Source organism: Mesorhizobium sp. M1006, assembly GCF_040318825.1.
Lineage (GTDB): Bacteria > Pseudomonadota > Alphaproteobacteria > Rhizobiales > Rhizobiaceae > Mesorhizobium.
This window is the reverse complement of the sequence record NZ_JAMYMZ010000003.1, coordinates 171546-229216: the sequence shown is the minus strand read 5'-3', so window position 1 is coordinate 229216 and position 57671 is coordinate 171546. Positions and strand designations below refer to the sequence as shown.

Annotated in this window: 50 protein-coding genes and 1 pseudogene (2 of these 51 cut by a window edge); 20 read left to right on the top strand and 31 right to left on the bottom strand. The window is 62.0% G+C overall.

Annotation, left to right across the window (positions count from 1 at the left end; genetic code table 11):
- A protein-coding gene (locus tag NKH60_RS04305; RefSeq protein WP_352470110.1) for an aspartate aminotransferase family protein crosses the window boundary here: on the bottom strand, positions 1 to 712 show its 5' portion. It extends 488 nt beyond the left edge of the window; only the first 712 of its 1200 coding nucleotides appear in the window; it begins with the start codon at positions 710 to 712; the stop codon falls past the left edge of the window.
- Positions 713 to 1067: 355 nt separating this feature from the next.
- Between NKH60_RS04305 and NKH60_RS04300 the strand changes: the two genes are divergently transcribed.
- Positions 1068 to 1592 (top strand): GcrA family cell cycle regulator, encoded by a 525-nt coding sequence (locus NKH60_RS04300; protein WP_023677348.1) that lies wholly within the window; start codon positions 1068 to 1070, stop codon positions 1590 to 1592.
- A 97-nt stretch (positions 1593 to 1689) separates the two neighbouring features.
- Here NKH60_RS04300 and NKH60_RS04295 read toward each other — a convergent pair whose 3' ends face one another.
- The 3 genes from NKH60_RS04295 to NKH60_RS04285 all read right to left on the bottom strand — a co-directional run bounded on the left by NKH60_RS04295 (position 1690) and on the right by NKH60_RS04285 (position 4919).
- Entirely contained in the window at positions 1690 to 2697 is a 1008-nt protein-coding gene (locus NKH60_RS04295) for a magnesium and cobalt transport protein CorA (protein ID WP_023677347.1), read from the bottom strand.
- Positions 2698 to 2813: 116 nt separating this feature from the next.
- A complete protein-coding gene (gene phoU, locus NKH60_RS04290) occupies positions 2814 to 3539 on the bottom strand; it encodes a phosphate signaling complex protein PhoU (protein WP_023677346.1) in 726 nt (241 codons plus the stop codon).
- 117 nt (positions 3540 to 3656) lie between these two features.
- A complete protein-coding gene (locus tag NKH60_RS04285) occupies positions 3657 to 4919 on the bottom strand; it encodes an ATP-binding protein (protein ID WP_352871309.1) in 1263 nt (420 codons plus the stop codon).
- 197 nt (positions 4920 to 5116) lie between these two features.
- On the opposite strand from NKH60_RS04285, the gene ppk2 reads away from it, so the two are divergent.
- On the top strand, positions 5117 to 6019 hold the full coding sequence (gene ppk2 / locus NKH60_RS04280; protein WP_352501703.1) for a polyphosphate kinase 2: 903 nt from the start codon (positions 5117 to 5119) through the stop codon (positions 6017 to 6019).
- Positions 6020 to 6043: 24 nt separating this feature from the next.
- Here ppk2 and NKH60_RS04275 read toward each other — a convergent pair whose 3' ends face one another.
- The 3 genes from NKH60_RS04275 to NKH60_RS04265 all read right to left on the bottom strand — a co-directional run bounded on the left by NKH60_RS04275 (position 6044) and on the right by NKH60_RS04265 (position 8276).
- Positions 6044 to 6793 (bottom strand): enoyl-CoA hydratase-related protein, encoded by a 750-nt coding sequence (locus tag NKH60_RS04275; protein WP_023677343.1) that lies wholly within the window; start codon positions 6791 to 6793, stop codon positions 6044 to 6046.
- A 15-nt stretch (positions 6794 to 6808) separates the two neighbouring features.
- Entirely contained in the window at positions 6809 to 7447 is a 639-nt protein-coding gene (locus tag NKH60_RS04270; RefSeq protein ID WP_023677342.1) for an acyl-homoserine-lactone synthase, read from the bottom strand.
- A 97-nt stretch (positions 7448 to 7544) separates the two neighbouring features.
- The gene (locus NKH60_RS04265; protein ID WP_352470107.1) at positions 7545 to 8276 is read right to left on the bottom strand and encodes a helix-turn-helix transcriptional regulator; all 732 of its coding nucleotides are present in this window, start codon (positions 8274 to 8276) and stop codon (positions 7545 to 7547) included.
- A 271-nt stretch (positions 8277 to 8547) separates the two neighbouring features.
- Between NKH60_RS04265 and NKH60_RS04260 the strand changes: the two genes are divergently transcribed.
- On the top strand, positions 8548 to 9399 hold the full coding sequence (locus NKH60_RS04260; RefSeq protein WP_352501702.1) for an ABC transporter substrate-binding protein: 852 nt from the start codon (positions 8548 to 8550) through the stop codon (positions 9397 to 9399).
- A gap of 14 nt (positions 9400 to 9413) precedes the next feature.
- Here the strand turns inward: NKH60_RS04260 and NKH60_RS04255 are convergent, their stop codons facing one another.
- Positions 9414 to 9824 carry a tellurite resistance TerB family protein gene (locus tag NKH60_RS04255; RefSeq protein WP_023677339.1) on the bottom strand — a complete coding sequence of 137 codons (411 nt, stop codon included), beginning with the start codon at positions 9822 to 9824 and terminating at the stop codon, positions 9414 to 9416.
- A gap of 238 nt (positions 9825 to 10062) precedes the next feature.
- Here NKH60_RS04255 and NKH60_RS04250 point away from each other — a divergent pair, with 238 nt between their 5' ends.
- Complete coding sequence (locus NKH60_RS04250) at positions 10063 to 11715, top strand: lysine--tRNA ligase (RefSeq protein WP_352613915.1); 1653 nt, start codon at positions 10063 to 10065, stop codon at positions 11713 to 11715.
- Here the strand turns inward: NKH60_RS04250 and NKH60_RS04245 are convergent.
- From NKH60_RS04245 to NKH60_RS04215, 7 genes are all read right to left on the bottom strand, one after another.
- Positions 11678 to 12517 (bottom strand): thermonuclease family protein, encoded by an 840-nt coding sequence (locus NKH60_RS04245; protein WP_352613914.1) that lies wholly within the window; start codon positions 12515 to 12517, stop codon positions 11678 to 11680. The genes NKH60_RS04250 and NKH60_RS04245 overlap by 38 nt on opposite strands.
- An 11-nt stretch (positions 12518 to 12528) precedes the next feature.
- Positions 12529 to 13173: a S24 family peptidase gene (locus tag NKH60_RS04240; protein ID WP_352470103.1), complete on the bottom strand. Its 645-nt coding sequence runs from the start codon at positions 13171 to 13173 to the stop codon at positions 12529 to 12531.
- An 82-nt stretch (positions 13174 to 13255) separates the two neighbouring features.
- On the bottom strand, positions 13256 to 15475 hold the full coding sequence (locus NKH60_RS04235) for a 3-hydroxyacyl-CoA dehydrogenase NAD-binding domain-containing protein (RefSeq protein ID WP_352613913.1): 2220 nt from the start codon (positions 15473 to 15475) through the stop codon (positions 13256 to 13258).
- Between the two features lie 12 nt (positions 15476 to 15487).
- Complete coding sequence (locus NKH60_RS04230) at positions 15488 to 16696, bottom strand: acetyl-CoA C-acetyltransferase (protein ID WP_352871304.1); 1209 nt, start codon at positions 16694 to 16696, stop codon at positions 15488 to 15490.
- Positions 16697 to 16728: 32 nt separating this feature from the next.
- A complete protein-coding gene (locus tag NKH60_RS04225; RefSeq protein WP_352871302.1) occupies positions 16729 to 17898 on the bottom strand; it encodes an acyl-CoA dehydrogenase family protein in 1170 nt (389 codons plus the stop codon).
- Positions 17899 to 18135: 237 nt separating this feature from the next.
- The gene (locus tag NKH60_RS04220) at positions 18136 to 19932 is read right to left on the bottom strand and encodes an acyl-CoA dehydrogenase (protein WP_352613910.1); all 1797 of its coding nucleotides are present in this window, start codon (positions 19930 to 19932) and stop codon (positions 18136 to 18138) included.
- A gap of 237 nt (positions 19933 to 20169) precedes the next feature.
- Entirely contained in the window at positions 20170 to 20631 is a 462-nt protein-coding gene (locus NKH60_RS04215; RefSeq protein WP_352871342.1) for a MerR family transcriptional regulator, read from the bottom strand.
- A gap of 552 nt (positions 20632 to 21183) precedes the next feature.
- On the opposite strand from NKH60_RS04215, the gene NKH60_RS04210 reads away from it, so the two are divergent.
- The 4 genes from NKH60_RS04210 (at position 21184) to NKH60_RS04195 (ending at position 28315) form a co-directional block, all read left to right on the top strand.
- Positions 21184 to 25044 (top strand): peptidoglycan-binding protein, encoded by a 3861-nt coding sequence (locus tag NKH60_RS04210; protein WP_352613909.1) that lies wholly within the window; start codon positions 21184 to 21186, stop codon positions 25042 to 25044.
- A gap of 191 nt (positions 25045 to 25235) precedes the next feature.
- Positions 25236 to 26159 carry a sulfite exporter TauE/SafE family protein gene (locus tag NKH60_RS04205; RefSeq protein ID WP_023676949.1) on the top strand — a complete coding sequence of 308 codons (924 nt, stop codon included), beginning with the start codon at positions 25236 to 25238 and terminating at the stop codon, positions 26157 to 26159.
- On the top strand, positions 26159 to 26950 hold the full coding sequence (locus NKH60_RS04200; protein ID WP_352455141.1) for a TIGR02186 family protein: 792 nt from the start codon (positions 26159 to 26161) through the stop codon (positions 26948 to 26950). The genes NKH60_RS04205 and NKH60_RS04200 overlap by 1 nt, the downstream gene beginning before the upstream one ends.
- Before the next feature lie 108 nt (positions 26951 to 27058).
- Positions 27059 to 28315: an Hsp70 family protein gene (locus NKH60_RS04195; RefSeq protein ID WP_352613908.1), complete on the top strand. Its 1257-nt coding sequence runs from the start codon at positions 27059 to 27061 to the stop codon at positions 28313 to 28315.
- 5 nt (positions 28316 to 28320) lie between these two features.
- Here the strand turns inward: NKH60_RS04195 and NKH60_RS04190 are convergent, their stop codons facing one another.
- Positions 28321 to 29223 (bottom strand): LysR substrate-binding domain-containing protein, encoded by a 903-nt coding sequence (locus tag NKH60_RS04190; protein ID WP_352613907.1) that lies wholly within the window; start codon positions 29221 to 29223, stop codon positions 28321 to 28323.
- Positions 29224 to 29502: 279 nt separating this feature from the next.
- Here NKH60_RS04190 and NKH60_RS04185 point away from each other — a divergent pair, with 279 nt between their 5' ends.
- From NKH60_RS04185 to NKH60_RS04175, 3 genes are read left to right on the top strand one after another with little or no spacing between them, the layout of a single operon-like run.
- A complete protein-coding gene (locus NKH60_RS04185; RefSeq protein ID WP_352613906.1) occupies positions 29503 to 32433 on the top strand; it encodes a molybdopterin oxidoreductase family protein in 2931 nt (976 codons plus the stop codon).
- Positions 32430 to 33164: a 4Fe-4S dicluster domain-containing protein gene (locus NKH60_RS04180; protein ID WP_352470094.1), complete on the top strand. Its 735-nt coding sequence runs from the start codon at positions 32430 to 32432 to the stop codon at positions 33162 to 33164. Before NKH60_RS04185 ends, NKH60_RS04180 begins: the two co-directional genes overlap by 4 nt.
- A gap of 11 nt (positions 33165 to 33175) precedes the next feature.
- Complete coding sequence (locus NKH60_RS04175) at positions 33176 to 34111, top strand: dimethyl sulfoxide reductase anchor subunit family protein (protein WP_352613905.1); 936 nt, start codon at positions 33176 to 33178, stop codon at positions 34109 to 34111.
- A gap of 2 nt (positions 34112 to 34113) precedes the next feature.
- Here NKH60_RS04175 and pdeM read toward each other — a convergent pair whose 3' ends face one another.
- From pdeM to NKH60_RS04150, 5 genes are all read right to left on the bottom strand, one after another.
- The gene (gene pdeM / locus NKH60_RS04170) at positions 34114 to 34830 is read right to left on the bottom strand and encodes a ligase-associated DNA damage response endonuclease PdeM (RefSeq protein ID WP_023676942.1); all 717 of its coding nucleotides are present in this window, start codon (positions 34828 to 34830) and stop codon (positions 34114 to 34116) included.
- Positions 34827 to 37349: a ligase-associated DNA damage response DEXH box helicase gene (locus NKH60_RS04165; RefSeq protein WP_352613904.1), complete on the bottom strand. Its 2523-nt coding sequence runs from the start codon at positions 37347 to 37349 to the stop codon at positions 34827 to 34829. The genes pdeM and NKH60_RS04165 overlap by 4 nt, the downstream gene beginning before the upstream one ends.
- A gap of 67 nt (positions 37350 to 37416) precedes the next feature.
- Entirely contained in the window at positions 37417 to 38328 is a 912-nt protein-coding gene (locus NKH60_RS04160; protein WP_502898527.1) for a C40 family peptidase, read from the bottom strand.
- Positions 38291 to 38641: a MarR family winged helix-turn-helix transcriptional regulator gene (locus NKH60_RS04155; RefSeq protein ID WP_023676939.1), complete on the bottom strand. Its 351-nt coding sequence runs from the start codon at positions 38639 to 38641 to the stop codon at positions 38291 to 38293. Before NKH60_RS04155 ends, NKH60_RS04160 begins: the two co-directional genes overlap by 38 nt.
- A 70-nt stretch (positions 38642 to 38711) precedes the next feature.
- Complete coding sequence (locus NKH60_RS04150; RefSeq protein WP_352871296.1) at positions 38712 to 40076, bottom strand: leucyl aminopeptidase family protein; 1365 nt, start codon at positions 40074 to 40076, stop codon at positions 38712 to 38714.
- A 122-nt stretch (positions 40077 to 40198) separates the two neighbouring features.
- Between NKH60_RS04150 and NKH60_RS04145 the strand changes: the two genes are divergently transcribed.
- On the top strand, positions 40199 to 41020 hold the full coding sequence (locus NKH60_RS04145) for a tetratricopeptide repeat protein (protein WP_352470190.1): 822 nt from the start codon (positions 40199 to 40201) through the stop codon (positions 41018 to 41020).
- A 116-nt stretch (positions 41021 to 41136) separates the two neighbouring features.
- On the opposite strand, the gene NKH60_RS04140 is transcribed toward NKH60_RS04145, so the two are convergent.
- From NKH60_RS04140 to NKH60_RS04100, 9 genes are all read right to left on the bottom strand, one after another.
- Positions 41137 to 42153: a type II secretion system F family protein gene (locus NKH60_RS04140; protein WP_023676936.1), complete on the bottom strand. Its 1017-nt coding sequence runs from the start codon at positions 42151 to 42153 to the stop codon at positions 41137 to 41139.
- A gap of 8 nt (positions 42154 to 42161) precedes the next feature.
- Positions 42162 to 43175, bottom strand: a complete 1014-nt coding sequence (locus tag NKH60_RS04135) for a type II secretion system F family protein (protein WP_023676935.1) — start codon at positions 43173 to 43175, stop codon at positions 42162 to 42164.
- A 29-nt stretch (positions 43176 to 43204) separates the two neighbouring features.
- Positions 43205 to 44713: a TadA family conjugal transfer-associated ATPase gene (locus tag NKH60_RS04130; protein WP_352613901.1), complete on the bottom strand. Its 1509-nt coding sequence runs from the start codon at positions 44711 to 44713 to the stop codon at positions 43205 to 43207.
- Between the two features lie 29 nt (positions 44714 to 44742).
- Positions 44743 to 46026 carry a CpaE/TadZ family protein gene (locus tag NKH60_RS04125; protein WP_352621909.1) on the bottom strand — a complete coding sequence of 428 codons (1284 nt, stop codon included), beginning with the start codon at positions 46024 to 46026 and terminating at the stop codon, positions 44743 to 44745.
- 55 nt (positions 46027 to 46081) lie between these two features.
- Positions 46082 to 46816 carry a CpaD family pilus assembly protein gene (locus NKH60_RS04120; protein WP_352448620.1) on the bottom strand — a complete coding sequence of 245 codons (735 nt, stop codon included), beginning with the start codon at positions 46814 to 46816 and terminating at the stop codon, positions 46082 to 46084.
- Between the two features lie 14 nt (positions 46817 to 46830).
- The gene (locus NKH60_RS04115; protein WP_352613899.1) at positions 46831 to 48357 is read right to left on the bottom strand and encodes a type II and III secretion system protein family protein; all 1527 of its coding nucleotides are present in this window, start codon (positions 48355 to 48357) and stop codon (positions 46831 to 46833) included.
- Positions 48354 to 49169 carry a Flp pilus assembly protein CpaB gene (gene cpaB / locus NKH60_RS04110; RefSeq protein ID WP_023676931.1) on the bottom strand — a complete coding sequence of 272 codons (816 nt, stop codon included), beginning with the start codon at positions 49167 to 49169 and terminating at the stop codon, positions 48354 to 48356. Before cpaB ends, NKH60_RS04115 begins: the two co-directional genes overlap by 4 nt.
- Before the next feature lie 189 nt (positions 49170 to 49358).
- A complete protein-coding gene (locus tag NKH60_RS04105) occupies positions 49359 to 49877 on the bottom strand; it encodes an A24 family peptidase (protein WP_352613898.1) in 519 nt (172 codons plus the stop codon).
- 149 nt (positions 49878 to 50026) lie between these two features.
- Positions 50027 to 50197: a Flp family type IVb pilin gene (locus tag NKH60_RS04100; RefSeq protein WP_023676929.1), complete on the bottom strand. Its 171-nt coding sequence runs from the start codon at positions 50195 to 50197 to the stop codon at positions 50027 to 50029.
- 342 nt (positions 50198 to 50539) lie between these two features.
- Here NKH60_RS04100 and NKH60_RS04095 point away from each other — a divergent pair, with 342 nt between their 5' ends.
- From NKH60_RS04095 to NKH60_RS04085, 3 genes are all read left to right on the top strand, one after another.
- Entirely contained in the window at positions 50540 to 50962 is a 423-nt protein-coding gene (locus tag NKH60_RS04095) for a pilus assembly protein N-terminal domain-containing protein (protein WP_352613897.1), read from the top strand.
- A 151-nt stretch (positions 50963 to 51113) separates the two neighbouring features.
- Complete coding sequence (locus tag NKH60_RS04090; protein ID WP_352613896.1) at positions 51114 to 51674, top strand: TadE/TadG family type IV pilus assembly protein; 561 nt, start codon at positions 51114 to 51116, stop codon at positions 51672 to 51674.
- A 30-nt stretch (positions 51675 to 51704) separates the two neighbouring features.
- Entirely contained in the window at positions 51705 to 52325 is a 621-nt protein-coding gene (locus NKH60_RS04085; protein WP_352470083.1) for a TadE/TadG family type IV pilus assembly protein, read from the top strand.
- A gap of 101 nt (positions 52326 to 52426) precedes the next feature.
- Here the strand turns inward: NKH60_RS04085 and NKH60_RS35105 are convergent.
- A pseudogene (locus NKH60_RS35105) lies at positions 52427 to 52555 on the bottom strand (phosphate/phosphite/phosphonate ABC transporter substrate-binding protein); the annotation flags it as partial.
- Positions 52556 to 52715: 160 nt separating this feature from the next.
- Between NKH60_RS35105 and NKH60_RS04080 the strand changes: the two are divergent.
- The 5 genes from NKH60_RS04080 to dnaA form a co-directional block, all read left to right on the top strand.
- Positions 52716 to 53957 carry a phosphopentomutase gene (locus NKH60_RS04080; protein WP_352613895.1) on the top strand — a complete coding sequence of 414 codons (1242 nt, stop codon included), beginning with the start codon at positions 52716 to 52718 and terminating at the stop codon, positions 53955 to 53957.
- Positions 53950 to 54840, top strand: coding sequence for a bifunctional DNA-formamidopyrimidine glycosylase/DNA-(apurinic or apyrimidinic site) lyase (mutM, locus tag NKH60_RS04075; protein WP_352613894.1), 891 nt, complete (start codon positions 53950 to 53952; stop codon positions 54838 to 54840). Before NKH60_RS04080 ends, mutM begins: the two co-directional genes overlap by 8 nt.
- Before the next feature lie 24 nt (positions 54841 to 54864).
- Positions 54865 to 55638, top strand: a complete 774-nt coding sequence (locus NKH60_RS04070; RefSeq protein WP_352613893.1) for an enoyl-CoA hydratase — start codon at positions 54865 to 54867, stop codon at positions 55636 to 55638.
- Positions 55639 to 55798: 160 nt separating this feature from the next.
- A complete protein-coding gene (gene rpsT, locus NKH60_RS04065; protein ID WP_023676922.1) occupies positions 55799 to 56065 on the top strand; it encodes a 30S ribosomal protein S20 in 267 nt (88 codons plus the stop codon).
- A gap of 841 nt (positions 56066 to 56906) precedes the next feature.
- On the top strand, positions 56907 to 57671 hold the start of the coding sequence (gene dnaA / locus NKH60_RS04060) for a chromosomal replication initiator protein DnaA (RefSeq protein ID WP_031211816.1). 783 nt of this gene lie beyond the right edge of the window; the window shows 765 of its 1548 coding nt (coding positions 1-765); it begins with the start codon at positions 56907 to 56909; the stop codon falls past the right edge of the window.

Genomic DNA, 57671 nt, shown 5'->3' with positions numbered 1-57671 from the left:
CGGGGGTGACACCCGCCCACTCATGCGCGAACAGCTTTCCGGTGCGGCCGACGCCGCATTGGACCTCGTCGAAAATCAGGAGCAGTCCGTGCTGATCGCAGAGCTGCCTGAGCCGCTTCAGCGATTGCGTCGGCACTTGCCTGATGCCGCCCTCGCCTTGCACCGGCTCGATCAGGATCGCCGCGGTTTCAGGCGTGATCGCCTTCTCGGTGGCATCCACATCGTCGAAACCGACCTGGTCGAAGCCGTCGACCTTGGGGCCGAAACCTTCCAGATACTTGTACTGGCCGCCGGCGGCGATGGTCGCCAGGGTGCGGCCGTGGAAGGCGCCTTCGAAGGTGATTGTGCGGTAGCGCTCGGGATGGCCCTTGACGAAGTGGTAGCGCCGCGCCGTCTTGATGGCGCATTCGAGCGCCTCTGCGCCGGAATTGGTGAAGAACACCTTGTCGGCAAAGCTTGCGTCGGCCAGCCGCTCGCCGAGCCGGCTCTGTCCCGGAATCTCGTACAGATTAGAGACGTGCCAGAGCTTGGCGGCCTGCTCGGTGAGGGCCGCGACCAGATGCGGATGGCTGTAGCCCAACGAATTCACGGCGATGCCGCCGGCGAAATCGAGATATCGCTCGCCCTTGTCGGTGACCAGCCAGGTGCCTTCACCGTGGTCGAAAGCCAGGGGTGCGCGAACAAAGGTCTCGAAAAGCGCCGAACCGCTCATTATATGCGTCTCCGGAACCGGAAAAATCAAAAAGCCGCCAAAGCGGCGGCCCTTGTGGCTTATCGTGTTTTTCGGCCGTGAAGTCAACGAAAAGGTCGCGCAAGGTCGCGCGGCAAGCCCCCCAGCATAACGCCGGCTCCTAAGCGACCGGGCAAGTTGGGGAAAACCGAAAAAACCGATTCGTGTTGGCCTTGGGACTCTTGTCACCGAGTCAGCGCATAAGGTAATTGTAGCAGAGAAATAACTAGATTTCGTGCGGCGGACCTAATCACCCGATATATGTGGTGTCTGCCCGGCAGAAGCCGGGTCGGGAATGGATTCCGATTGCCGCACGTTTCAGCAGGAGCGCGGTCTCATGAACTGGACTGACGAGCGAGTCGAACTTCTCAGAAAATTGTGGTCGGAGGGCCTCAGCGCCAGCCAGATCGCCGCACAGCTTGGCGGGGTCAGCCGCAATGCGGTCATCGGCAAAGTGCACCGGCTGAAACTGTCCGGTCGCGGACGCACGACCGCCTCACCGGCACGCCAGAAGAAGACGGTGCAGGGATCGACGATCCAGAAATCGGTGTCCCGGGCAGCAAGCGCCACGCGCCATGCCACCACCTCGATGTCGATCGGTGCGACCGCGCTCAAGGCGCAGTTCGATGCCGAACCGGTGGCGCGCCACTATATCCGCCCGGTCGAGAACGTCGTCGTGCCGATCTCGCGGCATCTGCAACTTGTCGAACTCAACGAGCGCACTTGCAAATGGCCGAACGGCGATCCGCTTTCGGAAGACTTCCATTTCTGCGGCAACGACGCCGCCGAAACCGGCCCCTACTGCAAGTACCACGCCCGCGTGGCGTTCCAGCCGGCATCGGAGCGGCGGCGGAGCAGGTGAATGGTGAATGGTGAATGGTGAATGGTGGCGGGCTGAGCTTGGAGTAAGAAAGCAAGGCTCTTGCCTAGCCCTATTCACTATTGATCATTCACCCACTTCATAGCCACCCATTCTTGCGAAACCGCCAGTAAAGAAACGTGCAGATCAGGGCAATTGCCGCCAGGACGGCCGGGTAGCCATATTCCATCCTCAGTTCCGGCATGTCGCTGAAATTCATGCCGTAAATGCCGGCGAATGCCGTCGGCACGGCCAAGATTGCGGCCCATGAGGCAAGCTTCTTGGAGATCGCCGTCTCCTGGCTTTGACCGACCAGAAGGCTCGCCTCGAAGGCGAAGGCGAGAACCTCACGCAGGCTGTCGATCTTTTCCTGGACAGTGCGGATGTGGTCGGTGACGTCGCGAAACAGCGGGTGCATGGCTGTGTGGATTTGCGGCAGATCGGCGCTGGTGAGCCGCCGGCAGACCTCCACCAGCGGCAGGGCCGCATTACGCAGGCGCAAGAGATCGCGGCGCAGCATGTAAAGCCGTTCGATATCGGAGCCGGTCATCGGTTTCAGCAGAACCTTGTCCTCGATCGCCTCGACCTCGTTTTCGATCTGCTCAAGCACCGGCATATAGTTGTCGACGATGAAATCGAGAATGGCGTAGAGGACGAAATCCTCGCCCTTGGCAAGGGAATGCGGGCAGCTTTCCCAATGCTGGCGAACGGCGGCGTAGGAGGTCGACGGGCCATGCCTGACGCTGACGATGTAGCCCGCGCCGACGAACAGATGCGTCTCGCCGAAGGTGACGCGGCTGTCGATCAGCTGCGCCGTGCGGGCAACGATGAACAGGGCATCACCATATTGCTCGATCTTCGGTCGCTGGTGCGGATGCTCCGCGTCCTCGATCGCCAGCTCATGCAGATGGAATTGCGCCTGGACGCGCAGCAACAAATTGCGGTCGGGCTCCAGCAGTCCGATCCAGACCACGTGGCCCGGCTTCCCGGCCCATTCGCCGGCTTCCTCGATCGGAATGTCGGCGATGCGCCGCCCAGCCGTATAGACGCCGCAAGCGATTATACCCGACATCGGCGGCGCAGGAGCAAACTCGCGGACATATTCCATCGCAGCCTCCTGAAGGCGTGGCCTTCATCGCGGAACTGAGAAGTCGGCGCGTCGAAAGCTTAGCGCAATTTTCTGTCGGGTGGCGAATCCGAAATTCGCATCAGTGCTGAGAGAACTCACTTCGCTGGTTGGGTTGCGGGAAGAATAATCTTGTCCGTCTTATCGCCCTTCGGACGATCGGCCGGCATCTGGTCGCCGGTGACGATATAGTAGATCGTCTCGGCGATGTTGGTGGCGTGGTCGCCGATGCGCTCGATGTTCTTGGCGCAAAACAGGAGATGTGTGCAGGGCGTGATGTTGCGTGGGTCTTCCATCATGTAGGTCAGCAATTCGCGAAACAGAGAGGTGTACATGGCGTCGATCTGGTCGTCGCGGTCGCGCACGAAACCGATTTTCTCCACCGACCGCGACGCATAGACGTCGAGTACTTCCTTGAGCTGGGTCAGTGCCAGATTGGCCAAAGCCTCGAGGCCGCGGAACAGGCTGTTCGGCTGGCGCCCGTCTGCGACGGCAACCACCCGCTTGGCGACGTTCTTGCCGAGGTCGCCTACCCGTTCGAGGTCAGCCGAGATGCGGATCGCGCCGACGATCTCGCGCAGATCCGTCGCCATCGGCTGGCGTTTGGCGATGATGATGATCGCCTTGTCGTCGATCTCGCGCTGTCCCTCATCCAGAACTAGGTCGTCCCGAATGACTTTCTGGGCAAGCCCCGGATCCGCATTGACCAGCGCCGCGACCGCCTGCTCGACCATGCGCTCGGCATGCCCGCCCATCGCAGCGATGCGCTTCGACAGATATTTCAGCTCCTCGTCATAGGCGCTGACGATATGCACGGACTGCATGGACGAAATGCCTTCCCGGGATCTCGTGGTTGAGTCGTTCCCTCGAATCCCCGCTGATACGCTAGCCGGATGACAGAAAAAAGAAACGGCCCATTATGTGCTAGAGATAGTACTACGTTAGCGAGCCGGCAAATGGACCGTGAACGCCGCACCCTTGCCGATCTCCGACCTGATGGAGAGTCTGGCGTTGTGGCGGGTCAGGATATGCTTGACGATGGACAGGCCAAGGCCGGTGCCCTTCTGGGTTCGGCTGTTCTCGACGTCGACGCGGTAGAAACGCTCGGTGATGCGCGGGATGTGCTCTTCGGGGATGCCGGGGCCGAAATCCCTGATGGTGACGTCGATGCCCGGTTCGGGATCGCTGTCGTTGCGTATGATCGACACCACGACACGTCCGCCCGACTGACCATATTTGCAGGCGTTTTCCAGCAGATTTTCGAAGACCTGGAAAAGCTCGTCCCGATCGCCGGCCACGTCGAGCGGCCCTTCCGCGAAATCACGCTCGATGACGACGCCGTTTTCCTTTGCGAGCGGCCCAAGCGAATCGATGACGCTGTCGATGGCCTGGCGCACGTCGACCTCGGTTCCCGGCTTGAGATAGGGCTTCATCTCCAGGCGCGACAGCGACAGAAGGTCGTCGATGAGGCGCGCCATGCGGCTGGTCTGGTTCTGCATGATCTGCAGGAACTGCTCGCGCGCCGCGGGGTCGTTGCGGGCCGGCCCGCGCAGCGTCTCGATGAAGCCGGCGATCGAGGCGAGAGGCGTGCGCAGCTCGTGGCTGGCATTGGCAATGAAGTCGGCACGCATTCTGTCGATCCGGCGCGCCTCACTCTGGTCCTTGAACACCAGCACGTAGAGATCCGTGGCATGGCCGACTGAAGACGCGCTCACCCGATAGGCTCGTTCGACCGGCAGCTTTTCTATGTAGTCGACGCTGTCCGAAGCGACGTTGCCCGCCAAGATGCTATCCAGCAAGGCCTGCATTTCCGGCGCGCGGAATTTCAGCGACAGCGACATGCCGGGGGCAATCCCACCGAAGGCGGCAAAGGCAGCGGCGTTGGCGTGGACGATGGCGGCGGAGCGATCGAAAATGATCAGCGGATCGGCAACCGCCGCCGCGAGATATTCGCCGGAAAGTTGTTGCACGCCCGACTCGATGGCCGCGGCATTTTCGGTCGATTGGCGGGCGATGCCGGCCGGCAGCATCGCAGCGGCAACCAGCACGGCGCCAGCCAGCAGCACCACATAGCCAGACATGCCGGCAAAACCATAGACCATCAGAACCGCAACGAGACCGGCCGCCAGCAGCCAGCGGCTGTTCCACAGCCGCATGGCGACGGTTTGCGCCCTGCCTCTCCGCTCTGTGCCGATGTCGGCCATTTGCGCTCCGTCTGCGGCCACTTCAAGAACTTCTTGCTGGACCGGCGCTAGAGCGCAGTGCGTCCAATTGGGCGCACAAAGGACGCTCTACCTCTTTATCTGCTGCATCGTTCTTTCCGAAAATCGATTCCGATTTTCGGGCCGATGCAGTAAGGCTCCCAATAGCACGAGTCCGGAAGCTGGAAAGGTTCGCCTCGATGAAAAACGCCAACGAAAGCCCCGCCGCACCCTCATCGGGGCCGCTGAAGATCATGATCGACGGCAAGGAGAGGGCGTTCGACATCGAGGCCCCCGCGCTTCCCGACTGGGTCGAGGACCGCAAGCTCACTGCCGGCGGTTACCCTTACGACAAGAAGATGAAGAGCGAGGAGTATGACGAGAGGCTAGAGAAGCTGCAGATCGAGCTGGTCAAGGCGCAGGCGTGGCTGCAGTCGACGGGCAAGCGGGTAATGTCGCTGTTCGAGGGGCGCGACGCTGCCGGCAAGGGCGGCACGATCTTCGTTTTGCGCCAGTATCTGAACCCTCGCACGGCGCGCAACGTGGCGCTGACCAAGCCAACGCCCACCGAGCTTGGACAATGGTACTTCCAGCGCTACGTCGACCACTTCCCGACGTCGGGCGAATTCGTCACCTTCGACCGCTCCTGGTATAACCGCGCCGGCGTTGAACCGGTGATGGGATTCTGCACGCCCGAGCAGCACGAGCAATTTCTGGACGAGGTTCCGCATTTCGAGCGGATGATTCGCAACGAGGGCATACATTTCTTCAAATTCTGGCTGAACATCGGCCGGGAAACGCAGCTCGAGCGATTCCACGACCGCCGCTGGAGCCCGCTGAAGAGCTGGAAGTTTTCGCCAATCGACATCGCCGGCATCAGCAAATGGGACGAATACACCAAAGCGCGCGACCTGATGGTCGAGCGCACGCACAAGGAGTTCGCGCCCTGGATCATTGTGCGGGCGAACGACAAACGGCGCGCGCGGCTGGCCGTCATGCAGCGCATTCTCCTTTCGCTTCCCTATGACGGCCGCGACCTCGACGTCATCGGCAAGGAGGACAAGAAGATCATCGGCGAAGGGCCGACTTTCCTCGAAAAATAAGCTCACCTCATCGATACGCGGCTCTCATGCCGCCAGCCGGGCAATCCGCTGCAGTCGCTTCAGCGTGGTGTCGTCCTGCAGCGCCTGCTGGAAAAGCGAGATCTCCTGATCGATGCGGTCGCAGAGCGCGCCGGTGTCGCCCCTAAGCAGGTCGCGCGTCTGTAGCAGCGCCGCGACAGGCTTCTTGGCGAGTTGCCTGGCTCTTGCCAACGTGGCTTCCTCGACGCTGCCGTCCGTCACGATCTCGCCGACAAGGCCCAGTGCCCTGGCATCTTCGGCGGCGAGCGTGTCGCCCAGGCAGAAGAAGCGGAACGCCCCGGCATAGCCGAGCTTCTGCGGCGCCAGAATGCTGGTCGCCGCGTCCGGCACCAGGCCGAAATCGACGAACGGCACCCGAAACGTGCTCTTGCTCGAGGCGATCACCATGTCGCAGTGGAACAGGATGGTGCAACCGACGCCGACGGCGTCGCCGTCGACACAGGCAAGGACCGGTTTCGGAAACGTCGCCAGCGTGCGGAACATATCGGTGACGGCGGCGATCAGTCGCCGATGTTTGGTGGCGTCGAGAAATTCGGAGAAATCGGCACCGAGGCAGAAGCACCCGGCCAAGCCGCGCAGGACCACTACGCGGACGTCGTCGTCGACAGCGGCTTCGTGGAATGTCCTGGCCAGGCTTTCATAGGCCCGCCTGTCCAGCACCGGGCGGCCGTCACCCGACGATACCGTGACGATCAGCGTGTGATTGCGGAATTCTGCTTTTGAGTGAACGTTCATGGCCTCTCTCCAATCTCACGAGGCGCGTCTCTGTCCGAGCATGTCCGGGTACCCTCTGGCCAGCACCGGCGCAAAGTGGTTGCGGCGCGAACGCACCACGTCGAGCGTGTGCTCGTTGAAGGTGAGCAGTGTGGCAACCACCTGCTGGTTGCCATAGGTACGCTGGTAACCGAGCGGCGTTGCCAGGAAATGCAGCTGCAGCGCGCGAAGCACCCACATCGGCTCGAATTCGATGATCACCTGGTTGACGTTGCGCTTCAGACCCCACTCGACGAAGCCGGCGATCAGCTCGGTGCCGACCGTCGACACGCCGCGCCGACCGTCGCGGAATCCCGGCGCAACCGCATAGCGGGTCAGTTCATAGACATTCGGGCCCGACGGTGGGGTTCCCTCATAAAGGTCCGCCAGCACATCGGTTAGAAGATGGGCCCGGGTTGTCGGCAACATCCGCTGATAACCGGCGAGCTCGCCATTGCGGATGACGATCTGGTGCACTGCCTCGTCGTGGTCGAATTGATCGATCTCGAGGCCATCAGGGCGCTGCAGATCGGTCCATCCCATCTCTTCGACGAAAACTCTGTAACGCAAACGATGAACTGCCTCCCAGAGGTCGGGCCGTTCCATCAGTTCCTGGGTTGTGAGGGAAAAAAGCATTTGCCGTCTCCTAGTTTCAATAGGAAGATACGGCCGTGCTTTCCCAAAAAAATTACGCGATCACGCAAGCAAGAATTTCTAGGCCGGCGCGGCCGACCTAGTTAATATAGCCGCGCCTTATCGCTTCCGCGACGGCCTGGACCCGGTTGACGGCACCGAGTTTGCTTTTGGCGTTAAGAAGGTGTTTCTCTGACGTGTGTTCCGAAATGCCGAGAATTTGTGAAATCTCCCATTCGGACTTGCCAACAGCAGCCCATTGCAGGCATTCGCGCTCACGCGGCGTTAATTCGACATGATCGATGGTTTTGCCCGCCATGGTGTGGAGCTGCATTGCGCGGCCAATCGCATAAGTCGAGACCAGCGACACCAACCCGAAATCGGCGCTCGACAATTCGACAGCCTCGCCGCCTAGCGACACCATGACGATCTGGCCATCGAGCGTGATTAGCGGAAAGGCCAACCCGTCGCGCAGCTTGAATTCCCCGGCATCGCCCATCACCTCGCCGCCGCTCTTGCCGATGCGGATGCCCTGAGATGCTTCCCGCCACTGGAATGGCGCTTGAAGCTGCTTCATGTGGCTGACGACGGGGTCGTGATCGACGTAGTTGCGCGCGACGTAGCGTTCAAGCCATTCAGCCGGCCAGTCGCAGAGCAGCACATGGTCCTTTTGCTGGTTTCTCGGCGTGCCAGGTTGCGGAACCGTCCCGGCCATCAGCGCCGTCAGCCCGAACCCGCTTGTTACCCCCAACAGCTTTTCGCAGACGGCGGCGGCTGTGCCGGCGTGCTGCAACTGATCTATCAACTCCAGCGTACGATCGAAATGACCCATCGCAACATCTACCCCATGTTGCCTTCCGCTCTTGAGGCCAATGGCAGTGATCAACCCGCACCACGCCATCAACCCCGGACTGCAAAGCTGCCTCCCCTGTGCGTCCTACTGCTCCTCTTCAGCCGGCATCACGCAGTCACTTGCAAACTCACTAAACAATATCCCTAAATTGCAATGATGAAACCAAAAACCGTCGCACCTGTGTTTTTTTCGTACAAAAACCTGTGTTATTTCGTACGAAAGCCGGGGCAAGACCGAACGGAGTCGTCGCGTGGCGTTTCGGCGCATATCCATTTCATTGATCTCGATATTGATCGGAGCGCAATCGCTTGCGGCTGCTGCGCTCGCCGCGGAGCCGCAGGTGCCCGTGTTCTGGGACGCCAAGGAGCGGCTGCCAAAGCCGGACCTTTCGATGCTGCCGCGGCTGCGATTCCTGACCACCACGGATTTCCCGCCGTTCAATTTCCTCGATGGGGCAGGCCGGCTGTCGGGCTTCCATGTCGACCTAGCGCGCGCCATCTGCGCCGAGCTCGGCGTTGCCGAAAAATGCCAGATCCAGGCGCTGCCCTGGGCCGAGCTCGAAGGTGCGCTCGGGAAGGGCGAGGGCGAAGCGATCATTGCCGGCATCGCCGCGACGCCGGAGTCGCGGTCGAAATACGCATTTTCACGCTCCTACCTGCAATTTCCGGCCCGCTTCATCATGCTGAAGACACAGGCGCTGACCGAACCAATGTTCGACAAGCTGCGCAGCAAGCGTGTCGGCGTGATCGCCGGCTCCGCGCACGAGCGGGTGCTGCGCGATTATTTCGGCGACGTCCAAATCGTCCCATTCGCAAAGCCGGAGGAGCTTTATGGCGAGCTGAAAGCCGGCAAGATCGACGCCGCCTTCGGCGACGGCATGCGTTTCGCCTTCTGGCTCGGCGGTTCGGATGCAGCGGGCTGCTGCCGCTTTGCCGGCGGCCCCTATCTGGCGCCCGAATATCTCGGCTCAGGCATGGCAATCGCCACCAGGGCCGACGATCCGGCACTGGCCGCCGCTTTCGACTACGCGCTGCAGGAAATCTCGGTGAAAGGCACGTTCGCCGAGTTCTATCTGCGCTATTTTCCCGTCAGTTTTTTCTGAGCTTGGCCGCCGGCTCAGGTCAGCGTGCGAAGGCGGGCCTTGGCGGCTCGCGCAATGGCGGCGACCGTCAGCGCATCGAGGTCGAGTTCCCGGCGGACGAGCTGCAGAACGCGTACCTCCTCCAGGCGCATTTCGAGATCGACAGCTGCGACCTCGAAGGCGGCGGCATAGGCGGTGTCACGCAGGCGTTCGGGCAGCGCCTCGGCGACGCGCGCCAGGACGCCCTCCAGCCCATCCTTTTCATGCAGCATTTTCTGGCAGGCCTGGGCGACCTCGACCAGCCGCTCCTGGTTGAAATCCTCAAACACCGGCCAGGATCGAACGACGTCGCCGATCCGCGCCAGTTCGACGTCGGTCATGTCGCGGTCTGACGCCGAGGTGATGACCATCAGGTAGATCATGGCTTCGTGTGGCGACAATGGCATTTACAACTCCTTGAGATGGTCCCGAAGTTAGGAACGAGGGACCGGCGCCGCAAGGAAAAACAGCCGCGATCGTTGGCGCTCCGATCACGCCTTGGAAGTTGATCCATCCTGACTATCGGGACGGGGGCTTCTTGCCTGATCACGGTCCTGCCCGAAAACCGGGTTCCACTTTTCGGGATCATGGTCTAGAGCATGCGGCTGCCGGCATCGATGCTGGCAACGTTGCAGGAATAGCATCATGGCCGAACAACAGCCGATCGATCTCAGCCCGGAAGTCCTCGCCGCCGCCGAAAGCAAGGCGTGGCCATTCGAGGAAGCGAAAAAGATCGCCGCCCGCTACGCGAGCAGCGGCTACCCGGAAACGGTGCTGTTCGAGACCGGCTACGGCCCGTCCGGCCTGCCGCACATCGGCACGTTCGGCGAGGTGGCGCGCACATCTATGGTGCGCCACGCCTTCCGCGTGCTGACTGAAGACAAGGTCAAGACGCGGCTGCTGTGCTTCTCCGACGACATGGACGGATTGCGCAAGGTGCCTGACAATGTGCCTAACAAGGACATGCTGCGCGCCTACCTCGGCAAGCCGCTGAGCAGGATACCGGACCCGTTCTCCAATGAGTATCCGTCCTTCGGCGCTGCCAATAACGCACGGCTGCGCACTTTCCTCGACCGTTTCGGCTTCGATTACGAATTCGCTTCCTCGACCGACTATTATACTTCCGGCCGCTTCGACGCGACGCTGCTCAAGATGCTCGAGCGCTTCGATAAGGTGATGGCAATTATGCTGCCGTCGCTGCGCGAGGAGCGGGCGCTGAGCTATTCGCCCTTCCTGCCGATCCATCCCAAGACCGGCATCGTCATGCAAGTCGCGATCGACGAGCGCAAGCTCGACGCCGGCACCATCGTGTGGCGCGACCCGGACACCGGCGAGCGCTTCGAGACGCCGGTGACCGGCGGTCATGCCAAGCTGCAATGGAAGCCAGATTGGGCGATGCGGTGGGCAGCACTCGGCGTCGATTACGAGATGTCCGGCAAGGATCTGATCGATTCCGTCAAGCTCGCCGGGCAGATTTGCCGCGCGCTCGATGCTCCGGCACCGGAGGGCTTCAATTACGAGCTGTTCCTCGATGAGAACGGCCAGAAGATCTCGAAGTCGAAGGGCAATGGGCTGACCATTGACGAGTGGCTGACTTACGCGCCGACCGAGAGCCTTAGCCTTTATATGTTCCAGCGCCCGCGAACCGCGAAGAAGCTCTATTTCGACGTCATCCCGAAGGCGGTAGACGAATATTACACGTTCCTCTCTGCCTATCAGAGGCAGGACTGGAAGGAGCGGCTGGGCAATCCGGTCTGGCACATGCATGACGGCAATCCCCCGGCAGTCGACCTGCCGGTTCCGTTCTCGCTGCTGCTCAACCTGGTCAGCGCCTCGAACGCGCAGAACAGGGACGTGCTGTGGGGTTTCATTTCGCGCCACGCGCCGGGTGTGACGCCGACAACCCATCCCGAGCTCGACCGGCTGGCCGAATATGCCATCCGCTATTTCGACGATTTCGTGAAGCCGGCGAAAGTGTACCGTGCTGCCGACGCGGTCGAGCGCGAGGCGCTGACCAAGCTTTCGGTAGCGCTTGCCGCGCTGCCGGCTGATGCCGACAGCGAGGCAATCCAGAACGCTGCCCTCAATGTTGCGCGCAAGATCGAGCGCTACCAGGACCATTCCAAGCAGAGCCCGGAGGGCGGACCCGGTGTCTCCGTCGCCTTCTTCCAGATGATCTATCAGGTGCTGATAGGTCAGGAACGCGGACCGCGCTTCGGCTCCTTCGCCGCGCTCTACGGCATCGCCGAAACGCGCGAGCTCATTCAGCGGGCGCTGGCTGGTCAACTGGCGGCATGAGGACGCCGTCTTGCTCCTCCAGGATCGAGCTAGGCGCTACAGGCGCGGATCGCGACGCAGCAGCCGGGAGCGGCGGCAGGCCTGAAACGCTCGGCGCCGGCCCGAAGACGCCTTTTTTTGCTGCACGCGCCTTCTCGCCGGCTTCTGCGTAAGGGCCGCCCTTGGCGGCGCGCGCCCAGCCATTTTCGACCAGCCATTGGCCGATATCCTGATTGCCGATCCGGCACTCGGCGGCGATCAGATCACGACCGCCTTCGGGCGGCACGGCACAGACCACCGCACGACTGCGGAGAAAGGCGCGGAAGGCCGTTCGCGCCCGAATGCCGCAATTCCAGGACTCGCCGCCGTCGGTGCAAGTCTCCTCCTGCTTGACGATGTCGATACCGGAAACCGCAATCGAATAGCCCTTTGCTTCGATGACCCCGGCGGCCGACGCGACGGGCTGGAATAGTTTCGTGCCTTTCCAGTCGTCAGGCATTTTCGTTTTTGGCGGCTTGGGCGGTCCGGCCAATGCCAGATCGCTCAACGGGGCGCGCGGCTCTATCCGTTCAAGCTCGTTAGAACCGGGCGGCGGCGGCACCACGATGTCTGGATCGATTGCCCTCGAATGCGCCGCCTGCTTGGCTGGCACTGGTTTCGGGATGGCCGACGTAGCCGGCGCGGCGGGCTGCGGTTCAGCGCCGACCTGGATTTGCTCCCAGGGGCCGCCGCTTTCGCTCTGGACGGCGCGGCCGCCGGCGACAATTGCCGTGGCCATCGCCGGGATCGCCAGAACAGCCAAGGCAAGGTGAGGCAGACGCACCGGCCCCGCGCCTACTGGCTTGCCCAGACAATCCGCGCCACCCATTCGACATCGCGCATGGGGATGTCGCGGTCCGGGTGATCGGGATTGAGGGAGACCAGCGCGATCGACCTCGGTGTCTGGCGGTCAAGCACCTTGGCCATCACCTCGCCGGCATTGGTCTTGACGACGACGCGATCACCCTTTCGTATAGTAGCCCCCGGCTCGACGATCAGGACATCGCCATTGCGATAGAGCGGCAGCATGGAATCGCCCTGGACCTTCAAGGCATAGGAGGTCTCGGTTGCCCGTGCCGGAAGCTCGATCAGGTCCCATCCCTGCCCCGCTGGAAACCCGGCGTCGTCGAAGAAGCCACCGGCGCCCGCCTGGGCGAAGCCGAGCAGCGGCACCGACGATCTCTGCACGGGTAGTGAGCCGGAATTACCCCGACCCTCGACCAGCCCCGCAAATTCGTCCAGCGAGGCGCCGGTCGCCTCGATGATCTTGGCCAGCGATTCGGTCGACGGCCAGCGCGGCCGTCCATCTGAGGACAGCCGCTTCGATTTGTTGAAGGCGGTCGAGTCGAGGCCAGCGCGCCTGGCCAGTCCAGAGGCCGAAAGCGAATAACGCTCGGCAAGAGCGTCGATGGCGGCCCAAACGCGGTCGTGCGAGAGCACCTTGCTCTTCCTTCGAAACAGGAAAAAATACCTTCCCTGTTCTACCCCTTGGCCGCCATCTTGTCCACCGCCGAAGACGGTGTCAGGCTGCCTCCTTGGCCTCGTCCCTGGTATAGGGATCGAAGCGCTCGTAAAAGGTCTCGCCCTTCTCGGCCATATCAAGCAGCAGCTTCGGCGCCTTGAACTCGGTGCCGTATTTCTTCTGCAGGCGCTTGGCGATTTTGACGAATTTCTTAGCGCCGATGCCGTCGATGTAGGACAGTGCACCGCCTGTATAGGGCGCGAAGCCGAAGGCCAGGATCGAGCCGACATCGGCCTCGCGTGGGTCGGTAACGATGCCCTCTTCCATCACCCGTACCGCCTCAAGCGCGATGGTGACCAGCAGCCGCTGCTTCAGTTCCTCATAATCAACCTGCTCCGGCGCCAGCTGCGGGTAGAGATCCCTGAGACCTGGCCACAGCTTCTTCTTGGCCGGTTTTGCCGGATAGTCATAGAAGCCCTTGCTGTTCTTGCGGCCCAAGCGACCATGCGTGTCGACCATCGTGTTGATCAGCGCCATCTGCTTCGGATCGACCGCCTTGTCGCCGAGATCGCGCATGGTCTGCTTCATGATCTTCTGGGCAAGGTCGATCGCGGTCTCGTCGGTCAATGCCAGAGGACCGACCGGCATGCCGGCGGCTTTCGCCGCATTCTCGATCATCGGCGCCGGAACACCTTCGATCAGCATCTTGTAGGCTTCCGACATGTAGCGCAGTACGCAGCGATTGACGTAAAAACCGCGCGTATCGTTGACGACGATCGGCGTCTTCTTGATGGCGCGGACGAAGTCGATCGCGGTGGCCAGCGCCTTGTCGCCGGTCTTCTTGCCGAGGATGATCTCGACCAGCATCATCTTGTCGACCGGCGAGAAGAAATGAATGCCGATGAAATTCTTCGGGCGCGCCGAATTCCTGGCCAGCGATGTGATTGGGATGGTCGACGTGTTCGACGCGAAGATCGCCGACGGCTTCAGCACCGCCTCGGCCTGTTCGGTGGCATCCTTCTTAACGGCCGAATCCTCGAACACCGCCTCGATCACAAGATCACAGCCGGCAAGATCGGCGTAATCGGCCGTCGGCGTGATCAGCGACAGCAATCTTTCCTTGTCCTCTGGCTTGGCGCGGCCCTTCCTGACCTGATCCGAGATCAGGTTGTCGGAATGCGCTTTGCCCTTGGCGGCGGACTCTATGTCGCGGTCGAGCAGCACCACCGGAATGCCGGCCTTGGCCGTCACATAGGCGATGCCGATGCCCATGAAGCCGGCACCGAGCACGCCGATCTTCTTGAACTTCGTTTCCGGCACACCGGCCGGGCGGCGCGCGCCCTTGTTCAGTTCCTGCAGCGACACGAACAGCGAACGGATCATCGCTGCCGCTTCCCTGGTCTGCATGATCTCGGTGAAATAGCGTTGCTCGATCCGCAAGGCGGTGTCGAACGGCACCAACAGGCCCTCATAGACGCATTTCAGGATGGCGGCAGCGGCGGGATAATTGCCATAGGTCTCGCGGCGCAGAATGGCGATGGCCGGGGGCCACAGATTGGCACCGGCCACCGAATAGATCGGGGCGCCGGGCAGCTTGAAGCCCTTTTCATCCCATGGCGCCACCGGTTTCAAGCCGTTCCTGATCATCGCCTTGGCGGTTTCGACCAGCTTGTCCGGCTCGGCAATCTCATGGATCAGGCCCATCGACTTGGCCTTCTGAGGCGACAGCGTCTGGCCGGACGTCAGCATTTGCAGCGCCTGCTGCTGGTCGGTCAGCCGCGGCACGCGCTGGGTGCCGCCGGCGCCCGGAAAAATGCCGATCTTCACTTCGGGAAGCGCCATCCTCACTTTGTCTGAATCGGCCGCGACACGGCCATGGCAGGCGAGCGACAATTCGAGCGCGCCACCCATGCATGTGCCGTTGATCGCCGAAACCCATGGCTTTCCCGAAGTTTCCAGCTTGCGGAATAGGCCGTTCATGGTGCCCGCATTGTCGAACAGGGCCTTGGTCGCCTTCTCCGGGTCCTTCGCCTTGTCGGCGGCGAGGGTCGCCAGCATCTTCTGCAGCATGGTGATGTCGGCGCCGCCCGAGAACGTATCCTTGCCGGAGGTGATCACCGCGCCCTTTATCGCTGCATCGCTCGCCACTTTGTCGACGATGGTATTCAGTTCGAGCATCACCTCCTCGGTGAAGACGTTCATCGAACGGTCCGGCATGTCCCAGGTGACCAGCGCAATGCCGTCGGCGTCGATGTCGAGGGTGAAATTGGTGTAGCTCATCATCTCTCTCCGTCAGACGCGTTCGATGATCGTTGCAGTGCCCATGCCGGCGCCGATGCAAAGCGTCACCAGCGCGGTGTTGAGGTCGCGGCGTTCCAATTCGTCCAGCACCGTACCGAAAATCATCGCACCGGTGGCGCCGAGCGGATGGCCCATGGCGATGGCCCCACCATTGACGTTGATCCGGTCATGCGGAATGTCGAAAGCCTGCATGTAGCGCAGCACCACCGAAGCGAAGGCCTCGTTGATCTCGAACAGGTCGATGTCCGACAGCTTCATCTTCGCCCGCTTCAACAGCTTCTCGGTGACGTCGACGGGGCCGGTCAGCATCAGCACCGGTTCGGAGCCGATGTTGGCGAACGCACGGATGCGTGCGCGCGGCTTGAGGCCGAGCGTCTTTCCCGCCTTTTTCGAGCCGAGCAGCACGGCCGCCGCGCCATCGACGATGCCGGAGGAATTGCCGGCATGGTGGACGTGGTTGACCTGTTCCACCTCGGGATGCTTCTGCACGGCGACGGCGTCGAAGCCGCCCATTTCGCCGGGCATGACGAAGGACGGGTTGAGCGCGGCAAGCGACTGCATGTCGGTCGAGGGCCGCATATGTTCATCATGGTCGAGGATGGTCAGGCCGTTCTGGTCCTTGACCGAGATCACCGAATTCTTGAAGCGGCCCTCGCCCCACGCCTTGGCGGCACGCTTCTGGCTTTCGACTGCGTAGGCATCGACGTCGTCGCGCGAAAAGCCGTATTTGGTGGCGATCAGGTCGGCCGAGATTCCTTGCGGCACGAACCAGCCGGGTAGGCCGACCGATGGGTCCATGAACCAGGCGCCGCCGGAGGCGCCTATGCCGACGCGCGACATCGATTCGACGCCACCGGCGATGACGACCTCGTCGGCGCCCTGCGCGATCTTGGCGGCGCCGAAATTGATGGCGTCGAGGCCCGAGGCGCAGAAACGCGATATCTGCATGCCAGGCGCCTTGGTGTCGTAGCCGGCCTCGAAAGCGGCGGCACGTGGAATGACCGCACCCGCCTCGCCAACCGGATCGACACAACCGAAGATGATGTCGTCGACGGTGCCGGTGTCCAGCCCGTTGCGGTCGCGGATGGCCTCGAGCACCTTGGCGCCGAGCCGCACCGCCGGCACTTCGTGCAGCGAGCCATCCTTCTTGCCCCTGCCGCGCGGCGTGCGCACGGCATCATAGACATAAGCTTCGGCCATTTTCCTGCTCCTTGGGTTTGCCGAAAAGTCGCTCAGAGCGAGCGCCCGATCAGCAATTTCATGATCTCGTTGGTGCCGCCGTAGATGCGCTGGACGCGGGCGTCGCGGAACATGCGCGCAATCGGATATTCATTCATGTAGCCATAGCCGCCATGCAATTGAAGGCATTCGTCGACGACTTTTCCTTGCAGGTCCGACAGCCAGTATTTGGCCATAGACGCGGTCACCGGGTCGAGGCCGCCGTTAATGTGGCGGGCAACGCAGTCATTATAGAAGACGCGGCCGATGGTCGCCTCGGTCTTCAATTCGGCAAGTTTGAACTGGGTGTTCTGGAATTCGATGATGGGCTTGCCGAAGGCCTTGCCCTCCTTGACGTAGTCGATGGTAAGCGCCAGCGCCCGCTCGATCATGGCGATAGCAGTGGTGCCGATCTGCAGCCGCTCCTGCGGTAATTGCTGCATCAACTGGACGAAGCCCTGGCCTTCCTCGTTGCCGAGCAGGTTCGAGGTCGGCACACGCACGTCGTTGAAGAACAGTTCCGACGTGTCGTTGGCCTTGAGGCCGATCTTGTCGAGGTTGCGGCCGCGCTCGAAACCTTCCACCTCGTCAGTCTCGACGACGATCAGCGAGATGCCCTTGGCGCCCTTCTCAGGATCGGTCTTGGCAACGACGATGATGAAATTGGCGAGCTGGCCGTTGGTGATAAAGGTCTTCGAGCCGTTGAGCTTGTACTGGTTGCCGTCCTTTTCGGCGCGCGTCTTGACGCTCTGAAGGTCGGAGCCCGCACCCGGCTCGGTCATGGCGATGGCGCCGATCAGCTCGCCGGTCGCCAGCCTCGGCAGCCATTTCTTCTTCTGCTCGTCCGAGCCGTAATGGAGGATGTAGGGGGCAACGATCGAATTGTGCAGGCCAATGCCGAACCCGTCGACGCCGACATGGCCGATCGCCTCGATAATGGCGCTCTCATGCGCGAAGGTGCCGCCCGATCCGCCATATTCCTCCGGCATCGAGGCGCACAGCAGGCCGGCAGCACCCGCCTTCAGCCAGCTCTCGCGGTCGACCATTTCGTTCTTCTCGAACTCGTCGTAACGCGGCGCGATCTCTTCCGACATGAAGCGGTGCGCCATGTCGTAAAGCATGCCGACCTCGTCCGCCGCCCAGGCGGGCTTGGGAAGGCCAAGGATTTCGGCGGGGTGGGTCATGGTTTCTCCCTCGCGCCGACGTTCCCCTCCCCCTCGAGGGGAGGGTGGCCGCGAAGCGGCCGGGTGGGGTCGCCGATGACTTGCTCGACCTTATCTTTTACAACCTGCGCCATGTGCCACGGCATTGCGATCATTTTCCTCCAAGGCATGCACCAGAATGGAGGTCGGCGCACTGCACGCAGGACCCCTCCCGGCCCTTCGGGCCACCCTCCCCTCGAGGGGAGGGGAACGCCGAAGCTAGAACGCTTCCGCCGGCAGTGCCATCAATGTGTCGGCACCGCTGGAGATGCGGGCAAGATGCGCCGACGTCTCCGGCATGATCCGCTCTATGAAGAAGCGCGCCGTCACCAGCTTGTTGTCGTAGAAAGACGAAGCGCCGTCAGCGCCATCAGCCAATTTCGCTGCGGCCACCCTGGCCATCCGGGCCCACATATAGCCCAGCGCCACCAGGCCGAAGAGATGCATGTAGTCGGTCGAGGCGGCACCGGCATTGTCGGGCTTGGCCATGCCGTTCTGCACCAGCCACATCGTCGCCGCCTGCAGATCGTTGAGGCCCTTTTTCAGCGCCTTGGTGAAGGGCGCCATCGTCTCGTCGGTGCGGTTCTCCTCGCAGAACTCTCCGACTTCCCTAAAGAAGGCCTGGACCGCGCGGCCGCCATTCAAGGCCAGCTTGCGGCCGACGAGATCGAGCGCCTGGATGCCGTTGGCACCCTCATAGATCATGGCGATGCGCGCATCGCGGACGAACTGGCTCATGCCGTGCTCTTCTATATAGCCGTGGCCGCCGAAGACCTGCTGCGCCATTACCGCATGATCGAACCCCTTGTCGGTGAGCACGCCTTTGACCACCGGCGTCATCAGGCCGGTGTAGTCGTCTGCGACCTGGCGATCTTTGTCGTCTCCGGAGCGGTGAGCGATGTCGGACTTGATCGCCGTCCACAGCGCCAGCGCGCGGCCGGCCTCGTTGAAAGCCTTCATGGTCATCAGGCTGCGGCGGATGTCCGGATGGACGATGATCGGATCGGCCTTCCTGTCCGGCGCCTTCGGCCCTGACAGCGAGCGGCCCTGCAGACGATCCTTGGCGTAGGAAACCGCATTCTGATAGGCGACCTCCGATAGCGAGAGGCCCTGCAGGCCGACGCCAAGCCGCGCCTCATTCATCATGGTGAACATTGCTTTCAGCCCGCCATTGGCCTCGCCGAGCAGCGTGCCTTCAGCGTCGTCGTAATTCATGACGCAGGTCGAGTTGCCATGGATACCCATCTTCTGCTCGATCGAGCCACAGGAGACGGTGTTCTTCTCGTCCGGATTGCCTGAGGCATCGAGCTTGAGCTTCGGCACGATGAACAGCGAGATGCCCTTCACGCCATCCGGCGCGCCCTCGATACGGGCCAGCACAAGGTGGACGATATTGTCCGACATGTCATGCTCGCCGGCAGAGATGAAGATCTTCTGACCGGAGATCCTGTAGGTGCCGTCGCCATTTGGGACGGCCTTGGTGCGCAGCAAGCCAAGATCGGTTCCGCAGTGTGGCTCGGTCAGGTTCATGGTGCCGGTCCAGGCGCCCTCGACCAGCTTCGGCAACCATGTTGCCTTCTGCTCTTTGGTGCCATGGGTGATGATCGCAGCGATCGCGCCTTGCGTCAGGCCGGCATACATCATCAGCGACATATTGGCCGACACCATGTATTCGGCAACCGCAGTGTGCACCGCGTAGGGCAAGCCTTGCCCGCCAAACTCGACAGGTGCCGCGAGCCCCATCCAGCCGCCTTCGCGATACTGGTCGAAAGCTTCCTTGAAGCCTTTCGGCGTCGTTACCGAACCGTCGTCATGGCGCATGCAGCCTTCCACGTCGCCAATGCGGTTCAGCGGCTGCATCACGTTTTCGGCGAGCTTCGCGCCCTCGGCAAGGATGGCCTCGAGCACATCCGGTGTGGCGTCGGAAAATCCGGGAAGATTGGAATAACGCTGATATCCCAGCACTTCGTTCAGCACGAACAGCGTGTCCCGGACCGGCGCTCTGTAGATCGGCATGCGTTTCCTCCACCATGCGGTCTTGGCCCCGAAATCAGCCCCAGCATATGAGGATGGCAGACGGACCAACGTTGTGGTCGAGATAACAAATATTGACGTTTGCGTAAACGTCAATTCTGTGCTGAGGCAAATTTTCTCCCGCGCGCCAGGACGACAAACGACAAAGCACGGCAAACGACGAAGAACCGCGCAGCGAAAGCCGCGCGGCTCCTATTCGTCACAAATCGAAAGCTTAGTTTAGCTCGCCACACTGGCCTGCGGGGTCGAGCGCTCGATCAGCATTTGCCGGACGGTCGACATCGAAGCACTCAGTTCGCTGATGGCATCGTCGATCAGCGCCCGCTGCTTCTGCAGGCGGGCAAGCTGCTTCTCCGACTTGTCGAGCGCCAGCCGCAATTGCTTGGTGTTGGAGCCGTTCGGATCGTAGAGGTCCATCATCTGCTTGACGTCACGCAGCGAGAACCCGACCTTGCGGCCAAGCAGGATCAGCTTCAGCCGGGCCCTGTCGCGGCGTGTATAAAGACGGGTCGAGCCGTCGCGCTGCGGCTTGAGCAGACCCTTGTCCTCATAGAAGCGCAGCGTACGCAGCGTCACTCCGTATTTCTTGGCCATTTCGCCGATGCGGACAAGCTCTTCACCGGCTTCGCTCGACATATCGTTGGTGTTGGCCGCGGCTTGGCCGGGCGAAATAAGTTTCATGGTCACTGGCTTTCCCCGTCTGGTGGCGTCGCGGTCGCGGACCTTGCGTCGCCTGAGTGAAAGCGGGGGCGTGCTTCCACTCGTGGTTTCAACAAACAAATCGCAAACGGCGTAATCCGCTCATTTACGTTTACGTCAATTCTATATCGATAGCCGCCTCAGCACGCAAGAGTGTTCTGGTCTTGCAACTTTATGCCGCAGCACCAGCGGACAACCTAAAAGGTCGTTGCCGATTTCGGGAGCGATCATGCGGCTGATCAAAATTCTACAACGTCTTTTGCGCGTCCAAAAAAAGACACCCGGCGCCGTCGGCAGCCAGCCGACAAAGTTGCAACTTCTTAAGCTTGGTTAACGCGTTGTTTACCACGTTGGGGCGAAATGTGCGCATGTCGGTTACCCGTGTCTATCCTGTACTGAATTTTTCACGGTTTTTCGGAGCGCGGATGAGACCGGGAAGCTCGTCTTCCACTGCAACAAGCCAAGCAGTCGCCTTCGTCCCGGCAGGACTTTGGGAACCTGGTGAAAGCCAGCAATTCTGAAACGGGCGCATTGATGAACAGCAAGCGGTCCTACCTCGATACACTCAACGCCGGCAGGCAACGCCGGCCGCACACGACGCTTGAAGAGCTCAACCGCTCCCTGGAAACTCTGGAGCAGCGGCTGGAGCGGACGCGCGAGGAGACGGCAAGCCACGCCGATCCGCGCCGACCAGCGGCAGAACCACGCTATCCCAGCGCCCAACCCTATGGCCAGCAGCGCCGGTATGAGGATCCACGCGCGCAGCGGCCGAAAGGTCCAGCAGCGGCTTTCGACCAGAATTACCAGGCGATCGCCCGCGATATCGACCGAGTGCGGGGCCAGGAGGACGGCGTCGCCCTAGCCGGCAAGATCGCCGGCGAATTGCGCGGCCTGCGCGAAGAGTTGCGCCAGCAGATGACCTCCGGCCTGCAACGCGAGTTCGAGGTACTGCGCAAGAATATTGAGCGAGCCTTCCAGTCAAATGGCGGCGGCAAAGGCAGCGCCGAACTCAGCGTCGAATTCGAGCGGCTTTCCGGCGCCATCCAGACACTGGCCGAAAAAAGCGACGACAGAAGCGTCAATATGCTGCGGCTCGAGCTTGAGCAGGTCAAAGCCGCGCTCGATACGCTGGCGCGCGAGGAGAGCGTGCAGGCGGTCGGACGCCGCTGGGACGATTTCGACCGCCGCTGGAACGCTTTCGAGGATCGCGTCGAGGCCGATCAGCGCAAGCGTTCCGATGCACCCGGCCTGTCGGCGCTAACGGAGCGGCTCGAACAGATCAGCAATGCCGTCAGCAATCTGCCGGAATCGCTGTCGCTGCGCTCGCTCGAGGAAAAGGTCCGCACGCTTGCCGGAGCGGTCGACCATTTCGCCCGCCAGCAGGACAATCGCGGCGGCGACACATTCAGTCAGATCGACGAGCGGCTCGACGAGATTTCCCGCGCGATCGTCGCCTCGACGGTTGCCGCGCAAGCCAATTCGTTCGACCCCGAGCCCTTCGAACGCATCGAGAAGCGGATCGATTCACTGGCCCAGCAAATCGAAGAAGTGTCGCAGGATCGTCCGGGTCGGGAGGTCATCGACCGTCTCAACACATTGTCGAGCCGCGTGGATGAACTGGCCGGCCGAGCCAATCTGCCGGAACAGGCGATGGAGCGCCTTGCCAGGCAAGTCGCGCTTATTGCCGACAAGATCGACCACGCACCTGCCATGCCCGACGCCGACTACATCTTCCAGGGGCTCGAGCAGCGCTTCGACGTGCTGTCCAGCATGATGGAACGTCGCCAGGGCGACGCAATCGAACAAGGCAACATGCTGTTTCGCGACCTTGAGCGCCGGTTGGACGAGGTCGCCGACAGGCTGGACCAGCGCATGCCGCAGGTCGATAGCGCCGGCATCATGGATGCCATCGACGCCCGCTTCACCGCGCTGGCCAAGCGGATTGAGACGCGCGTTCCAGATCCCGCCAACGAGGCGGCGATCCGTGGCCTGGAGAGCCGGCTCGAAGACATCTCAAGCCGGCTGGATTCGTCCGCGGCACAGGTCGCCAGCATCGACCCGGCGTTGATCCGCAGTCTTGAAGCGCAGGTCGCCGGCCTGACGGCGCATCTTTCCAAGCCTGGCACGCCGCTGCCGGAATTCGACGACATCAGCCCGCGTCTCAACGAAATCGAGAAGTCGCTGGCCGGAACCCGCGATTCCATCCTCGGCGCGGCGCGCGAGGCGGCTGAGAGCGCCGTCCGCTCACTGGCCGGATCAAGCGCCAACACGGCGGCCGTTACCGGCCTCGCCCAGGACCTGAAGACGCTCGAGGCACTGACGCGGCGTTCGGACGAGCGCAATTCGAGAACGTTCGAGGCTATCCACGATACGCTGCTCAAGATCGTTGACAGGCTTGGTTCATTGGAGACGGGCGAACCGGCAAGCGCGGAGTTGAGCAAGCGTTTCGGCCGGCCATCCAAGATCTCGATACAGGACGCACCGTCGATGGACCTCGACCAGCCGCTGCCGTTGACAGGCAGCATGGCCGATCTCGACGGCCGCGCCGCGGCGCTCGTGCGCGACGAGCCAGGTCCGCGTACGCCAGCCGAGGCCGCCGCCGCAGCAGCCCTGGCGGCTCTCGGTTCAGACACGACGCGTGAAAAATCCGAGCAAGGCGGCGGCAGGAAATCGATGTTAGGCGGGCTGGCGCGCGCCTTGAAGGGCAAGAAGGACGCCGAGATGCCGCCGCTTGCAGGCTCGGCGCAGAGCGCCGAGATACCGAGCGTCGATCTCGACGAGCCCCTCGACCCCAAGCTCGCCAACCGGCCACTGGAACCCGGCTCCGGCGCACCCGACCTCAGCGCCATCATGAAGCGCGTGCGCGACGAGCGCGGGCAGCCGACCCGGGAAGGCGGCGCTGAGGCGGCAAAATCGGACTTCATTGCGGCAGCCAGACGGGCTGCGCAAGCGGCGGCTGCCGAGGCGGACGCCCTCAAGCGCCAGTCGACGATGAAAGGCCCGGTCAAGGCACTCAGGATCGGCGACCTGCTCAAGGCGCGGCGCAAGCCGATCCTGATGGGGGCAATCGCCATCATGCTGGCGCTTGCTGGCCTGCAACTGGGCAAAGCCTTCTTCTCCGACCCGGTCGAAGTTACCAACAATGAGGCGGCACCGGCCGTGGCCGTACAGCCGGTGGAAACCAATTTGGCCAGCGTTGCCAGCGAGCCGAAGGCGGACGCGCAGACGACACCACAGGAGAGCGCGCCGTCGCCCACCGTCAGGCAGGCAGAGCCATCCGCATCGATGACCAAGGACGACACGGCGGCGCAAACCGGCCCCGCTACACCGGCAGCCGAGACATCGACGGCGCCCTCGGCTTCCGCGGAGCCCGCTGACCTGGCGGCGCAAGACTCCGCGGCCGCAGTGCCCACGCCGGCAGCGGCGACGGCCAGCGACGCCGAGCCAATGGCTGCCGCGCCTGCTATAGCCACCGCTGCGACGCAGGACTCGACCGGCACGGTGCCACCGGCGGATGCTGCCGCGGCAGGCGTTGCCAAGATCGACGTTCCGGCCGATGCCGGTCCGGCCGCCCTGCGCGATGCAGCGGCGGGCGGCGACGCCAAGGCGCTGTTCGAGATCGGCTCGCGCTACGCCGAGTCTCGCGGCGTCAAAGAAGACATGGCGGCGGCGGCCAAATGGTATGAGAAAGCTGCCGAACTCGGTTTCGCGCCGGCAGAATACCGCATCGGCAATTTCTACGAGAAGGGCATCGGCGTCGCACGCGACATCAAGAAAGCGAAAACCTGGTACCAGCTTGCCGCAGCGCAGGGCAATGCCAGCGCGATGCACAATCTTGCCGTGCTGTTTGCGATGGCGGCGGATGGCGTGACCGACAATGAATCGGCAGCGCGCTGGTTCCAGGCGGCGGCGGATCTCGGTGTCAAGGATAGCCAGTTCAATCTCGGCATCCTCGCGGCGAAGGGCGTCGGCATGAAGCAGAACCTCGAGGAGAGCTACAAATGGTTCGCACTCGTCGCCAAGACCGGCGACAAGGATGCGGCGGCCAAGCGCGACGAGATCGCCAAAGCACTGAGGCCCGAGCAGCTGGAGCGTGCGCGGGCCGCGGCTGAACTGTGGAAGGCCAAGCCGCTCGATCCAACCGCCAATTCGGCCGACGTTCCTGAATCGTGGCAGGACGGCACACCGCAGACGACCGCCGGCATCGACATGACGAAAGCGGTCCAGAACATCCAGCGCATTCTCAACAAGAACGGCTACGAGGCCGGCAATCCCGACGGGATGATGGGCCAGAAAACCAAGAACGCGATCATGGCCTTCCAGGCCGACAACGATATGAAGGCAACCGGCGCGATCGACGAAAAGCTGGTCAAGGCGCTGCTTGCGCGTAAATAACGGCGGATGCGTCGTTTCCGCGACGCCCTTGCCACAGATTTGCCTGTTAACTGATTGAGTTGTTTTTTGTTTCGGCGGTGCGGCGAAGTTTGACTTCACGGCCCGGCCGGCGCAAGAACGAGATAGCCTTCTGACGCAAAATGCCCGCAACGGTTGCATTCGCCAGGAGGCAAACTGATCGAGACTGACGGGTGGGCATCTATCTCCCGATCGCGGAAATTTCCGTCAACATCTTCGTGCTGCTGGCCATGGGTGCGGCGGTGGGTTTCCTGTCGGGCATGTTCGGCGTGGGCGGCGGCTTTCTCATTACGCCGCTGCTGATCTTCTACAACATACCGCCGGCAATCGCGGTCGCCACCGGCGCCAACCAGGTCATCGCTTCCTCCTTCTCCGGCGCCCTGTCGCACATGAAGCGCGGCACGCTCGACTTCAAGCTTGGCGGCGTGCTTTTAGCCGGCGGCATCGTCGGCTCGACTGGTGGTATCTATGTCTTTGCGCTCCTGCGCCGGCTCGGCCAGCTCGACCTGTTCATCTCGCTGCTCTACGTCGTGCTGCTCGGCACCGTCGGCGGACTGATGCTGGTCGAGAGCGTCAATGCGCTGCGCGCCACTCGCAGCGGCGCCGCACCGGTGTTGAAGAAATCCGGCCAGCATAATTGGATCCACCGCCTGCCGCTGAAGATGCGGTTCAGGGCCTCGAAGCTCTTCGTCAGCGTCATTCCGGTGCTTGGGCTGGGCGCGGCGATTGGCTTCCTGTCCTCGATCATGGGCGTCGGCGGCGGCTTCATCATGGTGCCGGCCCTGATCTACCTTTTGAAAGTGCCGACCAACGTCGTCATCGGCACCTCGCTGTTCCAGATCATCTTCACCTCGGCTTACACCACGCTGGTCCACGCCACCACCAACCAGACGGTCGACGTCATGCTCGCCTTCCTGTTGATGGCAGGCGGCGTCGCCGGCGCGCAATATGGCGCCAAGGCTGGTCAGAGGCTGCGGGGCGAGCAACTCAGGGCGCTGCTGGCGCTGCTCGTGCTGGCGGTAGCCATCCGGCTTGCCATCGATCTTTTCGTCACGCCGCCCAATCTCTATTCTCTGTCCGGCGTGGGCCTGAGCTGATGGCCGGCCTAAGGACGCTCGCGGCCGCCGCCTTGCTGTCGCTGCTGGCTGCTGCGCCACCGGCGAAGGCGCAGGCGCCACTAACCGAAAACATCCAGATCGGCCTTTCCACCGACAATGTCTCGATTACCGCCGGCTTTTCCGGCGCCGACCTGACCATTTTCGGCTCACTGGAAAATGCCGATCCGCTTGTCGCGCGGCAAGGGCGCTACGACGTGATCGTCGTGCTGGAAGGCCCGGCTCGGCCGGTCGTCGTGCGCCGCAAGGACCGGGTGCTCGGCGTCTGGGTCAATCTGGAGTCGGAGACCTTCAAAAACGTACCTGTCTCCTATTCGGTGGCGACGACGCGGCCGCTGCAGGACGTCACCGATCCGAACAGCTACAAGCAGCTGTCGCTTGGCGCCTCCAACCTCTATTTGCAGCCGGCCGACGCGGAGGACAGCCCGGCGACAATCGAGGAGTTCACCGCCGCGCTGCGCGAACGCAAGGCGGCGACCGGCCTCTACAGCGAGAATGTCGGCGGTGTGCAGTTCCTGTCACAGAACCTGTTCCGCGCCACCGTCAGGCTCGCCCCAAACGTTCCGGTCGGCACCCATAAGGCCCGCGCCTTCCTGTTCAAGAGCGGCTTGTTCATCAAGGAAAGCTCCGCCCAGCTCGAAATCCGCAAGTCCGGTTTCGAACAGTCGATCTTCCGCGTCGCGCACGACTATTCCTTCCTCTACGGTGTCTTTGCCGTATCGCTTGCCATGCTGACCGGCTGGCTCGGAAGACTGGTGTTCAGGAAAGACTGAACTCTCGTAAAAGTGGTTTCCCTTTCCGAGGGTATGGGTTAGACCGCGACCCCCGGCCCGACCGGACACGAGCTGCTGCTCCCCAAATCAGAAATACAGGAACGCACGATGCGACCAGCATTCGCCGGGATCGACTTCGGCACTTCGAATTCCACCGTAAGCGTGGTCAGGAACGGGCAGCCGCGGCTGGTGGCGTTGGAAGACGGCCAGGTCACGCTGCCCAGTGCGGTATTCTTCAATTTCGAGGACAACCACACCTATTTCGGGCGACGCGCCCTTGCCAATTATACGGACAGTATCGAAGGCCGCCTGATGCGCTCGTTGAAGAGTGTGCTCGGCAGCTCGCTCGCCCACGAAAAGACGCGCATCAAGGCGCGCTCGATCGGCTTCATGGAGATTGTCGGCCTGTTCGTCGGCCATCTGAAAAAGAAGCTGGAAGAAGAAGCCCATGACGCGGTCGACAGCGTCGTGCTGGGACGGCCCGTGCAGTTCGTCGACGACGATGCCGAGGCCGATGCCAAGGCGGAGCACGAACTCGAAAACGCCGCTCGTGCCCACGGCTTCAAGCAGATCGCCTTCCAGTTCGAACCGATTGCCGCGGCGCTCGACTACGAACAAAAGGTGACGCGCGAGGAACTGGCGCTGATCGTCGACATGGGCGGCGGCACGTCCGACTTCTCAATCGTGCGGGTCTCGCCCGAGCGCGCCCGCTCGCTTGACCGCAAGGACGACATCCTGGCCAGCCGCGGCATCCATATCGGCGGCACCGACTTCGACCGGCTGTTGAGCATCGCCCATGTGATGCCGCAGCTCGGCCATCTCTCACCGACCAAGGATGGCAAACGTAATCTGCCGGCGAGCTACTTCATCGACCTGGCGACGTGGCAGCGCATCAACCTGGTCTATACCGCAAGGGCGATGACGCATCTGCGCCAGATCCGCTATGAGGCGGAGCGCGCAGACCTGGTCGACCGGTTCATCCACATCGTCGAGCATCGTTACGGCCACGCGCTGGCGGCACTGGTCGAAAAGGCCAAGATTGAGCTGACGGACCGATCGTCGGCCGATGTCGAGGTCGCGCTGCCGGAGGTGAGGTTCACGGCAGAAATCACGCGCAAGAGTCTCGAAGCCACCATAGCCAGGGACATTGAGCGTGTTGCGGCTACGGTCGAGCAGACCATCCGCGACGCACAGGTGAAGGCCTCGGATATCACCGCGGTGTTCTTGACCGGCGGATCGACCGCGATCCCGCTGGCCAGGCAGCAGATCCTGGCGCTGGTGCCGCAGGCGTCGGTAATCGAAGGCGATGTGTTCGGCTCGGTCGGGCTTGGGCTGGCGCTCGACGCGCAGCGGAAGTTCGGCTGATCGGCTTAAAGCGGCGCGGATCTCTCAGCTTTGCCGCCAAGATGCGCCTTGAGCGCCATCTGGGCCAGGCTTGGCTGCCGGTCGCGATGCGTGATCATGGCAAATTCGCGCTTCGGCAGATCGATCGGCACGGAACGCAGACTGCCTTCGGCGACCGCGCGCGCGACGACGAGTTCCGAAATGATGCTGGCGCCGGCGCCGGCCTCGACCGCCTGGCGAATAGCCTCATTGCTCGGCAATACCAGGAATATCTGCAGGTCCGCGAACGAAACCCCGTCGCGTCGGGCAAGGTCCTCCAGCGCCTCGCGCGTGCCCGACCCGCCTTCGCGAATGATCCAGCGAAGCCCGCCAAGGTCGGGATGTCCAGGCGAAACTTCCGCGATCTCAGGGTGCGTGCGCGCCACGACCAGCATCATGCGATCGATATCGACCTTGGCACGCCGCAAAATGTCGGATTCGGTGCGCCCCTCGACCAGGCCAAAATCGGCTGCGCCATCAAGTACATTGGTCTCGACCTGCCTGGTGTTGCCAATGCTCACGCTCAGCCTGACGGCAGGATAGGCTTCGTGGAAAGAGGCGAGCCGGCGCGGCAGCCAATAGCTGGCGATGGTCTGGCTGGCAGCTATCGAGAGACTGCCTGATATCGTCTGCGAGACATGCTCCAGCACATTGTGGGCCGCCGCAGCCCGCTCGAGGACCGCCTTGGCTTCGGGCAAGAATCGGCGTCCGGTCTCGGCGAGTTCGATGTTGCGGCCGACGCGGTTGAACAACTGGACGCCATGCTGCTGTTCGAGCGAGCGGATCGCGGCGGATGCGGCCGACTGTGAGATGCCCAGCAACTCGGCCGCTTTGGTCATGTGCGCCCGTTCGGCGACGGCGACGAAGATCCGCAACTGGTCCAGGGTCATTCCGATACTAAGAAGCAAATCCGATTGGAATTACAAGAGCAATTTGTTAGACGGATCGGTCGCTTTGTTCTAAATTTTGGCCCGAAATTGGAAAAAAGTCGCGCCAGAGCAGTCGAGGGTAGAATTGGTGGGGCGGTTCAAATCCGTGTTTGCGCACTGGACCCGCAGCCTGCGGTGGCGGCTCGTCGGTGAACGCTATCGTCCGGAACAACATTACATGCGCGGCCCAGGTCCGAAGACGAGAGCCAAGTTAGCGGAGCGCAAGAGCATCACCGGATCATGACCAACAACCTGCTGCGCGGAGCCAATTCGGCACCATCACAACGGCCGCTTGCCGATACGCGCGCGCCCGCTGAACGCGACGGCGTCGATACGTCGCCTGATGTCTCCGACAGCATCGCCAAGACCACCTGCTATATGTGCGCCTGCCGCTGCGGCATCGACGTCCATATCAAAGACGGCAAGGTTCGGTATATCAACGGCAACAAGGATCATCCGGTCAATCGCGGCGTGCTGTGCGGCAAAGGCAGCGCCGGCATCATGCAGCATTACAGCCCGGCGCGGCTGACGAAACCATTGCTGCGCACCGGACTGCGCGGCTCGGGCGAGTTCCGCGAGATTGAGTGGGAGGAAGCTTTGTCGATCGCGACAGAACGGCTTTCGAACATCCGCCAGACCGATCCGAAGAAACTCGCCTTCTTCACCGGGCGCGACCAGTCGCAATCGCTGACCGGCTGGTGGGCGAGCCAGTTCGGCACGCCGAACTTCGCCGCCCATGGCGGTTTCTGCTCGGTGAACATGGCAGCCGGCGGCCTCTACACGATTGGCGGCTCGTTCTGGGAGTTCGGCGAGCCCGACTGGGACAACACCAAATATTTCATGCTGTTCGGGGTTGCCGAAGACCATGATTCCAATCCGATCAAGATCGGACTCGGCAAGCTCAAGGCGCGCGGCGCCAAGGTGGTTTCAATCAATCCCTGCCGCACCGGCTATAATGCAATTGCCGACGACTGGATCGGCATCCGGCCCGGCACCGACGGCCTGTTCGTATTCGCCCTCATCCATGAATTGCTGAAGGCTGGCCGCATCGATCTCGAGTACCTCTTGCGCTACACCAATGCCCACATCCTGGTCGTTCAGGAGCCTGGAGCTGTCGATGACGGGCTGTTCATGCGCAATGGCGACGGCAATCCGCTGGCTTGGGACAGGGTGGCGAAGACGCCTGTCAATGCCAGCGATGCGGACGCGAAGCCCGCATTGACCGGCAGCGTTCTCGTCGACGGCCGCCGCTGCGTGCCGGTCTTCCAACTCGTCGTCGACCGTTATCTGGACGAGAGCTATTCACCTGACGCCGTCACTGACCGGTGCGGCATCTCCGCCGACACCATCCGACGCATTGCCGCAGAACTCGCCCATGTCGCCTTCGAACAGCAAATCGAATTGCCGGTGGCCTGGACGGACTGGGCCGGCCGCCGGCACGAGACCATCAAGGGTCGCCCGGTGTCGATGCATGCGATGCGCGGCATCTCGGCCCATTCGAACGGATTTCACACTTGCCGCGCCATTCATCTGCTTCAGGTGCTTCTCGGCACGGTGGACGTGCCGGGCGGCTTCCGCTTCAAACCGCCTTATCCGCGGTCCGCGCCGCCGGGTCCAATGCCCGCCGGCAAGAATGTAAAGCCGATGACACCGCTCGAAGGCATGCCGCTCGGCTTCGTCTGCGGACCGGAGGACCTGCTGATCGATGAAGGCGGCAAGCCTGTTCGTATCGACAAGGCCTACTCCTGGGATGCGCCGCTGGCCGCACACGGGCTCATGCACACGGTTATCCGCAACGCCTGGGCCGGCGATCCCTACAAGATCGACACTCTGTTTATGTACATGTCCAACATGGCCTGGAACTCGTCGATGAATACGGTCGAGACGATGGCGATGCTGACCGATATCGATGCGTCGGGCGAGTACAAGATCCCGTTCATCATCTATTCCGACGCTTATTATGCCGAGACCGTGCCTTTTGCCGATCTGGTGCTGCCGGACACCACCTATCTCGAGCGTCATGACTGTATCAGTCTGCTCGACCGGCCGATCAGCCATGCCGACGGTCCGGGCGACGCCATCCGCCATCCGGTCGTCGAGCCGGACCGCGACGTCAGGCCCTTCCAGACGGTGCTGATCGAACTCGGCGCGCGGCTCGGTCTGCCCGGCTTCGTTCATGACGACGGCTGCGCCAAATACCGCGACTATGCCGACTACATCGTCAATCACGAGCGCACGCCAGGTGTCGGTCCGCTCGCCGGCTGGCGCGGCAAGGACGGGGCCTCGGTCGGCAAGGGCGAGGTCAATCCCGACCAGTTGCAGCGCTACATAGATAATGGCGGCTTCTGGCACCAGGATTTCGCCGCCGATCAGCGCTACTACAAGATGGCCAACCGCTCGTATCTCGAATTGGCTGAGAGCATGGGCTTCATGCCGAAGGCCGAGCCGATCGTCTTCCAACTCTATTCGGAGCCGATGCAGCGCTTTCGCCTTGCGGCGCGCGGCCATGGCGGGGTGCTGCCGCCGGAGGCGGAGCGCAGCCGCATCGAGACCTATATGGATCCGCTGCCGTTCTGGTATGCGCCCTTCGAAGAGGCTGCGGTCGACAGCCAAGCCTATCCGCTGCACGCGCTGACGCAGCGGCCGATGCACATGTACCATTCCTGGGGCGGGCAGAATGCCTGGCTAAGGCAGATCACCAGCCAGAACCGACTGTTCGTGCACTACCGGACGGCAGCCGGCCTCAGCCTTGTCGACGACGATTGGGTTTGGATCGAGAGCATCAACGGCAAGGTCAAGGGGCAGATCAAGCTGGCCGACGGCGTCAACGCCGATACGGTGTGGACCTGGAACGCGATCGGCAAACGGCGCGGCAGCTGGGGGCTCAAGGACGACGCGGCCGAATCCAATCGCGGCTTCCTGCTCAACCACATCATCGGCGACCAGACCTCCGCCGATGCCAACGGCAAACGCTATTCGAATTCCGACCCGGTAACGGGCCAGGCCGCATGGTTCGACCTGCGCGTGCGCATCGTCAAATGCGCGCCCGAGGAAGCGGGCTTCACCGAACCGCAGTTCGAGCGGTTCCGCCAGCTGCCGGACTCTGAGCTCTCGCCCGACAAGCTCAGTTTCGGCGCCGAGTTCCGCATGAAAAGAGAAGCCGCCGAATGACTTGCCTTCCCGCCCATACCGACAAGAAGCTCGGCCTTGTCATCGATCTCGACACCTGCGTCGGCTGCCAGGCCTGCGTTACCGCCTGCAAAGAATGGAACACCGGCGGCCATATGGCGCCGCTAACCGACATCGACCCCTATGGCGGCAATGTCGACGGCGTCTGGTTCAACCGCGTGCACAGTTATGAGCACATGACCGAGATGGGTGGGCGCACGGTCAATTTCCCACGCTCCTGCCTGCACTGCGAGACGCCGGCGTGCGTCACGGTCTGCCCGACCGGCGCCTCCTACAAGCGGGCGTCGGATGGCATCGTGCTGGTCGACGAGGACAAATGCATCGGCTGCAAATTGTGCAGCTGGGCCTGCCCCTATGGCGCGCGCGAGTTCGACACCGATGTCGGCGTGATGAAGAAATGCACGTTGTGCGTCGACCGCATCTACAACGACAATCTGGCGGAAGAAGATCGCGTGCCGGCCTGCGTCGCTGCTTGCCCGACCAGCGCGCGGCATTTTGGCGATCTGGGCGATCCGGCATCCGCTATCTCGCAACTGGTGGCCGAGCGTGGCGGTGTCGATCTGATGCCGGAAATGGGCTATAAGCCGACCAACAAATATCTACCGCCACGTGCCCACACCACCCGCGCCGCATCGGTGCCGGCGCCAGCGCTTGAAGCGGTGCGGGCCGAAGGCGGCTTTCTCGGCTGGGTCGACCGCATGCTCTCGAACTGACCCGTGCCTTCATGCATCCAGCCTTCTCCGTCGTCTTTTTCACCACGGCCACGGGCGCCGGTTACGGCCTGCTCGCGCTGCTTGGCGTGCTCGCTGGACAGGGCTTTATCCCGCCCGATTTCTGGCTTGGCCTCACCGGCATGGGGCTGGCGCTCGGCCTGATCTCGACAGGCCTGCTGTCGTCGGCCGGCCATCTCGGCCGGCCCGAACGCGCCTGGCGTGCCTTCTCGCAATGGCGTAGCTCATGGCTGTCGCGCGAAGGTGTTGCCTCGGTCGCCACCTTCGTGCCGGCGGGGTTGTTCGGTATTGGCTGGGTGGTCCTCGGCCGTACGAGCGGCTGGGCGGCTGTCGCCGGGCTGCTCGCTGCCATCGGCGCGGTCGCAACCGTCTGCACCACCGGCATGATCTACGCGTCGTTGAAGCCGATTGCCCAGTGGCACAGCCGCTTCACCCTGCCCGCCTACCTGGTCTTTTCGGCGATGACCGGCAGCGTACTGCTCAACGCCCTGCTGCAGGGATTTGCCGCAGGCTCGAATATGCTTCTGGCGGGTGCCCTGTTGCTGACCGCGCTCGGCTGGGGTTTGAAGCTGGCGACCTGGCGATACAATGACAGGCTGGAGATCCCGACCAATGCCAACACCGCAACCGGGCTTTCCGGCGGCACGGTGCGGTCGCTGGAATGGCCGCATACCGAGGAAAACTATCTGCTCAAGGAGATGGGTTTTCGCATTGCGCGCAAGCACAGCGCTAAACTCCGCCAGATCACGCAGGTGCTGGCATTTGCTTTGCCCGCGTTGCTGCTGGTCGCAGCGTTCGCCTTGCCGTGGCCCTATGCGGCAGCACTGTCGATACTCGCCGCAATCGCCCAACTCGCCGGAATGCTGGTCGAGCGCTGGCTGTTCTTCGCCGAGGCCAAGCACACGGTCACTTTGTACTACGGCAGGTAGGTTCAGCCCGGTCTGAGCATCGCGTGGGAAATCGCGAAAATGCGCTCTGTGCCAAGCATATAGGCCATCAGCGTTTCGCGGCGGAACAGCCCGGCATAGGCGCGATCGAGCACGTTGAGCGAGCCGGTATAGGCGCCGAAAGCCGGCATGATCATGCGGCCGCCATCGCCGGCAAAGCAACGACGCCGCACCGAACGGCCTTGCTGCACGATGCGGGCGCAAGGATGCAGGTGGCCTGATATCTCGCCTTCCACTCTCACCGCCGAAGGCTCGTGTCGGAAGAGTAGCGAGCCGATAGCCAATTCGCGTACGGTCTCGCCTGGCAAGTCGGCCGGCGCTTCAGGATCATGATTGCCGGCGACCCAGAACCAGTCGCGCCCGACCATCAACCCTTCCAGCCTTTGGCGAAAGCTCGCGTGCATACGAGCGGCGCCGCCGCCATCGTGAAAACTGTCGCCCAGGCTGATAACGATCGCAGGCTGATAATCGGCGATCACCGCCTGCAGCCGGAGCAACGTCGCACCGGTGTCGTAAGGTGGGACCAGCGTGCCGCGCCTGGCCAGTGATGAGCCTTTTTCCAGATGCAGGTCGGATACGGTCAGAAGCCGGAATTCGGGAAAATAGAGCACGCCGCGACGGTCGCAGATCGCGCGTTCGCCGGCGATACGGACAGCGCCCGCATCCGCCAGAGGCGCAGCCATGGCGAGCGCGACAGTCATTTCGTCCCCATGGCCTCCTCGATCAGCGTGGCTGCATCCATCAGCAGCGTGTCATCGGCCTCGCCATGCACCGGCATTTTGCCGATCTCGAGCATGATCGGCACGGCGAGCGGCGATATCTGCTCGAGGTTCTTATGCATGATTCGACCTTGGACGCGCGAGAGCATCTCGGCAAGTCTGCTGACATCCAAGAGACCGGTCGCGGCATCGGCACGCGTCGCCTGCAAAAGGATATGGTCGGGCTCGTGGCTGCGCAGCACGTCGTAGATGAGATCCGTCGACACGGTTACCTGGCGGCCGCTCTTCTCCTGCCCCGGGTGGCGTTTCTCGATCAATCCCGAGATCAGCGCGCAATTGCGAAAGGTGCGCTTCAACAACCAACTGCCGGCGAGCCAGGCTTCGAGGTCGTCGCCCAGCATGTCCTGATCGAATAGCGCAGCCAGCGACGGTTTCTTCGCCCTGAACATATGGCCCATATCGGCCAGCGACCATATGGCAAGCGCATAGTCGGTGGCGACGAAGCCGAGCGGCTTGGCTCCCGCCCTGTCGAGGCGGCGGGTGAGCAGCATGCCGAGCGTCTGGTGCGCCAGCCTGCCCTCGAACGGATAGGCCACCAGATAGTAGCGGTTGCCGCGCGGAAAGGTCTCGATCAGCAGATCGTCGCGTTTCGGCAGCACCGACTTGTCGGCCTGAAAGCGTAGCCAGTCGGCGACCTGCTCCGGCAGCTTCTTCCAGCGCTGCGGATCGTCCAGCATGGCGCGGACCTGTTCGGCCAGGTACGTCGAAAGCGGGAATTTGCCACCACCGTAATACGGCACCTTGGCGTCGCTGCCGGGTGCATTCGAGACAAAGCACTCATTCTCGCGGATACCTTCGAAGCGCAGCACCTTGCCGGCGAACATGAAGGTGTCGCCATGCGTCAGCGTTTCGAGGAACGCCTCCTCGATTTTGCCCAGAACCCGGCCGCCACGCGAAGCCGCGCCTCTGCTGCCGGCCTGAACATAACGGACGTTGAGCGCCGGCACTTCGATGATGGTGCCGACATTGAGCCGGTATTGCTGGGCGACGCGAGGATTTGAGACCCGCCACAGCCCGTCCTTGTTCAACCGGATGCGGGCATAGCGCTCGTAGTTCCTTAGCGCATAGCCGCCAGTGGCGACGAAATCGATGACGCGATCGAATGTCGGGCGATCGAGATCGGCATAGGGTGCTGCCGTCCGCACCTCCTCGAACAGCGCATCGGCATGGAACGGCGCACCGCAGGCACAGCCCAGCACGTGCTGCGCCAGGACGTCGAGCCCGCCATCGACCAGCGGCGGCGTATCCTGGGCACCGAGATAATTGGCGTCGAGCGCCGCCCTGCATTCCAGCACCTCGAAGCGGTTGGCCGGTATCAGGATCGCCTTGGACGGCTCGTCCATACGGTGGTTGGCGCGGCCGATGCGCTGTGCCAGCCGGCTGGCACCTTTCGGCGCGCCGACATGGACGACCAGGTCGACGTCGCCCCAGTCGATGCCGAGGTCAAGCGTCGACGTGGCGACGATGGCGCGCAGGGCGTTCTCGCCCATTGCCTTTTCGACACGCCGGCGCTGCGCGACGTCGAGCGATCCGTGATGCAGCGCGATCGGCAAGATCTCCTCGTTGACCCGCCACAACTCCTGGAATAGCAACTCCGCCTGGCTGCGCGTGTTGACGAACAGCAGGGTTGTCTTGTGGCGCTTGATCTCGTTGTAGATTTCCGGCGTTGCGTAGCGGGCCGAATGTCCCGCCCACGGCACGCGCTCCTCCGAATCGAGAATGGAGATGTCGGGCTTGGCGCCGCCAGTGACGACGATCAGTTCGGCCATCGGCCCCGGTGGATTCTGGCTGACCAGCCAGCGCCGCAATTCGTCAGGCTCGGCGACCGTCGCCGACAGGCCTATCGTCTGCAGGGCGGGCACAAACGAGCGCAGCCGGGCCAGCCCGAGCGACAGGAGATGCCCGCGCTTCGAGGTCACCAGCGAATGCAATTCGTCGAGCACGACATAGCGCAGGTCCTCGAAGAAGCGCCTGGCATCGGGCGCGGCAATCAGCAGCGCCAATTGCTCGGGCGTGGTCAGGAGAATGTCGGGGGGCGCCAGCTTCTGCCGCTGGCGCTTGTGTGCGGGCGTGTCGCCGGTGCGCGTCTCGACGGTGACCGGCAGCCCGATTTCTTCGACGGGTTTGCCGAGATTGCGCTCGATGTCGACGGCCAGCGCCTTCAGCGGCGAGATGTAGAGTGTGTGGATGCCTCGATGCGCCTGCCCCGGCCTTCTCCTCGGCCGGCCGGCCAGTTCGGTCAGCGATGGCAAGAACCCGGCCAGCGTCTTGCCGGCGCCGGTCGGGGCGATCAGCAATACCGACCGGCCGCCCTGGGCTTTGGCCAGCAAATCGATCTGGTGGGCGCGCGGCGACCAGCCCTTTTCCGCAAACCATTTGACAAATGGCTCGGGCAGGACGACGGCGGCATTCTGTTCGGCAAGGCGCGGCTGCTCTGTCACGCGCCAGACGTAGCGCGGCGGCGCGCAATCGCCAAGCAGAATCAGAACAAAAGGTGATCGATTCGCGCTACGGCCGGCGAAACCCGGTCGGTCCGCCATAGAGATAGCCGATACGGGCGACCGCCTCCCTCAGTCCTTCACGCGACACCAGCATGGTGTGGCCGTTGGCGTGGATCATGGTCTCCGGATCTGTCATGATCGCGACGTGGCCTTTCCAGAAGACCAGGTCGCCGCGCCGCAACCCGGCAAAATCCGGCCCGGGTTCGAGCGGCTCGCCGACGGTCGCCGCCTGCATGTCGGTGTCGCGCAGCACTTGCCTGCCAGCCATGTGCATTGCAAGTTGCACGAGACCGGAACAATCGATGCCGAAGCCGGAGACGCCGCCCCACAGATAGGGCGTGCCGAGAAACGCCTCGGCGACCGCGACGTAGTCGGGATGAACCTCGGCGACCGGCCTGAGATGACTCGAGATGACCGCCTGGCCGGACGGCAGCAGAGCATAATGCGTGCCGCGCGTTTCCGCTGAGCCCGTCACCGCCACCAATGACCCCATCGAGAGCTCCCCGCTCACCGGGAACCGCAAATCCGGTCCCGGATAGAGGAAAGTGCGCGGCACCGAGACAACATGGGTGGGCGCATGCTCCCGACCGCCCAGCACGGTGTCGGCGACATAGCCGACATAGCCGTCGCGCTCGGCCTGTATCCAGGCCCAGCCCTCAACGTCCTCGAAGACGAGGACGTCTTCGCCGAACAGAAGCTGGGTATCGACGCCGGCGTCCGGGCGCGGCGCCTTGCGGATGTCGGCGACGCAGGCTGATATGCGAGCCGGCCGGCCGGCGACGAAACGGTCGGCGGCGACCTCGCCTCGCAGCCTGGCGTCGGCGAGATCGGAGCGGAAGGCATGGAGGCGGGCATCCCTGGCGGTCAAATCGGCAACTCGTTCAAATGGGCAACTCTTGGGCTCTGGCAATGATAACATCGCCAAAGCGCTCGACAAAGAGCGCGCCTTCGACTGTGCGCCTGACCAGCACGTTGCGCTTGTCGAGCTCGTCGCGGTGGCGCGACACCAGTTTCAGCGCCCCCATCGTATCGAGCGCACGGGTGATCACCGGCTTGGTGACGTTGAGGCGGGCGGCTAACCCCCGTACCGTGTGGGGCGGCGGATCGAGATAGATGGTGAACAGGATCGCCGTCTGGCGCATGGTGAGATCGGGCGCGTCGTCGCGCACCTCCGACAGCACCACCTGTTGCCATAGTCGCAACGCTTGGCTTGGACGCATGATAATCGACATCCGTCCAGCATGACGGAAAATTGTTTCGGTTCCGTTTCAGTCAATAACCTTCGTCGGCTATGCCCGAGAATCAGCCGTAGCGGTTCGAAATGACCTGCTCCAGCGCCCGGATGCCTTGCGCTTCGCCACCGGCAAGGCCGTGCGGGCGGTCGAACGGGTTCCAGGCGAAGATGTCGACATGCCCCCAGCCGGCGGTCTTTTCCACGAAGCGCTTCAGGAAAAGCGCCGCGGTGATCGAGCCGGCGAAACCGTCCGGCGTGACGTTGTTGACGTCGGCCACCTTCGACGCCAGCTTGGCGTCATAGGGCTTCCACAACGGCATCCGCCATAGCGGATCCTCGACCGCAACGGAGGCGTCCGCCAGCTCGGATGCAAGCGTCTCGTCACCGGTATAGAACGGCGGCAAGTCGGGACCGAGCGCAACACGGGCAGCGCCTGTCAGCGTTGCCATATCGACCAGCATCTGCGGCTCTTCGTCATCGGCCAAGGCCAGGGCATCGGCGAGCACCAGCCGTCCTTCGGCGTCGGTGTTGCCGATTTCGACGGTAATGCCCTTGCGGCTCACCAGCACGTCGCCTGGCCGGAAGGCGTTGCCGGCTATCGAATTCTCGACAGCCGGGATGAGCACGCGCAGCCGAACCTTCAACCCGGTGGCCATGATCATGGAAGCGAGACCCAGCACGTTGGCAGCGCCACCCATGTCCTTCTTCATCAAAAGCATGCCCGAGGACGGCTTGATGTCGAGACCGCCTGTATCGAAGCAGACGCCCTTGCCGACCAGCGTTATCTTGGGGGCATTGTTCGGCCCCCAAATCATGTCGATCAGGCGTGGCGCGTCGGCAGAAGCCCGACCGACGGCGTGGATCATCGGAAAGTTGGCGGTAAGAAGATCGTCGCCTTTGGTCACCGATATTTCGGCCTTGTGCGTCGCGGCCAAGGTCCGGGCGGCCTTTTCCAACTGCCCGGGGCCCATATCGCTGGTCGGCGTGTTAACCAGATCGCGCGCCAGGAAAATGCCATCGGCGAGGCGGCGGATGCGGGCGGCGTCGGTGCCTGCCGGCAGCGCGAGGCGAAGCGTCTTGCCTGGCTTCTTGCCGTAGCGGGTGAAGACATAGCCGCCGAGCGCCACGGCGAGTGCCGTAAGCTCCGGCTTGGCCGGTGCGGACGCAAAATGCCACTCGCCTGCGGGCAAGGCTCTCGCTAGTGCGCCGATGGCCAGTGCGCCCTCGCCATCACCGGTGCCGAACAGGGCTCCGGCAATCGCGCCGTTGTCGCCAGGCATGATCAGCGTCCTGCCGGCCTCGCCGGAAAAGCCGTTGGCCTTGGCCCAGGCGACCGAGGATGGCGCAAGGCCCGCCGCCGCCAGAGCATCCTTCGCCACCAGATGGACCGGCAGCGCATTGCTCAATTCTTTCTCGACGAGTTCGACAGGCATTCGCTGGCCTCCGGCTTCCGAGTCGGCGTTTCTTAACTCTCCGTTAGGGTTAACAGAATATTTCTGCGGGAGGAAAGATGACCTCGCAAATGGTCACGCGCATGAACGGAGCCCTGGTGCCGATGCCGACCAACCGCAGGATGAACGCCAGCGCAAATAGGCTGATCACCACGGCGTTGATGATGGTGCTTGCTGCAGGCGTCGCCGGCTGCGGAACCAGCAAATTGACGACTGGCTCGATTTCTCGTCCAAGCGGCAAGCCGCTGGAAACAATGTCGGCGGGCGAACTGCACAACGCTACGATGGCGCTCGGCCAGTCCTATTCGAAAAACCCCAGCGACAAGCGGATCGCGACAAATTATGCCGCGGCGCTGCAGATGGACGGCGACGCAGACCAATCGCTTGCGGTGATGCGCAAGCTGGCGATCGCCTTGCCGAAGGATCGCGACGTGCTCGCCGCCTATGGCAAGGCGCTTGCCGCCAACGGACAGTTCGAGCCGGCACTCGATGCCGTGCGCCGCGCCCAGACGCCCGAATATCCTGACTGGAAACTGGTATCGGCGGAAGCTGCTATTCTCGACCAGCTCGGCCAGAAGGACGAGGCTCGCCAAGGCTATCGCAAGGCGCTTGACCTCAGGCCGAACGAACCGTCGATCCTTTCCAATCTCGGCATGTCGTACGTGCTGGAAGGTGATTTGCGCACAGCCGAAACCTATATGCGCTCAGCCGCCCAGCAGCCGAATGCAGACAGCCGCGTCCGCCAGAACCTTGCGCTGGTCGTCGGTCTGCAAGGCCGTTTCGACGAGGCAGAGAAGATCGCCTCGCAAGAGCTGTCGCCGGATCAGGCGCAGGCTAACGTCGCTTACCTTCGCCAGATGCTGGCGCAGCAGAATGCCTGGAGCCAGCTCAAGGACCAGGACAAGGCAAAGCCCGCCACCAACTGACCGCTTCGAGCGCCGAACCGGCGCGCGAATTCCGCAACATGTCTAACGCAAAGAGCCGCGCTGCACCGGCAGCGTGGCTCTGAATCGTATCAGCGTTTCTGGCAACGCCGCTGGCGCTACTCGCTGCTTGATTTCGGCTGGTCGCCAAAGATGCCGCGCTGGCTCACCTGGATGCCGGCGGGACCCAGAATGATGGCGAACAGCACCGGCAGGAAGAACAGGATCATCGGCACGGTGAGCTTCGGCGGCAGCGCGGCCGCCTTCTTCTCGGCGGCATTCATGCGCATGTCGCGGCTCTCACTGGCAAGCACCCGCAATGCATGCGCCACGGGCGTGCCGTAGCGCTCGGCCTGAACCAACGCCTGGGACACCGACCTGACGGATTCCAGGCCAGTTCGGCTTGCAAGGTTCTCGTAGGCCTGCTTGCGCTCCTGCAGATAGGAAAGCTCGGCGTTTGTCAGGATGAATTCTTCCGCCAATGCCACCGATTGCGCGCCGATCTCATCGGCGACCTTGCGAAGCGCCGCTTCCACCGACATGCCGGACTCGACGCATATCAGCAACAGGTCGAGCGCGTCCGGCCACGCCATCTGAATCGATTGCTTGCGCTTGGTAGCGCGGTTGTTGACGTAGAGCACCGGCGCGTAGAATCCCGCATAGGCTACCACGATGCACACGAACAGCTTCACGAAAAGCGGCTGCTCGGGCAATCCGCCGAGCACGAACAGATACATCGCCGCCAATGCAAAGCCGATGAAGGGCAGGACGAGACGGAAGAAAAGGAAGCGCGTCAGCGGATTTTGCCCGCGAAAACCCGCCACTTTCAATTTCTGCAAGGTACCTTCATCCGCCAGCGCACGCCTGAGATCCAGGCGATCGACAATATTGCGCATGCCGACCGACTGTTCTTCGCGCAGGCCCTTGCGGCGGCGGTCGGCTTCGACTGCCAGCCGCGCGCGCTGCTTGGCGCGCAGCTCATCGCGCTCCAGCGCTACGGATTTCATGCGCGCCTTGAGCTGGTTCCCGCCAAAAGCGGGCAGCAGCGTGAAGACGGTCGCAAACACCGCGATGCCGACCAGCAGTGCGATCAGCAGGGACGGGTCGGTGAGAGTTCTGATGACGTGATCGGTCATAACGGGTCCTAGACTTCGAAATTCATCATCTTGCGCATTACCAGGACGCCCATCGACATCCAGATGCCGGAACAACCGAGGATCAGATGGCCGGTGCTGGTGATGAAGAGGGGCATGATGTAGTTCGGGCTCGTCAAATAGACGAGAAAGGCGACGACGAAAGGCAACGCGCCGATGATCACGGCGGATGCCTTGGCTTCCATGGACAATGCCTGGACCTTGGCTTTCATTTTCTTGCGGTCGCGAAGCACGCGCGAAAGATTGCCCAGCGCTTCGGAAAGATTGCCGCCGGCCTGAGACTGGATCTGGATGACGATGCCGAAGAAGCTCGCCTCGGTGCACGGCATCGTTTCTGGCATGCGCATGGCCGCGTCAGGGATCGACAAACCCATTTGCTGCGAATCGACTATGCGGCGGAACTCGGTCTTGACCGGCTCGGGGGATTCGTTGGCGATCAGACGCACGGCGTCGTTCAGCGGCAGGCCGGATTTTACCGCACGCACGATGATGTCGAGCGCGTTCGGAAATTCGTTGAGGAACGCCTTGACGCGGTGCGCGCGGCGAAACGAGACGAACCAGCGGGGCAGACCCAAGACGCCGACCAGCAGCGCAGCCGGCAAGACCAGCAACGGTGCGCCGATGAAATATACAAGAGCCGTCAATACGACGCCGCAGACCGCCGAGTAGACATAGAAGCGCTCAAGCGAGATCTTCATGCCGGCCTGGCGGATTTGGATCTTCAGCGGTGGTTTCTTGACCAGGCTCTGATTGGACTTTTGCTTTTGATCGAGATCCTTCAGCGAATCCTGGACGGACTTGCGACGCTTGGCCGCTTCCGCCACGCGATCGCGCGACGCCTTGACGACGGAACGATCCGTCTCGGCGGTCTTGATCGATTCAAGCCGCTTGCCGACCTGCTTCTCGGTGCTGATCCGGTTGAACAGGAAAGCATAGGCCACAGCGCCGGCGCTGAAGCCGGCGAGCACGACGAATGCCAATACGGTGCCGTCAATTCCGAACATCGACCCTGGCCCCCACGCTTCCAGACGGATCAATCAGCGCGTTTCTCCATCGCCTCGAGCGCGACCGCGAGGCGCTGCTCCTCACCGTAGTAGCGGGCGCGCTCCCAGAAATGCGGACGGCCGATGCCAGTCGACACGTGCTCGCCCAGCAGCCTGCCGTTCGCGTCCTCGCCCTTGATGTTATAGAGAACGATGTCCTGGGTGATGATGACGTCGCCTTCCATGCCGATTACCTCGGTGATGTGGGTGATACGCCGCGATCCGTCGCGCAGGCGTGCAGCCTGTATGATCACGTCGACGGAGCCGACGACGATCTCGCGCACGGTTTTTTGCGGCAGCGTGTAGCCGCCCATGGCGATCATCGACTCTATGCGGTTGAGGCATTCGCGCGGGCTGTTCGAGTGGATCGTTCCCATCGAGCCGTCATGGCCGGTGTTCATCGCCTGCAGCAGGTCGAACACTTCGGGTCCGCGCACTTCGCCGACGATAATACGTTCGGGGCGCATGCGCAGACAGTTCTTGACCAGGTCGCGCATGGTCACTTCGCCCTCGCCTTCGAGGTTGGGCGGACGGGTTTCGAGACGCACCACATGCGGCTGCTGCAATTGCAGCTCAGCTGAGTCCTCGCAGGTGATGACGCGTTCTTCGCGGTCGATATAGTTGGTCAGGCAATTGAGCAGCGTCGTCTTGCCTGAGCCGGTACCGCCCGAGATGACAATGTTGCAGCGGACACGCCCGATGATCTTGAGAATCTCGGCCCCTTGCGGAGAAATCGAACCGAACTTGACCAGCTGGTCGAGCGTCAGCTTGTCCTTCTTGAACTTGCGGATGGTAAGTGCGGTGCCGTCGATAGCCAGGGGCGGTGCGATGACGTTGACACGGGAGCCATCAGGAAGACGCGCATCGCAGATCGGGCTTGATTCATCGACGCGGCGGCCAACCTGGCTGACGATACGCTGGCAGATGTTGAGGAGCTGCTGGTTGTCGCGGAAACGGATGCCGGTCTGCTCGACCTTGCCGTTGACTTCGATGTAGACGTTCTTGGAGCCATTGACCATGATGTCGGCAATATCGTCGCGGGCAAGCAGTGGCTCCAGCGGCCCGTAGCCCAAAACGTCGTTGCAGATATCCTCGAGAAGCTCTTCCTGCTCGGCGATGGACATCGCGAAATTCTTGATCGCGATGATGTCGTTGACAATATCGCGGATTTCCTCGCGCGCGCTTTCGGGATCGAGTTTGGCGAGCTGCGACAGATCTATCGTATCGATGAGTGCGGCGAAGACCTGGCTTTTGGTGTCGTAGTAGGTTTCGCTCTTTTGGCGCTGGATACTTTTCGGCTCCGGCGCCAATGGCGGCGGCTCGACCGCACGGCGAACCGCCGGCGCGGCAGGCGCGCCGGATGGCGGCAGCGCCGCCGGCCTGGCAGCTACAGCCGCTTCCACAGGGTTCGCGGCCGCCGGCGCGGCAGGCGCGGGTGCTGGCTGACGGAATTCCGGAATGGTCCGGTTGCCGTCGTCGCTGCCTCTTTTACCAAACATGATCGCTTACCAATTCCACCGCTGAGGCATCACTTCTTGTTGCGCGAAAGCTTGCCGATCAGATTGCCGAGGCCAGCCTTTTTCTTCACCTTGATTTCGCTGCGCCCTGTCAGCACATGGGCGATCTCGTTGATCGTGGCGACAACCGGACTCTTGGCATCCATCTCACCGAGCATACGTCCGTTGTTGGCAGCATTTCCGAACAAAAGCGGCTCGAACGGGATGACCGACATCGGCGAAAGGCCGAGCGATTCGGAGAAGTCGGACGGCGTAATCTCAGGACGTTTCGGCACACCGGCCTGGTTGATCACAAGCTTTGGCGCGGGGTCGTTCGGACGAAGCCGCTTCAGCATGTCGACCAGGTTCTTCGTGTTGCGCAGATTGGCAAGTTCGGGCGTCGCCGTGATGACGATCTCGTCGGCCTTGACCAGCGTGTTCTTGGTCCAGCCGGCCCACACGTGGGGAACATCGAGCACGAGGAGCGGCGCGCTACGCTGGGCTATGTCGATAAGCTGGGTGAAGGCGTCTGGATCGAAATCGTAGACCCGCTCCAGGGTCGAAGGGGCCGCAAGCAGCGACAGGTGCTCGGCGCATTGGGCGAGCAGCCGGTCGAGATAGACCTCGTCGACGCGTTCCGGCGAGAAGACTGCCTCGGCAATGCCTTGCGCCGGATCCTGGTCGAAATTGATATTGGCCGTTCCGAAGGCGAGGTCGAGATCGGCGACAACCACTTCGGATTTGAAAAGGGACGACATGGCCCAGGCCACATTATGGGCTATGGTCGAGGAGCCGACGCCGCCTTTGGCGCCGATGAAGGCAATCGAGCGGCCGATCGGCTCAGCTTCCGGATCAACGAAGATCGAAGACACCACGCTGACGATGTCGGCCATCGATACGGGCGCGATGACATACTCGGAAATGCCCGAACGGATGAGTTCGCGGTACAGGCCGACATCGTTGTAGTGGCCGACAACCACCACCTTGGAGGTCGGGTCGCAATGCTCGGAGAGCTGGGCGAGTTGTTCCAGCAACAGCTTCGGCTCGCTGCGCGATTCAAGCAGGATCAGGTTCGGCGTCGGCGCCGACTGATAGAATTCGATAGCGGTGGGGATGCCCCCCATATGCACCTTCAAATGGGCCTTGGCCATGCGGCGATCCTCGCCGGCGCGCTCGACCGGATTGGCTACGCCTTCGGTCTCGCAAAATGCCTGGATCGAAATGCGCGGGATCGGCCGCAACGCCTGCATCGCGGCAATATCCTGCTCCGAGGTTTCGCCGCCCGGTACCTCTGTGTCATAGGCAAGATTGCTCATTGTCATCACTTTCCGTGACTTGCGCGGCTTAGGGTTTGTTGAGCCTCAACACTCGTTAATATTCGACTTCCGAATTGCCGAGGAATTCGTCCGAAATACCTCTGTCACGATAGACGTCGATCACCGCGCCGCGATTTTCCGCGTCGATCGGCGTCGGCTTGCGTGGCCCGATCAGATCGGACGGATTGGCCATCTGGGCAGCCAGGTTGTTCTGATACGAACAGCCGAAATCGGCATAGTGCTTGTTTTCCGAAGTCTGCAGCAGGTCTTCGGGCCAGCGCCCGCATTTATCCGTCTGAGCCTTCACCGAGACGTAGGCAACACGAACCGGTGCGGACGCTTCGGCCGAAACAGACTGATAGGACCGCATGTCGATCCGCTTCCGGCTGATGCCGCTGGCTATGGCCAGCCTGGCGAAATCGCGGCCGGCCGCGGCCGCTGCGATTTCGTTGGCTGAGCCGCTCGGAATCTCGATCGTCAGCACCGGAGCCGCGCTCCTGTCGTATCCGTCCAGGAAGCCCAGGAGCGTGTCACGCTGGGATCTGGTCATGCCACGGTCGCCGGCGCCGACCGGAAGGTCGATCTTCTGTATCTTCTCAGCTATGACGATCGGATGGGTGGTGCGATAATCGTCCGGTATGGCACCCACCGTGACGCTGTCGCGATTGGCGCAGCCGGCCAGCAATGCCGCCACCGCGATCGCCATAATGGGAACGGCCGGCCGCCAGATTCGCGAATGGACTGACCGCGTCGCGGTGATCGCCCGTGCCTTCGATGTTGCCTTAGACATGACCGCTTCCCCGCTTACTTGTAGATAAAGCCGACAACGCCGTGGTAACGGCCGTTGGGCTTGTTGGTCTGCATGGTGCCGTAGACACGGTTGACGCGGCCAAGGAAAATGCCGGCGCCATCGCTGGCGGCGTTGAAATTGTCATCCGGCTTGGCAAGATCGTTGCGCGCCACCGGCTTCACCAGATAGGGCGTAATGATGATGACGAGCTCGGTCTCGTTGCGAACGAAATCCCTGCTGCGGAACAGCGCGCCAAGCACTGGAATCTTTGTCAGACCGGGCAAGCCGTTGACAGCTTGCCTGAGATCATCGCGGACAAGGCCGGCAATCATCATCGAGCCGCCCGAAGGCAGTTCCACTGTTGTGTCGGCCAAGCGCTTGCGGAGCGACAGGGCATTCATGCCCGGGCTCGTTACGCCTTCGGACAAAGACACAGATCCCTCCGTTGTCGGCTCGGAAACCGAGGTTCTGACTTTCAGGCTGATACGGCCGGGAGACAGCACCACCGGCTGGAATTCCAGGCCAATGCCGTATTCGATCTTCTCGACCGAATACGTCTTCAGACCGGTCTGGTTATCGTTTGATACGGCTTGGGAAACGCTGGTCACCATGTTGTATTCGCCGCCAACCTTGAAGGTCGCCTTCTCGCCGGATACGGCCGTCAATGTTGGTTCGGCGAGGGTTTTCATGACACCGGACTGTTCCATGGCATTGATGTAGGCCTGCAGCGTCGAGCTCCCGATAGAGAGGCCCGAGTTCGACAGCGACTTGCCCAAACCAGTGAAATTGTCGCTTACCGCGCCCCAGCTGATGCCGTTGCTGCTGCCGTTGCCCACCATGTTGACGCCGAGCTGCTTCATCACCGAGCGGCTGACTTCCGCGACCGTCACCTTCAGCGTCACCTGGTCGTCGCCGATGATCTGCAGCAGGTTGACGATCTTGCTGACGCGGCGCTCGGCATCCGGGTTATCGATCGCGACGCCGGCTTCAGCCGAACCGCCGGCAGCGGTCTGCGAGTATTGACCCGTGGTTGCCTCGCCGCCGGACACGAAAATAGTTGCCAGATCGGCCGCGCGCTTGGCGTCCAGAGGAGTGTCCACGGTTCCGGTCAGAACGACGTTGTCGTTCAGCAACTCGACCTTGACCTCCGATGACGGGATGAAGCGCTTGATATAATCCTCCAGCCCGGCGACGTCACGTTCGACCGCTAGGTCAAGGCTGACGATCTGCTCGCCATTCGAGCCAAAGACGAAGATATTTGTCTCGCCGACCGCCTTTCCAAACAGATAGATGCGCCTGGCGGTGCGGGTCACCGCGTCGGCTACAGCGGGGTTGGCGACGAGAATGTCGTAGGCATCGCTCGGGAGGTCGATGACCACCGACTTGTTCAGTCCGAGCTTAACCCGCTGGGTGGCGGTCGAAGCCGTCACCCTGGCATTGCCCGCCGCACTGGCATCGACAATGCCATATGCATTCGTTCCAAGGAGAAACAGGCCGATCGCCGCAGCCAGGATGAGCGGCAGTTTGGTTTTTAGCCTCATTTCCTTGCCCCCACTTCGGAAACTTCGCCCGACTTGATCAACCGCACTGTTCCGCGCCGGCCATTGCCGGAAACCAGGTAATCGGCTTCGCCCACATTCTTGTCCTGGCTGTCCTTGATCGAGCGCAGCGCCAATGTCAGGCGATCCGCCATCTGCTGTGCGACGGTGATGATCTCGGACTGCTGCGGCGTCAGTTCCAGGGTGGCGGTCTGGCCAACCCTGGTCTTCTTACCTTCCTCGTCCTCCTGAATGGTCTGGTCGATCGCCAGGACGCGAATGTTCTTCAGGATAGTTTCGGTCGTGAAGCCCGGACCACCGCCATTGGCGGGATCGGCTCGGCGGGTCATGATGACGTCGACGAAATCGTTGGGAAGAATAAAGCCACCGGCCGAGGTGTCGGCCGAGATGCTTGTGGCAACGGCCCGCATGCCGGAGGGCAGGATCGACGACATGAAGCTTTGCCCTTCACCGATCAGCTTCGAGCGCCGCAGCGGCTCGCCGGCGTAGAGCGCCACGCGAGCGACGGCGCCCTTCAGCTTGTCCAGCGCTTCAGGCTCGGCGGCGCGGGTGATGAAATTTGCGTTGATGCCTGCGGACGGCCATGACTCCCAGGAAATGTTGTTTTCAAGCGGACTGCCCATCGGAACGTCGCCGGAAAGAACAAGCACATCCTGCAGCGCGATCGCCGGCGCCTGAGGACCGGAATCGACAACCGGAGGCGGCGGAGCCACGACCATGTTCTTCGCGACATAGCCTGCACCACCGGCCGCGGCTATCGCCACGCTCAGAATAATCAATCGGGATGCTGGCATCTGTCCGAACCTCGCCTTGGCAAACCACGTAGCCAAGCGGGACTTTGCAGCGGCAATCGTCAAAACAAGGTTAATGTTATACTTACGATCGTGATTAATTTAACGTTTATATAAATTGGACCGACAAGCCCGGCCCGAAGGAAAACGTGGCCAACTCGCCTGCTCGGCGCCAACCGCGTAAAGTGAAATTCAGCCCGCCAGCCTGGTGAGTGCCCAGGCCATCAATGGCGAGTCGGAATAGGTGAGCAGACCGCCAATGCCAAGCGCGATGCCGTACGGAACGCCGGTCGCCTCATCGGCGAAATGGCGCAGGAACGGATTATGGCTTGTGACGGCGGCAAGCGGCGATTTTCGATAGGCGAGGATGGCTAGCGTCAGCAGGCCGCCGATGAATGTCGAGGCGACGAGGTATTCGATGAGATGGATGTTCAGTCCCATCCACATGCCAGTGGCAGCCAGAAGCTTGGCGTCGCCGCCGCCCATGCCGCCCAGCGCGAACAGGCCGAACGTCACCGCGAGAACCAGGCCGGCGGCGGCGAAATGCCAGCCATAGGTGGCCCAGTCCATACCGGTCAAAGGCGCAACCAAGGCGAAGACGACCACAAGCAACACCGGCACGCGATTGGCGATCGTCATCGAAAGCATGTCGGAGATCGCGGCAAAAAGCATGCAGAACGGAAATACGACGAAGATCACGGCTTCAAGCATCGGCGCGCCTATGACCCAATTGCATCTGGCCCCCAACCCAATCCTATTCGACTAACGACTGATGAGGCGCAAATTTCAATTCATACCAGGACTAAATAAGGGCCGCCAGTGCGGCGGCCCTTATTTCAGAACAAGCGAACCCGTTACGGTCAGCTACCGTTCACCTTAGTGGAGATGGCGGTGAACTTGGCGTTCAGCGAGTTGCCGAGCTGGCCGGCGCCGACCATGATGGCGAGTGCGATAAGAGCGGCGATCAGACCGTATTCGATAGCGGTCGCGCCGGATTCGTCCTTCACAAAACGTGCGATGAGGTTAGACATTCGAGCTCCTACTCCAATTGTTACAGCACTTCCGTCAACTTCTCTTGGTGGCTGATCGGATACTGCGAATCTAAGGAGAAGCTGTTTCAATCGGCTTAATAAACAGGCTTACCGATTCCTTTCCCGCTTCGACGACATTGCGTGGTTAACCCAGAACTAAAATACCCGCCGCCAGGGCCCCGGCCGACAAAAGGCGCAACAGGCGCAATTCGGCAAAGACGTTTCAGCCGTGCCGGCTAGACCCAATGCCGGTTCCGGCTTGATTCTGAATTCCAGCCGCTTAACGGTTGGTTCACCAATCTCGTTCATGTTCCGTTGAACAGTTTGCCAGGGGGCGCCTCAATGGCCGGGCCGAGATCATCATTTCCAGTTGCCGTGCTTTTTGCCGCAGCGGCTTTCGCCTTTCCAGCCAAGGCCGGCGCCGGCATCGAGGTGACGATGAACCAGGCAAAGATCATCAAATTGTCGCGCGCCGCCGATACGATTGTCGTCGGCAATCCGGCGATCGCCGACGCCTCCGTGCAGGACGCATCGACGATCGTACTGACCGGCAAGGGATTTGGCGTCACCAATCTCGTCGTCCTCGACCAGCAGGGCAATCCGATCGTCGATGAGCAAATAACCGTCGTGCGCCAGGCAGCGTCGTCGGTGCGCATCTATCGGCGTTCCGAAGTACAGACCATGTCCTGTGCGCCATATTGCGAAAGCTCGTATAAGAGCGATGCCGAGAAGGCCTCTGAAGCCGAAATGAGCGCCGTGCATTAGCTAGCCGACGTCTCCGTCTTTGGCGGGAACGTGCTTCGGTTATCGCCGGGTTAAGGCCTTCCCGTTGAATTTAACGGTCATTCCAACCGGACTTCAATCGGTTCCGACTAAGGGTGGACCGATACAGAAGCGGCATCGGCGGGCAGCGGACATGAGCAAGGCAGGACGAGCAGGTTCTCCAAGACGGTTTTTGGGCGACCGCCGCGGAAGCACGGCGATCGAATTCGCCATGCTTGCAATTCCTTTCGCGCTTCTTGTCTTCGCCATCCTGGAGAGCTGCATTTCTTTTGCCGCACAGGAAGTGATGGCAAACGCAACCGACGACATCGCGCGCCAGCTGCGTACCGGCCAATTAAGACCGACCGATGTGTCCGGCACCAAGCTGCGGGATATGATCTGCACCAAATTGGAGATCATGGTCGCCAAGACCTGTCCCGGATTGCTGGTGGACTTGCGCGAATATCCGACCTTCGCCGATGCGGCGCTGGCCGGTTTCAAGGTCCAGGATGGCGACGTCGTGCTGACCAAAGGCACGAGCACACAGACCTTCACCGTCGCACCTGGCCTGGCGGAGTCGAGAAACATGCTGCGTGTTTTTTACAAATGGCCGGTGATGACCGACTTCATGGCCAAATCGATGGCCAACCTGAAGGACGGCAAAACGCTGCATTTTGCTTCGATCACTTGGCAGAACGAGCCGTTCGACAACTGAACCACGTAGTCGCTTGAAAAGGGCAAAGCCATGATTCGTGCGGGGGCACAGCTGGGCATCGCAGGGATTTGTACAAGAGCAGTCCGACTTTGCTCGGACCGCCGCGGTATTGCGGCTGTCGAGTTTGCCCTCATCGTGCCTATCCTGTTGATCATGTACTTTATGACAATGGAGGCCTCGCAAGCCATCGAGACCAGCAAGAAGGTCAGCCGCATCGGCAGCATGGTAGCGGACCTCGTCACGCAGCAGCAGACCGTCAAGGCGGCCGATGTCGATGCCATCATGGCGATCGGCAGTTCCACGCTCCAGCCCTACAACCGCTCGAAACCGAAGATCATTATCACGGCGATACAGGTGACGAACGAGACGACGCCGAAAGTCCTGGTCGTGTGGTCGCGCAAACTGGTCGATGGCGTCTCTAGCGTCGACGCGGTCAAGGATTCCACCACAACGGTCCCTAGCGCGCTCAAGATCAAAGGCACGTTCCTCATCCGGGTCGAAAGCGATCTCGCCTACAAGCCAATCATTACCTGGTCGGCGGACGGCCAAAGCCGGTTCGGGTTGAGCTCGGTCTTCAATTCGATATCGATGGCGGAAACTTATTATCTGCGGCCGCGCAGGAGCCCGACCATTCCGTGCAGCGATTGCTGACGCCTGAAGCCCGCTAACCGGTCTGTTGCTATTGCTTGCGACCGCGGGCCGAGACTAGACGCACGATGGCTGCAGCCAGCACATAGTCCCTCGACCGGCAACGGTTCGGCGACGATACCGATACGGAACGTTCTGATAACATCGCGCCAATCGGCTCGCGCCAGGTTTGTGCAAGACGCATCCAGCAGCAAAGCCAGTACGGTGGCGAATGCTGTCAGGGCAAGCCTCATGCGAGCTCCGCGCCGCGCATTTCCATCCGCAGATCGACCATGCCGCGATTCGTCTCTCCGGGACCAGCACGCCAAGCCGTGCTGTTTGGGTTTCCGAATTGCCAATGGCGGCGCGGAACCCTATGTCTGAGCCAACACACAGGCAATGATGAACCTTTCGATGGCACGCGCCTTCCTTTTTGTCCTCGACTCCTTCGGCATCGGCGGCGCGGCCGATGCCGAACGTTATGGCGACACCGGCTCCAATACGTTCGCACACATCGCGCGGGCCTGCGCAGAAGGCCGCGCCGACCGCGAAGGCCTGCGTGCCGGACCCCTTCTTGTACCAAACATGCTCGCGCTCGGTCTCGGCCAGGCCGCGGCAACGGCAACGGGTTTCAGGTTTGAGAATGCCGGCAGTGCACCGCTTGCCGCCGCCTTTCACGGCGCGGCCCAAGAGGTTTCGAGCGGCAAGGATACGCCATCGGGCCATTGGGAAATAGCCGGCCTGCCGGTCCGTTTCGACTGGGGTTACTTCCCAGACAAGATTCCTGCCTTTCCGGCCGAGTTGACCGAAGCAATGGTGCGTGAAGGGAAGGTGCCTGGCATCCTCGGCAATTGCCATGCTCCGGGCACCGAGATTATCGAACGGTTCGGCGAAGACCATATCCGCACCGGCAAGCCGATCTGCTACACTTCGATCGACTCCGTCCTGCAGATCGCCGCGCATGAGGTTCATTTCGGCCTGGAACGGCTTTACGAGTTCTGCAAACTGGTGCGCAGGCTCGTCGATCCGCTGAATATCGGCCGCGTCATCGCGCGGCCGTTTATCGGTGAAACCGCCGCCACGTTCGAGCGAACGCATAATCGTCGCGACTATGCCGTACCGCCACCGGAACCGACGCTGCTCGACCGGCTGACGGCGCGCGGCAGCCGGGTTATCGCGATCGGCAAGATCGGCGACATTTTCGCCCATCGGGGGATCTCGGAAGTCCGCAAGGCTGCCGGCAACATGGCGATGTTCGACAAAACGCTTGGTGCCATGGAAGACGCCCGCGACGGCGACCTCGTCTTCGCAAACTTTGTCGACTTCGACACCGAGTTCGGGCATCGGCGCGACGTTGCGGGATATGCCGCCGCACTCGAAGCTTTCGACCGGCGCCTGCCCGAGGCATTCGCACGGCTGAGGCCAGGCGATCTGCTCATCTTGACCGCCGATCACGGCAATGATCCGACGTGGCGCGGCACCGACCACACGCGCGAGCGTATTCCGATTATCGGGACACGGCCGGGTTTCAAAGGCGCAGACATCGGACTGAGGACAACATTTGCCGACATCGGCGAAACCGTGGCCGAACATCTCGGGCTGGCGCGCGGCCGTCACGGCACCTCCTTCCATGCCACGATAGGTGGCCATGCCTGAGCTGCCGGAGGTAGAGACAGTCAGGCGCGGTCTGCAGCCGGCCCTTGAAGGTGCCCGCATTGTCGGTGTCGAGGCACGCCGGCCGGATTTGCGGTTTCCGTTCCCCGAGAGATTTTCGGAGCGGCTGACCGGCAAGACGATTGCGGCGCTCGGCCGCCGTGCCAAATATCTGACAATGCACATGGACAACGGCCCGGTTCTGATCTGCCATCTCGGCATGTCGGGTTCGTTTCGCATCGAAACGGCCGACGAGAGCGCAACGCCCGGCGCGTTCCACCACGAACGCTCGAAAAACACTGCTCACGATCACGTCGTCTTCGACATCGCATCCCCTTCCGGCGTCCGCTCTCGCGTGATCTTCAACGACCCGCGCCGCTTCGGGTTCATGCTGTTTTCGGAAGGCGAGCCCGACATGCATCCGATGCTGGCGGGATTAGGCGTCGAGCCTACAGGCAACGCACTGGACGGCGCGCTGCTCGCTTCGTTGCTGAAAGGTCGCAAGTCACCGCTGAAAGCGGCACTTCTGGACCAGAGGCTGATTGCCGGGCTAGGCAATATCTACGTCTCGGAAGCGCTTTGGCGGGCCGGCCTGTCGCCGCTGCGCGAAGCGGGCACCCTCGCGAGAGCCGGCAAGAAAGCCAAAGAGCAAAGCGAACGCCTGGCCGAAGCAATCCGCTCGGTCGTCGCCGATGCGATCGCCGCCGGCGGCTCGTCGTTGCGCGATCATATGCAGACCGATGGATCACTGGGCTACTTCCAGCATTCCTTCGCGGTTTACGATCGCGAGGGGGAAGGCTGCTCCAAGCCTGGTTGTGGCGGCCACATCGAGCGTATCGTGCAAAGCGGTCGTTCGACCTTCCACTGCCGGGCCTGTCAGGCTTGAACCAGAACCGAGGAGGAGCAAAGCATGGGCTATGAAACCATCATCGTCGAAACCCGCGGCAAGGTCGGGCTGATTACGCTGAACCGGCCGCAGGCGCTCAACGCGCTGAATTCACAAGTGCTGGCGGAACTGGTCGCGTCGGTGAATAGCATGGGCGCCAATGCCGACATCGGCGCCATGGTCATCACTGGTTCGGAAAAGGCTTTCGCGGCAGGTGCCGATATCAAGGAAATGCAGTCCATCTCCTATGTGGATGCCTATCTGCAGGATTTCTTCGTCGGCTGGGAGGAATTTACGCGGGCACGAAAGCCGATCATCGCGGCAGTGGCGGGCTATGCGCTGGGGGGCGGCTGCGAACTGGCGATGATGTGCGACTTCATCATCGCCGCCGACACCGCCAAGTTTGGCCAACCCGAGATCACGCTGGGCGTCATGCCCGGCATGGGCGGATCGCAGCGCCTGACCCGCTTTGTCGGCAAGTCGAAGGCGATGGATATGTGCCTGACGGGTCGAATGATGGACGCATCCGAGGCCGAGCGTTCCGGCCTTGTCTCGCGCGTGGTGCCAGCCGGCGAGTTGATCGAGGAAGCGCTTAAGGCAGCGTCCAAGATCGCTGGTTTTTCCTTGCCGTCGGTGATGATGGCAAAGGAGGCCGTCAACCGCGCCTATGAGACGACGCTCACCGAGGGTCTGCGGTTCGAGCGCCGGCTATTTCATTCGCTGTTTGCGCTGGATGACCAGAAGGAAGGCATGGCGGCCTTCAGCGGCAAGCGGAAGCCGAATTTCACGAACCGATGAGATGACGAAGGCGCCGGTCAAAAAGAAAGCGCTGCAGCGTTGACGCGCCGGAAAAGCTGAACTATAAGCCGCACCAACCGAGGCGGCCCTGTGGCTGCCCGTTTGTTTTTTGCGCCCTGCGGTATCCCGCAAGCGCCCACCAGATCAGAAGAGAGGCACCATGGCCAATACCTCCTCGGCCAAAAAGGCAACGCGCAAGATCGCCCGTCGCGCAGCGATCAACAAGAACCGCCGCTCCCGCGTCCGGACCTACATCCGCCAGGTCGAAGAGGCGCTCGCGGCCGGCGACAAGGCGGCCGCACAGGCTGCCTTCAAGGTGGCCGAGCCGGAATTGATGCGCGCCGCGACCAAGGGCGTGGTGCACAAGAACACGGCATCGCGCAAGGTGTCGCGGCTGGCCCAACGGGTCAAGGTGCTGTCGGCCTAATATATCTTTTCCTGAACTGCGCTTCTTCAAACCCGGCCAATCGCGCCGGGTTTTTTTCGTTTGCCGGCAAGTACTTAAAAGAAAGCCCGCAAAATGGCGCTCCGCATGCATTTCAAAGTTCGAAATGCTTTGCCGGCGTATACATACCCGCTGATATTCGCAGCCTTCGAAACCGCCAATGCGAAAATTTCCGAGCGTCACAGATTACTGTTTTTTTTCAGAGGCTTACCGATGGTGATCCACAGCTTGTTCACATCGGCTGTGGCCGATAGGCGGCAATTGGCTGTCAAGTGAATTATTTCAGAAAATTTCGCGTTGTGTGGCCTTTTTCACATTCGCCGGAAAAGGGTTTGAATCACAATGGCTTTGTCAAAATCAACTGTTGCGGCATGGCGTTCGAAACGTCCCTTGCTAGTCAGATTCCTTAAAAATCCGTTAGGGGTGGCCTTGCCCTATCCACAGCGATTTCGGTAATGTCTGTCCATCGAAGGGACGGGCCCTTGGCCCTTGACCAGCCTGAAACCGGCCAGCTCAAATTGGCAGAGTTTACAGCGCGGATTCAACTCCGCGGACGGGGTTGGTTTGTCTTTTCGATACGGTAGGGGACTGGCGTAATTGTACATGGCAGGTCGACGGTGCGCCGGCGGTTTTTCGCCGGACGGCATTTTGTTGCCCTGACATGACCAAAGCGGATCGGCTCTTCGGCGCCGGACCGACAACGAGGCGATTCATCAGCCCGGCGGCGGCGATGGTGTCGCAGCGAAGACACGGTCGCCGGAAACATGGATGCAGGAGGCGCATCCCCGGCGGAAAACAGGTACAAGAGACAAGGAACTCGATCATGCAGAGCGGCGGCATCGAAAGGGAGCTTACAGGCGACCTCCCATTTCCTGGAACGTTAATCGGAAGGAACGACATGGCGGCTTCCAATGAAGCTGAACAGAAGTTCGATCGGGTCAAGGCCCAGTTGAAGGCGCGTCTGGGAACCGAGGTCTATTCGAGCTGGTTCGGGCGCATGAAGGTCGCTGAATCCTCTAAGGGCATTGTCCGCATCTCAGTGCCAACCGCATTCCTGCGTTCATGGATCAACGGCCACTATCTCGATCTCATCACCGAGTTGTGGAAGCACGAGGATCCGGAAATCCTCAAGATCGAGATCGTGGTTCGCACCGCCACACGGCAGGGCCGCAACAGCGTCGAGCCAGAAGTGGCCCCGGCGCGCAAGATGACCAGGCAGACGCAAACCGCGCTCTCTGCGGGCACGGCGAGCCCCAGCAGGGTCGAACGGGTCCCGGTACCCCGCCCGGGGATGCCGGCAGAAACCGAGTTCCGGCACAATGTTCTCGGTTCGCCACTCGATCCACGCTATACTTTCACCTCCTTCATCGAAGGACCATCGAACCGAGTGGCTTTTGCCGCCGCCAAGGCGGTCGCGGAATCGCAGTCGAGCGCGGTGCGTTTCAATCCGCTCTTTCTTCACGCGACGGTCGGGCTGGGCAAAACGCACCTGTTGCAGGCGATCGCCGCAGAATCGCTGAAGCAGAATCCGAAATCGCGGGTCGTCTATCTGACGGCTGAGTATTTCATGTGGCGGTTCGCCACCGCG

Bases quoted from the DNA above. Each gene is read 5' to 3' on its own strand.
- NKH60_RS04275 (WP_023677343.1), bottom strand. From the start codon at position 6,793: ATGAACGTTCACTCAAAAGCAGAATTCCGCAATCACACGCTGATCGTC.
- NKH60_RS04185 (WP_352613906.1), top strand. From the start codon at position 29,503: ATGACCAACAACCTGCTGCGCGGAGCCAATTCGGCACCATCACAACGG.
- NKH60_RS04255 (WP_023677339.1), bottom strand. From the start codon at position 9,824: ATGCCATTGTCGCCACACGAAGCCATGATCTACCTGATGGTCATCACC.
- phoU (WP_023677346.1), bottom strand. From the start codon at position 3,539: ATGCAGTCCGTGCATATCGTCAGCGCCTATGACGAGGAGCTGAAATAT.
- mutM (WP_352613894.1), top strand. From the start codon at position 53,950: ATGCCTGAGCTGCCGGAGGTAGAGACAGTCAGGCGCGGTCTGCAGCCG.
- NKH60_RS04270 (WP_023677342.1), bottom strand. From the start codon at position 7,447: ATGCTTTTTTCCCTCACAACCCAGGAACTGATGGAACGGCCCGACCTC.
- NKH60_RS04210 (WP_352613909.1), top strand. From the start codon at position 21,184: ATGAACAGCAAGCGGTCCTACCTCGATACACTCAACGCCGGCAGGCAA.
- NKH60_RS04230 (WP_352871304.1), bottom strand. From the start codon at position 16,696: ATGGCCGAAGCTTATGTCTATGATGCCGTGCGCACGCCGCGCGGCAGG.
- NKH60_RS04220 (WP_352613910.1), bottom strand. From the start codon at position 19,932: ATGCCGATCTACAGAGCGCCGGTCCGGGACACGCTGTTCGTGCTGAAC.
- NKH60_RS04160 (WP_502898527.1), bottom strand. From the start codon at position 38,328: ATGTTATCATTGCCAGAGCCCAAGAGTTGCCCATTTGAACGAGTTGCC.
- NKH60_RS04085 (WP_352470083.1), top strand. From the start codon at position 51,705: ATGATTCGTGCGGGGGCACAGCTGGGCATCGCAGGGATTTGTACAAGA.
- NKH60_RS04080 (WP_352613895.1), top strand. From the start codon at position 52,716: ATGGCACGCGCCTTCCTTTTTGTCCTCGACTCCTTCGGCATCGGCGGC.
- NKH60_RS04180 (WP_352470094.1), top strand. From the start codon at position 32,430: ATGACTTGCCTTCCCGCCCATACCGACAAGAAGCTCGGCCTTGTCATC.
- NKH60_RS04135 (WP_023676935.1), bottom strand. From the start codon at position 43,175: ATGTTCGGAATTGACGGCACCGTATTGGCATTCGTCGTGCTCGCCGGC.
- NKH60_RS04155 (WP_023676939.1), bottom strand. From the start codon at position 38,641: ATGTCGATTATCATGCGTCCAAGCCAAGCGTTGCGACTATGGCAACAG.
- NKH60_RS04250 (WP_352613915.1), top strand. From the start codon at position 10,063: ATGGCCGAACAACAGCCGATCGATCTCAGCCCGGAAGTCCTCGCCGCC.
- NKH60_RS04265 (WP_352470107.1), bottom strand. From the start codon at position 8,276: ATGGGTCATTTCGATCGTACGCTGGAGTTGATAGATCAGTTGCAGCAC.
- cpaB (WP_023676931.1), bottom strand. From the start codon at position 49,169: ATGCCAGCATCCCGATTGATTATTCTGAGCGTGGCGATAGCCGCGGCC.
- NKH60_RS04190 (WP_352613907.1), bottom strand. From the start codon at position 29,223: ATGACCCTGGACCAGTTGCGGATCTTCGTCGCCGTCGCCGAACGGGCG.
- NKH60_RS04285 (WP_352871309.1), bottom strand. From the start codon at position 4,919: ATGGCCGACATCGGCACAGAGCGGAGAGGCAGGGCGCAAACCGTCGCC.
- NKH60_RS04120 (WP_352448620.1), bottom strand. From the start codon at position 46,816: ATGTCTAAGGCAACATCGAAGGCACGGGCGATCACCGCGACGCGGTCA.
- NKH60_RS04125 (WP_352621909.1), bottom strand. From the start codon at position 46,026: ATGAGCAATCTTGCCTATGACACAGAGGTACCGGGCGGCGAAACCTCG.
- NKH60_RS04130 (WP_352613901.1), bottom strand. From the start codon at position 44,713: ATGTTTGGTAAAAGAGGCAGCGACGACGGCAACCGGACCATTCCGGAA.
- pdeM (WP_023676942.1), bottom strand. From the start codon at position 34,830: ATGACTGTCGCGCTCGCCATGGCTGCGCCTCTGGCGGATGCGGGCGCT.
- NKH60_RS04215 (WP_352871342.1), bottom strand. From the start codon at position 20,631: ATGAAACTTATTTCGCCCGGCCAAGCCGCGGCCAACACCAACGATATG.
- NKH60_RS04115 (WP_352613899.1), bottom strand. From the start codon at position 48,357: ATGAGGCTAAAAACCAAACTGCCGCTCATCCTGGCTGCGGCGATCGGC.
- NKH60_RS04200 (WP_352455141.1), top strand. From the start codon at position 26,159: ATGGCCGGCCTAAGGACGCTCGCGGCCGCCGCCTTGCTGTCGCTGCTG.
- NKH60_RS04150 (WP_352871296.1), bottom strand. From the start codon at position 40,076: ATGCCTGTCGAACTCGTCGAGAAAGAATTGAGCAATGCGCTGCCGGTC.
- NKH60_RS04070 (WP_352613893.1), top strand. From the start codon at position 54,865: ATGGGCTATGAAACCATCATCGTCGAAACCCGCGGCAAGGTCGGGCTG.
- NKH60_RS04195 (WP_352613908.1), top strand. From the start codon at position 27,059: ATGCGACCAGCATTCGCCGGGATCGACTTCGGCACTTCGAATTCCACC.
- rpsT (WP_023676922.1), top strand. From the start codon at position 55,799: ATGGCCAATACCTCCTCGGCCAAAAAGGCAACGCGCAAGATCGCCCGT.
- NKH60_RS04095 (WP_352613897.1), top strand. From the start codon at position 50,540: ATGGCCGGGCCGAGATCATCATTTCCAGTTGCCGTGCTTTTTGCCGCA.
- NKH60_RS04100 (WP_023676929.1), bottom strand. From the start codon at position 50,197: ATGTCTAACCTCATCGCACGTTTTGTGAAGGACGAATCCGGCGCGACC.
- ppk2 (WP_352501703.1), top strand. From the start codon at position 5,117: ATGAAAAACGCCAACGAAAGCCCCGCCGCACCCTCATCGGGGCCGCTG.
- NKH60_RS04300 (WP_023677348.1), top strand. From the start codon at position 1,068: ATGAACTGGACTGACGAGCGAGTCGAACTTCTCAGAAAATTGTGGTCG.
- NKH60_RS04105 (WP_352613898.1), bottom strand. From the start codon at position 49,877: ATGCTTGAAGCCGTGATCTTCGTCGTATTTCCGTTCTGCATGCTTTTT.
- NKH60_RS04140 (WP_023676936.1), bottom strand. From the start codon at position 42,153: ATGACCGATCACGTCATCAGAACTCTCACCGACCCGTCCCTGCTGATC.
- NKH60_RS04295 (WP_023677347.1), bottom strand. From the start codon at position 2,697: ATGGAATATGTCCGCGAGTTTGCTCCTGCGCCGCCGATGTCGGGTATA.
- NKH60_RS04225 (WP_352871302.1), bottom strand. From the start codon at position 17,898: ATGACCCACCCCGCCGAAATCCTTGGCCTTCCCAAGCCCGCCTGGGCG.
- NKH60_RS04235 (WP_352613913.1), bottom strand. From the start codon at position 15,475: ATGAGCTACACCAATTTCACCCTCGACATCGACGCCGACGGCATTGCG.
- NKH60_RS04145 (WP_352470190.1), top strand. From the start codon at position 40,199: ATGCCGACCAACCGCAGGATGAACGCCAGCGCAAATAGGCTGATCACC.
- NKH60_RS04090 (WP_352613896.1), top strand. From the start codon at position 51,114: ATGAGCAAGGCAGGACGAGCAGGTTCTCCAAGACGGTTTTTGGGCGAC.
- NKH60_RS04175 (WP_352613905.1), top strand. From the start codon at position 33,176: ATGCATCCAGCCTTCTCCGTCGTCTTTTTCACCACGGCCACGGGCGCC.